Raw genomic sequence first — 55,113 nt, 5'->3', positions numbered from 1 at the left:
CTTCAAGCTGGGCAAGTGCCGCCGCAATCAGTGTCCGAATTGCCCGCTCGTGCACGATCACCAGCTTGTTCTTGTACAGCCATTGACGCGCCCGCACGAGTAGCTGATCGCGGTCGGCGCAGCGCGCCACTTCGTCGCGCAGTTCACGTACCAGTGAGCGGCGCTGGTGCTCGCTCATCCACTGGAATCCAAGGACCGTGCAGGCTACTTGTTGGTGATCGAATAGCGTGCGCCCGCGTTCATACATGGCTCTCAGCGAGGCGACTTCTGGTGCTGCAATGCCAAGCTCGTTGCCAAGGTGGCGCCACAAGGCTACTGGAATTACCCGAAAGGCACCGAGCAAACGCCCACTCATGCGCAGGAAACCAATATGGAGCGCCAGACCAAGCTTGTGGGAATCACCTCGGCGTGCATTGATTGCGTCGCGCTCGGCACCATCGAAGGTGAAAAATGCCTTCATCTCGAAGTCGCTGATATCGCGGGGGAGCCCACGCATCCCCAAAAACGTTGTGTGCCAACCCTGCATCGTGAACCTCAAAAGTGGGAGGCCACCATACCCGTTTACAAAGCGAACAGGAAAGTCAATGAAATCAACGGTCTACCCAGACCACCCCCGCGCCAGTGCTAGCTTTGCGTACCGTCACTTATTGCACTGAAAACGAGGAGACCCCTTCCTGGACGAAATCGGCGAGTTGCCCAAACCTGTTCAGGTCAAATTGTTGCGCGCCCTACAGGAGGGCGAGATTGTCCGCGTCGGTGATAGCGCGCCCAGAAAAGTTGATGTGCGAATCATTGCCGCCACCAACCGCAGCCTGACCAAGGAGGTCGCAGTAGGGAATTTCCGCGAGGATCTGTTTTTCCGGCTTGCTGTAGCCATCCTTAAGTTGCCCCCCATAAGGGAGCGTTCTGGCGACCTATCCTTGCTGATCGACAGGCTGATGAGCAGGATCAATTCGGAAGCCGCCAAAGACGGCAAGCCATTTAATAAGAAAATTTCTGCTTCCGCAAAAAATATTATGCTTGAGCATGTTTGGCCGGGTAATGTACGCGAGCTGCAGAACACCCTTTACCGGGCTACCGTGAGCAGCGACGAGGAAGCCATCAGCGCTGCGACCATGAAGGATTCCATTCTGGACCTGGGGCCTGCCGAGGGACAGCACGACACCATCCTCGACCGCCCCATTGAGGAAGGCGTTGACCTGCAAGGACTCATCGCGGAGGTGGCAAGGCATTACCTCAGCAGAGCCCTGTCTGCCGCACACGGCAACAAGGCGCAGGCGACACGTATACTTGGCCTTCCCAATTATCAGACTTTAACGAACTGGATGAAACGCTACGGGATTTCAAATTAGCTGGCACATATCATGCTGACAAGTTCATGCTTGAATTCTTTTCCTACCGCCACAGAGATTTTTCAAATTGACCGACCGGACCAAAGAAACTGACGCTCGTATCCTGATCGATGATCAGTTGCGTGCGGCCGGTTGGAATCCGGCGGACAAGTCGCAGGTGTTGACTGAAGTCAAAGTGACTGGCTCAGCATATGAAGTAGCTGAGTCGGGCTCACAAGCCACCATCCTCTCCACGGCAAGTTATGAAGCCGGACTTTTGGGTCGGGCCGACTACGTGCTACTCGACCAACGCGGCCGGCCATTAGCGGTGGTCGAAGCCAAGAAGCAGGCTATCCATCCCTACGTCGCCAAGCAGCAGGCCTTGCCCTATGCGAAGCAGATCGGTGCGCCCTTTATCTTTCTCACCAACGGCGAGCTCATCTATTTCTGGGACTACCAGAATGACGACGCCCGCATCGTCAACTCCTTCTTCTCGCGCCGTGATCTTGAACGGCTGGTTCACATGCGCGCCGAGCGCCTGCCGCTGGCCACTATTCCGATTCCTGACACCTACTTGCGACAAGGTGAGACTCGTACGCTGCGTCCTTACCAGAAGGAAGCGATGCAGGCCCTGGATCGCACGGTCGAACTGGGCAAGCGCCGGTTCCTCATCGAGCTGCCCACGGGCTGCGGCAAGACGGATCTGATCGTGCTCTACATCAAGCGCCTGATTCAGGCGGGCCATGCCGAGCGCATTCTGTTCCTTGTCGACCGTGACCAACTTGCCAAGCAGGCCATTGAAGCCATTCAAGATTTATTGCCCGGGTATTCGAGCTACTGGCTCAAGCCCGGGATGGTACGGCAGGAAAAACAGATTACCGTTTGCCTTTTGCAGACCATGATTGGCCGCTACCAGGAATTCACCAGTGGCTACTTTGATGGCGTCGTGATGGACGAATGTCATCGATCCATCTACGGTACGTGGCAGACTGCTCTGTCCTATTTTGATGCCCTGCACATTGGTCTGACCGCTACGCCGGCAATTTACATCGAGCGCAACACGTTTCAGTTCTATCACTGCAAGGACGATGCGCCCGATTACTCGTATCCCATCCAAGAAGCATTCAAGGAGGGGTTTCTCGCCCCCTACAAGTTCGCTACCGGAATCACCGCATTGGTGTCAGAAGGAGCGAACGTAGACGACGAGCACTATGACCCGTCCGAGTTCGAACGCAAGTGGACCAACGAGGCCAGCAACCGTCTGATGATGGAGGAGTTCGATCGTCTCGCCTGGTCAAGCTTCAAGGGACTGGCTCCCGGGCAGAAAACCGGCCCCGGCAAGGCAGTGGTGTTTGCGATTACCAAGCACCACGCTGCGCGTCTGGCGCAATACCTCAATGACCTGCACCCCGAGCACAAGGGGGGTTACGCCGAAGTCATTACTTCTGATGTTGCCAATGCTGACGACATGATCCGCCGATTCAAGCAGGAAGCTTTGCCACAGGTTGCAGTGAGCGTCGGCATGCTCGACACTGGCTTTGATTGCCGTGAGATTCTGCATTTGGTGATGTGCCGCCGTGTGCGCAGCCCTATCCTTTACCAGCAAATGCGTGGCCGTGGCACCCGTACCGCACCGCATATCGGCAAAGAGAAGTTTGTCATTTACGACTTTTTTCGCAATCACGAGTATTTCAACGATTCGGACAGCGATGTCTTCTCTGGAAGCGGTGGGGGAGGTTACGCGACGAAACCACCGCAAGGTGGCCCCAAGACACCTCGTGAGCTAATTGAACTCGGTCTGGAAGACGAATGGCTCGACGCCGTTCACTACATCGAAGTAGGCCCTGACGGTGAGAGAGTCGACAAACGCGACTACGTGATGGAGTGGGAGCAGACTATTCAGCAGGAGGCCGATAGCGACCCGGTCATCGCCAAGGTGAGATCTGGCGAGCCGTTGACTGAGCAGGAAGAAACCGCTCTCGCCCAACACCTTAACCAGCCACAGCGCTATTTCAACGAAGACAACTTGCGCCGTGCCTACCGTAACCCGGGCGGCAATTTGGTGGACTTTATTCGCCATGCCCTAGGCATACTCAAGATCAAGAGCCGTGAAGAACGCGTGGATGAGAACTTCCGTGCATGGCTGGTTGCCAAGAACCTTGCGCCCGAACAGGCGCAATACCTCGCATTGCTCAAGAACCGTGGTCTCGTCAAAGGCAAAGTCTCGCTAGACGACTTGTTTGCCCCGCCCTTGTCCATCCTGAACGCTGCCAACATCGGCATCGAGTTGTTCGGTGAGCAGGGGCTAAAGACCATGCTGGATGAAATCAACCAGTCCGTGCTGGTTGCCTGAATAATTAGGACAACACGTTGAACCAACAACTACGACGCAAGCTCGATCACATCACCAACATCCTCTGGGCGGGTGGTGTCACCAATCCGGTCACTTACATCGAGCAGATTTCCTACCTCATCTTCCTTAAGTTGCTAGATGAGGAGGAAAGCGACCGTGAACTACGCATTCGATTGAATGACGGCAAAGCCAGCACCCACGGCAACGCCAAGCTGCTGTTCCCGGCTCAATCGGAGCGCTACCGCTGGAGCCACTGGCGCTTCAAGAGCGGCACCGACCTGCGGGATTTCATCAGGGATGAAGTCTTCCCCTACATGTCTTCCCTCGCCAAGGACGAGCCTGAGGTGGCCGAGTACTTCCGTGATGCGGTGCTCGAAATCGTCGACCCCAACGTGCTGAAGCAAGTCATCGACGAACTGGACGGCTTCGAATTCCGCAAGCTCGGCCCGGATGTAAAGGGTGACATCTTCGAATACCTGCTGGTGCATCTAGGCTCCAGCTCGCTCAACGGCCAGTTCCGTACGCCGCGCCAGATTCGCGCCTTCATGGTCGAGATGGTAGACCCGGATATCGGGGATTCCCTATTCGACCCGGCTATGGGCACGGCCGGCTTTCTGATCGACGCGGTCGACTACCTGCTGTCCAAGTATTCCGACCACGTCAGCGAATACCCCATCTACGGGGAGGACTGGTTGGAGAAAAAGGGCAAGTCCCTGGCTGAGTTGAAGGCAGAGATTCCTCGCCTGCAAACCTACCGTAAGGGTGCAGGCGAGAAGATTCCGGACTGGAGCCTGCTGGAAGCGTCGGTATTCGGTACCGACGTGTCGCGCCAGATGGTGCGCATCAGCATGATGAACCTCGTGCTGCATGGCGTCCGCCACGCCAAGCTCAAGCGCGCGAATTCGCTGTCGGACATGGGCGGCCTCACCGAAGACGATCTGCGCCGCCGCTACAAGGTTATTCTGGCCAACCCGCCGTTTGCCGGCCAGTTGCCCAAGGACTCCATCCGTGCAGATTTGCCCACCAATAGCAAGAAGAGCGAACTGCTATTCCTCTCGCTGATGATGCAGCATCTGGCTCCCGGTGGCCGCTGCGCAGTGGTGGTACCCGAGGGTGTGCTGTTCGGTTCCACTGGCGCACACGTGGAGCTGCGCAAGAGCCTGGTGCACGACTTCGATCTGCTCGCTGTCGTCAGCCTGCCTGCGGGCGCGTTCAAGCCTTACGCGGGCGTTAAGACTGCCGTTCTGGTCTTCCGCAAACCGGCTTCCGAATCCGCGAAGCGGCTGGACAAAGTCTGGTTCTACGAGGTTCGCAACGACGGCTACGACCCGGACAAGATTTCCGGAGGTGGCCGCGTGGAAACGCCGGAGAAGAACGATATTCCCGATCTGCTGACACGATGGAAAGCATACAAGGCCAGCGGTTTCACCACGCCTCCTGGGCTGGAGGCCAACACATTGTTGGCCCACGGCAGCGAAGAACCGACCTGCTGGTGGGCGACCCGCGAACGGCTGGCCGAGGCCGACTACAATCTGGGCGCCGGCCAGTGGAAGCCGCGTGTGGCGGAGAAGGCCAGCGACGAAGATCCGCGTGAGTTGGTTACCGAGGTGCTGGGGGACTACCGTAAGGTGGTGGCGGGGTTGGAAAAACTGCTGGCGGAGTTGGAAATATGAATTGGCTAACCGCCCCTTTAGGGGACGTCTGCCTGCCAACTCTGCAAGCCGACCCAGCACGCAGCGGAGCGTCGACCTTTCGTTATGTCGATATTGCTGGAGTAGACCGTGACTCCAAAATAATTTCGCGTGCGGAGGCGTTGCCGTGTGCCGAAGCGCCCAGCCGAGCCAGAAAGATCATTCAAACATCGGATGTACTTGTCTCGACCGTCAGGCCAAATCTGAATGCAGTGGCTCTCGTTTCTGATGACCTCGATGGAGAAGTCGCCTCGACTGGGTTCTCTGTTTTGCGAGCGAACCCCGTCCTGTTGAATCCCAAGTACCTTTTCTATTGGGTTCAGAGTCGTGAGTTCATTGAGTACCTCGTCTCGAATGCCACAGGGGCTAGTTACCCGGCCGTCACCGATGGTGTGGTCAGGCGTGCTCCGTTGCCGTTGGCTTCCCCCAAGGAGCAATCTCGAATCATCGACCTACTCGACGAAGCCTACCGTCTGCGTCTCCTGCGCCGCGAGGCTGAGGTCAAGGCCGGCCGCATCCTGCCCGTACTGTTCCTCAAGATGTTCGGCGATCCGGCAACGAATCCGAAGGGGTGGCCCACAGAAAGGCTTGATGTTCTGTTTGATGTGTTCGGCGGGGGGACGCCCTCCAAGGCTGTTCCGGATTACTGGCAAGGGGATATTCCTTGGGTCTCCCCAAAGGACATGAAGTCAGACGTCATTGAGGACACTGAAGATCACATCACGAATGCAGCTATTGCGAACAGCGCAACCAAGCTCGTTGAGCCTGGCAGCATTTTGATCGTTTACCGATCCGGTATTCTGGCTCACACCTTTCCGGTCGCTATCGCCGGCCGTTCGCTGACCCTTAACCAAGACTTGAAGGCATTGAACAGTCGACGTGAAGTGTCAAATGAGTTTCTTTATGGCTGGCTGGTGACCGGGCAAAGCCTGGCATTGAGTTGTGTGAAGAAAGGTGCGACTGTTCACAACATCGATGGCCCGCGCTTTTTGTCGCTGCAGGTTCCCAGACCCCCGCACGCTTTGCAGAACGGATTTGCCGCAAACCTGAAGGGCCTGTTAGGTTTTAAGGGGGATCGCGAGCGTGCATCGGCGCAAATCGATACGTTGTTCTCGCTACTTCTACGGAAAGCATTTTCCGGCCAACTCACAGCCAAATGGCGTGAGGCGCACATGAAGGAATTGCTAGCCGAGATGGCGCAGCAGGCCCGCACTCTCAATCTGCCGTTGCCTAGAGAATTGGAGGCCCAGCCATGAGTCGTAGCCTGACTGCCCTGCGCGTGGGTAATTTCAAAGCCTTTGCCGACACCCAGACGATCCCGCTCAAGCCCATCACGCTGATCTTCGGTCCCAACAGCGCGGGCAAGTCCAGCTTCATCCACAGCTTGGCGCTGGCCCACGAAGCGCAATTCGGCCGTGAGAAGCGCAGCCTGACTCGGCTCGATGTGCACCACACCGACGTCGGCGGTAGCGCGATCGACCTGGGCGGCTTCAGGCAGTATGTACACCGAGGCCAGGTGCGAAAACGCGTTGAGTGGGGAGCGGAATTGTCAGTAGCAGCACTAGCGGAGGGCAAGGATAAGCGTCTTGCACAATTACTGGCACCTGTAAGCAGGGTGGCACTGAACATCTCCTTAGGGATCGAGTTGGACGATTTGGACCGGCCCAAATCAGGTGCTGGACCACGTGTCGAATCCATTGAAATAACTGGCGATGACGTCGAGTTGATGCGAATGAGCAGACGGCGCACAGATAGCCAGGGAAGCACGCTGCGGCTTGACCGAATCGCCAGCGATCATCAGGTGTTTCGCCAGGTGCTCAAGGCGATCGTCGAGTCGGCGACAACGTCAGAGGAGATGAGGCCTGAGGATTTCGATGGGGCAAATGAAGCCATCGCCGATTTGCTGCCGCAACTGCTGATTCGCGTCGAGCAGTTTTTTCCATCCGGTGTGGAGTTGCCGAATATTGAAGGGGTAGACCTATCTCCCGTTAACGCATTGTTTCCTATAAGCAGAGGGAACCGAAAGGAAGATATTGCCCAGGCAGTGCGTTTTTATCTTCCACGCACGCTGAATGATCTGGTCAAAGGCATTTCTGAAGCGCTGTCGGAAGAGATGAAACAGTTGCAGTATCTCGGTCCGCTGCGTTCTTTCCCTCCGCGCCATCTGGCCTTTTCCGAGCACGAAGATGCTAACTGGTATGCGGGTGGAGGTTACGCGTGGGATGTGGTCCGGCGTGATGAGTCCGTGCGAGAAGCGGTTAATGCCTGGCTGGGGTCTGCAAAACTAAAGACCCCTTATAGACTGGTCGTACAGCCTATGGCTGCCCTTTCAGACCTATCAGGTCCGATTGAGGAAGCCTTATGGAAAATCAAACGCGCGAGCGTGAACCTGCCTATCAATTTGATGCTTGACACCATGATTGAGCCATTGGAGGAAACACGAGAGGAGGCATATCGTGCGTACGAAGAGGCTGAGAGAAGTTATGCTGCACTACAGATGCAGTATGAACGTCTTCTTGCAGATGACAGCGTAATAGAGCGCACGAATTTAAAAATTGATGTAGCCAGAGCGAGGGCGCTTGACGACATCAAATTGCAGCTTGTTATGTTGTCGGAAAGAAGAGATGACCAGATAAAACGCGGATTGCATGATCTGGTTAGAGTGACTGATGAGGACATCAAGAGCGCAAGAGATCGAATAAAGACATTTGAAGCGGCGAGGACGAAGCGTCAGGCAGGCGAAGTCGACGATCGAACGCGGCAGAAAGCGTTGAAGCAACTCCTTCATGCAATAAACAAAGCAAAAAATGACTTGGAGAAGGCGAAGCAGCAGGTCGCTTTACGTGAGGAGCAAATAGAAAAATTTCGGCGCGTTGAGCTGTTGGCTAAGCAAGAAAATGATCTTGCGGGCCATTTAGATGTCGAAAGCTCCCCATCTAATCTGGGGATATGGGAAGACTCTAATCTCCCAGTAGAGCTCTTCATGAATGAGATTTCGCAGGCTGACATCGAACGAGTGACAGAGCTTAAGCTCGTAGATATCTTGAAAAATACTTCTGTTACCCACCGTGATGTTGGTATCGGGATATCGCAGGTGCTGCCGGTTCTGGTTACAGCCTACGCATCCAAGAACAGGCTCATCGCCATGGAGCAACCCGAGATCCATTTACATCCTGCGCTTCAGGCTGAGCTTGGGGATGTATTTATTGAGGCCGCATTCGGCGATCGCAAGAATACTTTTATTCTTGAAACACACAGCGAGCATTTGATCCTTCGTCTAATGCGCCGGATTCGAGAGGGAAAGGTAAAGCCGGAAGATATTGGTGTCGTATACGTTGAGCCCTCATCAAGTGGAAGCAAGTTCACTGAATTGCAGCTTGATGAAGATGGAGACTTCATCGATGAATGGCCTGGGGGATTCTTTGAAGAATCTTTTCGTGAGAAATTCTCGGGACGCTGAGGATGTTGGTTCCTTTTGTTATCGATGCCGACAGCCTTGCGCCCGACCCTGCCTGGCTGCCAGCACATGTGCGCACCTGCCACGAGGGCCTTATTGATACGTGGCAGCGTATCGGCTTGCTTGAATACGACTCTCATGATTTCGAAACCTCTCGGCTTAAGAGCGCGATAGATAAGTTGCCGCAAAAAATCAGGCCGCTTTGGATGGAGATGGTGGAGCGGCTCCCTCTGCGCGCGTGCAGAAATGGTTGGAATGGAAGCGTGATTGCCAGCAGCGTCGGTGCCCTAAGCAATCACGCTAGCGTGGCGTTGGTTGATGACGCGCGGGCAGAAGTCGAGTTTGGTATGTCTGAATATGACCTGACTATCCGTGCCGCCAACGCTCCGGATGTTGAGGTGTGCCGTCTGCAATCGGCTTCTCAGGCTGCGTCTTTCAAAAAAGCAATCGCCAAGTCAGGTGCTTATATCGAGGTTGGCGACAAGTTCAGTGACATTTGGACACTCCGCTTTCAGTTGCTGGCTGGCATTCCAATCAAACGCGTATCAATCGTTGATCGATACGCGATGTCTCGGCACGTCACCTGTCCTCAAACGCAACTTTCCGGGTTGGAACGTTTCCTGCGCTTATTGGATGCGGATGCATGTGGCCCCCGTCATGTAACCCTCTACTCTGGGTGGACAGAGGAACTCAAGGGGCGTTTATTGCCCGACGTTGAGGAGGAAATTCGCCAATTGCTAGGCAAACTGCCGCGAAAAAAAGTGGGACGAATCAAAGTCGTGATGTTACCCAATTCGACGTTTTCTGGTGTGTCGCATGATCGGTTTGTACGGTTCGAAAATTACGTTTGGGAAATCGGGATAGGTCTGCAGGTGTTTGAAGGGGCGTTCGCTTCTGAGCGATCAACGGCGACTTTTAAGACAGGTGAAGTAGTGACGGGTTTTAAGCGGGTTGAAGATGAGCTCCGGGCGCACGCAGCGGCAAAAGAGGCGGTGATAACAACTTAACCAGAGGCTAGTGAGGAGAAAAATGCCGCTATACAAAGTACAAAACGGCAGGTTGGAGGCTGTTCAGGCCACCTCGTTCACGGAAGAGCGCGTGTTTGAGCGCAGGGATCTGCAGCAACTTCTAAAGGCTGACATTTCTCCGCTGGGAGATGACCTGATGGTCATCGCGGAGGAGTACGGCAATTGGGAGGACAGCAAGCGCCGTATCGATCTGCTCTGCTTGGACAAGCAGGCGCGGCTTGTTGTTGTTGAACTCAAGAGAACAGAGGATGGTGGCCACATGGAGCTGCAAGCGATTCGCTATGCCGCCATGGTGTCCAGCATGACACTGGACCAGGCCATTTCCACCTATGCCAAATATCTGGGTGGAGACGATGCCGAAGCTAGAGCAACCAAGGACATTCTTGAGTTCCTAGAGGAGGACTCTGTTGACGATGTCGAGCTCACGAAGGACGTTCGCATCATCCTTGTCTCCGCCGATTTTTCCTCCGAGCTGACCACGGCGGTCATCTGGTTGAACAAGCATGATCTGGACATTACCTGTGTGCGTTTGAAGCCATACAAGTTGGGTGAAACACTGCTGATCGACACCGTTCAAATTATTCCCTTGCCCGAGGCAGCGGATTATGAGGTCAAGATCCGAGGCAAGGAGCAGGAGGCGAAGAAGGTTCAGACCGCACGACAGGAAATCTTCCGCAGGTTTTGGGCCCAGCTGATCGATCGCTCCAAGCCGAAGACATCGCTTCTCGCCAACCGAAGCACCACAACCGATCACTGGCTATCGGCGGGAATCGGGCGATATGGGTTCTCCCTGAACCTGACCCTTACTGAGAACCGTGCACGGGTAGAGATCTATATTCGCAATGACAAGGAACCTGATGAGTGGAATCTGAAAGCATTGGAGCAGCTCAAGAGCCAGAAGGACTCAATTGAGCAGGCTTTCGGTGCGCCTTTGTCATGGGAGGAACTGCCGGGCCGGAAGGGGTGCAGGATCAATTATGACCAGGATGGTGGTTGGCGCACCCCCGAGGGCGAATGGACCGAGCTTCAAGACCGGATGATCGACGGCATGATCCGATTCGAGAAGGTTCTCAGGAATCCCATTCACCAACTCAAGATATGAGTCATTTGGCCAAGTTCAACAAAAAAATAAGAGCAGTGGAATGACCGCCCAAAATAGCGAAGCACTTCGACTATGGCTCTGGCTTACCCAGTCTGAGAAAGCTGTAAATAAAGCGATCCGAGAAAGTGACGCTCCCTTTCTGGGCTTGCTCGGTGAAGCCCTTACAAGGGAAATGCGTGATGCCATCGACCGAGCCATCGCAGCCAATCCGACGCCCTCCGGCTACGTCGCACGTCTCGAGTCTCATCCGGCTTTGTTCGCAGTCTATCTGGCCTGGCACGTCATGCATGGTATGGGACAGGGCGGGAAATTCTCCCTCTATCCACACGTCCGCAAAGCCTTGGGCATGTGCGATGAGCTTGGCCATGGGGAGCGGGAACCACTTTGGAGGGCGTTCCGCCGCTCCCTGCTCAATTTAGGGCTTGAGCCCTCTCCGCGTACATCCGGGCCGCATTTCATGGCGGACGAGTATGTGAGGCAAGCTGGTGTGCCGCTTCCTTTTGTGGATGACCTGGCTGAGCGGATGCTGGTCTTTGCCAAAAGGGTGGGCTTGCCCGATGACGACGATCCGGAAGGTATAGCGACCTGGCAGGCGGCGCTTGATGTGCGCTTGGGGCCGCCTTTCAGTCAGACTGCCCGTGACGCCTTGAAGCTTGATCGTCTTGGCTACTACACCCGTACGTTTCTGCGTGTGTATGCCAATGGTGGCCAAAATGTTGAAGCAGGCAATGCGCTTGAAAAGGCGATGGCGCAGGCCTTTGACAGGTCTGGCACCACCGCGATAAGGCGAGCCGTTCTTCCCCGCGTTGTGTTCCTGGATGGGTGCCTCGGCGTGTTCTTCCCCGGTGGCGAGGAACAGGAATGGTCGGTGAAGGTGGATGGCGCCACCCGGATGTATCGCACTGAGGCAGAGGACCGCTTCATCCCCCTGGGCAAGGTTCTGCCAGGCAAGGTTGAGGCGCACTGCGTGTCTACAGGGCAGAAGATGCAGGCAAGCCTGTGGGAAGACGAGAAGAGCAATCGCATGCTGCTTTTCGCGGACACGGGGCGACTTGCTGCCCGCGGTCAATTGGGTCAAGGAGAACCGTTGATCCTCCCGCCCGGCGCGTACAGCGTCCTGTCCAGGTTTGCGCCGGCAGATCATGAGGTGGAGGAACTCTCAGAAGACCCGCGACTGTTCTTGTTCCGGCTCCAGCTTGGCCCCGGGGAAGTCGGTGCAATCCGCAATGGCCCTGCTTGCCTGGAGATACAGGCTGAGGCGACGCCTCTAATTACCTGGAAGGGCGACGTCCAGGCCAGCAAGGAAGGCGTGGAGTTTCTGTTCGGAACAGTCGGCATGGAGGTGCAGTTGCCGGCCGATTGGATCGGGCACGGCGAGTATGAGTTGACGCTCAATCCCGGTGAAAGTGGCCAATCGCAGGTCGTGCCGCTTGATTTGGGTGAGGAGGGTCGATGCACGGTCAGCGTATCCGATCTGGCAGCGCTTTCAGGTTGGAAGCCTGGATTGATGCGAGTGGTCTCTGAACTACGGCGAACCGGGGAAGCGCGGATTCTGATGCGTGCCGCCAGTCTGTTCTGGCTGGGCCTGCAAGAGATCAATCGCGGCCTGCGCTTCCGCTGTTCGGAATGGCCAGAGAACCTCAAGCTCGAAGTTGGCGAAAACCTTGAGCGCAAGGGAGATGACCTGGCTGTGAAGGATGCGTCCGCACGAGGCGTCCGCTTGGTGTTCGGGCTGAGCCAGGCCCGCCTGCAAAGCCTTACCTGGAATGTGCCCGGGGTATTCGTGGAAGTGGAGAGCATTGCGGAGGGCGGCATAAGTAGCCGTTCCAGGCGCGCATTGGGAAGCACCGAAACGGTTTCTCTCATATCGGACAAGCAAATCGTGGTGATTGCCAGCGACCCAGGCTATCTGCGCTTGGGCGATTGGTCGCAGCGCGTGGATTTCTCGCGCCAACCAGCCAAACTGCTCCCCGCTTCGTTTCTTGCAAGTCGCCTGACACCGCAATCAAGCATTCTGATCTACGAAAACGAGTTGACCGGAACATCATTGGATCTGCTCAGGTTGACCCAGCCTCATGAGGCGAGCGGATTTTCTGCACAGTATCGAGGCGGGCAGTTTGTGATGCGTCTGCATGTGTCCGAGCCTTTGGACGCCACCGCAGTGCGCGCCGTGTCGCTGACATCCGATGACGACGACATGTTCACCCTGCAGGCCAACGCTGATGAACTGATCAATACCCGCTTTGGACAGGCCCGCCTGATGGTGGTGGATGGTAGCGAGGGCGGCTATGTGGCCTATGTGTACCTCAATCTGGACTATTGGCCCGCTGGCGCGTGGTTGTTCAATATCGACGCTCAAATCAAGGGGATTTGGGGGCATGTGCAGAATAGCCGGCAGGATGCATTCGCTGCAGGCCTCTTGTGGGGTGAGGCCGGGCAACCGCTTCTACCCAGAGAGTGGCTGGCGCAGGTCACTGAACTCGATGACAAGTCGAAATGTGCGCTGCTGAAACGAATTCACGCCGCATTGCAGGGTTGCTACGCGCAGGAAGCCTGGCTAGAAATTTCCTGGTTGGGGGACGCCTGGAGAGCGTTCACTCAAAAGTGGAGCGGACGTGAGGGCGAGGCGCTACCTACCTTGGCCGATATGGTCGCCATGCGTCCACCGGAAGATGCCTCGCCAAGTTGGCTGCCCCAGGTCGCGGTCTCGGCTGAGCTTCCTGGGCTCTTCGCGCAGCCCGCCGATGCCTACAGGGTCGTAAACGAAAATCCCCATCCCCTGATCCGCGCGATGCGGGCCGTGGCAAGTGTCTCCGCTGAGTACCCCTTCGTGTTTGGAGACTTGCTGCATACGAGTGCGGCTGCCGGGTTCAGGAATTTTCCGGCGATTGCCCGGGGCGCCAAGCCGGAGGGCTTCAGATGCGATGCCTACACTGCGGCCCTGATCAACACGGACGCACCCGAAAGCCACTACCGCCTGAGTGATGACGCATTCATGCCTGGCCCGGGCGATTATCTGGGCCCGATTCACTACAGGCATGCGCTGCGTGCATTGGAAGACGCCTACGACCGCTCGCTGGCGGGGAACGATATTCATCGCGGCCAAGCCTTGGGTTTGTGCCAGGAATTCCACCGTCGCCATCCGGCCCTCGACGTGAGGGGGACTCCGGGGCATTTCTGCGCGTGCGCGCCGCATCTGACACCGTGGCCATATCCCAGCGATGATGGAGTAAGCGCGGATGATGCGCAGCGTTTCGAGAATCTGGCGACCATGGCGCATCTGATCGCATGGATGGCCTACGTCTGCAGGATGGAGGTCCGGGAGCCTGGTGTCCTAGATGACTTCCTCGCGTCGTTCCGGGATGAGTCAGCGACGAAAGCCTCGATGGCGTATCTGCTGCAGTTGGGTGAGGGGCTGTTCGGGTTTTATCTCCTGTTGTGGGAGTTGGCGCTGAAAGCAGAATTGGATTAAGGAACGAAGATAAATGAGTGAAGCCAACCCCATTGCTCTGGTTGAGGAACTGAAGACTGTTCTGGAGCGCTATATCGCCACCACGCTGCCGGTCAGCCGTCGTTACCCTCGCTTGGCCGAGCGTTTTCGTACTGAACTCTCCAATCAGCATCTGGTTGAAGGACCCTATGTTGAAGCGCTACCCGACTTTGAGAAGGGGAATACCCTTGCAGAACTCACCCAAGGTCAGGGCGGTTTTCTTCACGATGCCTTGGCTGGCTTGCCCACCGCTTCGCGCCGTTTGCACCTGCATCAGCAACGTGCGATTGAATTCGCCGTCCGGGACGGCAAGAGCCTGCTGGTGGCAACCGGCACAGGCAGCGGCAAAACGGAAACCTTTCTCTATCCAATCGCCCACGCCTTGCTTTCCGACCCTGAACCCGAAAAACCCGGTGTAAGGGCACTGCTGATCTACCCCATGAACGCGCTGGCCAATGACCAGCTTTACTACCGCATTGCCCCGCTGTTCGGGCGCTACCTGAAGGACCACGGCATCACCTTCGGGCGCTATACCGGGCAGGTGAAGGCGAACACCAAACGTAACGAGGAAGAAAACCGTCTCTTCAACAACCAGAAGTTGATGCGTGCCTTGGGCGACCCGGATCACATCCCGGCCAACTGGCGGCTCACCCGAGAAGAGATGCTGAACGATCCGCCCAAAGTGCTGATCACCAACTACGCCATGCTGGAGCACCTGCTCCTGTTGCCGCGTAATGCCCGGCTTTTTTCTGCCAATGCCTTGCATACCGTTGTATTGGACGAGATCCACACCTACAGCGGTGCGCAGGCAACGGAAGTGGCGTTTCTTTTGCGCAAGTTAAAAACCCGGTTGGGCCTGGAAACCCCACTACAGGTTTTTGGCACCAGCGCCAGCTTGGCGGATGGGCCGGATGCAGATGACAAGCTCAAGGTGTTTGCACGTGCGTTGTTCGCTGAGGAAGTGCATGAGGTGGTGCGCGGTAAGCGCATCGTGCATGAGCGCTTGCAGCAACCTATAAAGGATGAATTTGCCCTCACGGGACCAGACTGGATAAGCCTCGGCAAGGTTCTTGAAGAGGTGGCGCGCCTACCTGAGCAGGACCGCTCAACAGATACCTGGAATGACTACCTTGAGATGCATGAGCTGTCTCGCCCAGAATTTAAGGGTCCGGTTAGCCTGCCGCTTGGTCCTTTTCTCGAAGAACGTTTTTCTTCAAACCGGGAAATTCGGAGGGTAGCCAGTGAACTTGATCAAGCCGGGGTCAAAGACTTCCGCGAGTTATCGGAGCGCGTGTTCGATTCACCGGCTGATTCCTTGACTGATGGCGAGCGCTATCAGGCGCTTAGTGCGGTGATCCGCATGGGCATGATGGCGCGTTCCGATGATGAGAGCTTCCCGTTGCTCCCCGGGCGCTATCACATCGCTGTAAATGGGATCGAAGGCATTGCTGTCCGGCCCGATAGTGAGGGCGAAGGTTGGCAGGACATCAAGGTTGCTCGCCACCATCACGATCGTCAGCACGGTTATTTCTATCCACTCCTGGTTTGCCGCAAGTGTGGTCAGCCATACATGGAGGGATTCGAGGAAGGCGGGAGACTGCACCATCGTCGCCCGGATTTGGCTGATGCCAAAGCCGAGCGTCGCGTGTTCTGGCTGGGTAAACCAACTGACCATGTGGATGACGAGGAGGATGAAGCCGACGAGGCTGCTCCAAACCAATACGCGCGTCACTGGCTTAACCCGCTTACGGGGGAGTTGGCCGCCGGAGAAGGCTCCATTGCACTCTATGCCATTCAGACAGACAAGGATGAAGAAGAGAAAGCGTGGTATGTGCGCAAGTGTCCTGCCTGCGGCGGCCGCGCTTCGGGTGCGGAGGCGGAAATCGTTACCCGCATGCATCCTGGCAATGAGGCCCTTGGCAGCGTGGTTACCCAACGGGTTCTGGAAGCGCTTCCTGGCAGCGAGATCGACCACAGCGATCCACGCCCGGCACAGGGACGCAGCTTGCTTTCGTTCTCGGACAACCGCCAGGATGCGGCTTTCTTTGCCCCTTATTTCGAGCGAACAGCAGCAGATCTAGCTTTGCGCAGTGCCATCCGCCAAGTGCTTAAGGAACGCGCGGAGCCTCTTGATGCTCGGCAATTGGCCGAACAGATTTATCAACAATGGCAACGTGATGGTCGCCAACCCATTTTATTGGATGCTAACGGCGATATACGCACTGATCGCCAGGACGTGGCGAGCCTGTTATTAGGCGCTATTGGCGCTGAATTCTGCACCCCTGCGGGCAGGCGCAACTCGCTGGAGTCCTTGGGGGTGGCGTATATTACCTATGAGGCTAGTCGCCTACGTACCTTACGCCAGAAGGTGCTTGGATTCTGGCCGGCGGAACTACCCAAGGATGAAGCCTGTATCGAGGCTTTGATTCACTTCTTGCTGGAAAACTTCCGACGGGAAAAGGCCTTGGCCAAGTTTTATGGCGTGGACCTTCGGGATTCGTTTACATGGGGTGACTACAACCAACACCGCAGCTTTGACATTCAAAGCGGTGATGACTCGGTCATGTACAAGTGGTTACCTGCGCAGAACCAAAAGAGACATAACCGACGCACTTGGTATCTGACTGAGCAGTTGGGGCTTGATCGTGATCAGGCCTTCGCATTTCTGCGGCAGTTTTGGGAGGCCCTGCTCAAACCTCCGGTATCGCTGCTGGTCAGGCACAACCCAGGCTTTGCTCTGGATGCAGAAAGCATGCGGGTCGCAAACGGTGATGTTCGCCCACTTTACATATGCAAGAGTTGCGGATTGCGCCAAGTGCATGTGCTGAAGGGGAAGTGCTCGGCATTTCATTGCCATGGCGATGTGGAAGAAATAGGCCCGGATGAGCGAGCGGCGATGCGCCGACGCAACCATTATCTGGCCTCTTATGAGGAAGACAACCACGTCACTGTGCGCGCGCGTGAGCACACGGCTTCCCTGTCCACTGATCTGCGTGAATCGATCGAAAAAGACTTTTCCGAAGGGCGGATCAATGTGCTTTCTTGCACGACGACCATGGAAATGGGGGTGGACTTAGGTGATCTGGAGGCTGTGATTAACCTCAATGTGCCGCCAGGTATTGCCAACTACCAGCAGCGCACAGGCCGAGCCGGCCGTCGTGCACAGGCGGCGCCGTTTTGTGTCACCTCCGCCCGCAATACGAATTATGACCAGTCTGTATTCCGTGATTTCAGCCGTTATCTCGGCTCCCAGCCGGGTACTCCGTTCATCCATTTAGATAACCCGGAGTTGTTCTGGCGCCATCAGCAATCAGTATTGTTAGCGCACTACCTGCGCCAGAAAATCCTTGAACAGGACATCAATGCGCCTTCCCTAAAGCATCTGTTCGGTGAGGTTTTCGGACAGGATGATCTGCGCGCGTTCATCGATGCACTTATGCAATGGATAGAAAGCGACGCCGGGAAGGATGCTACCAAGGAGGCGGAAGCCTTGAGGATGCGCCTGCCGGAATCTCTGCGGCATATCGGGGCAAGTGGTGAGGGCTTAACGCAGCGCTTTCTTTCCAACCTCAGGGAGTTCGCCGAGGTTGTGAAGGAACGCTGCGGAAAATATACGAAAAAAATGACCGAGTCCGCGACAGCCGGTGATTATAAGAAGGCAGGATATTGGCAACGGATGCGCGAAGACTATATGGGCCAGTTCCTGGTGAGTCAGCTCTCCAGCCGTGGCTTGATCCCCACCTACAGTTTTCCGGTTCATTCGCTCTCTCTGGAAGTGACCCAGGAACGCCAGCAAAAGGGGCAGGGATGGGGTTCTACGGATGTCGCCCTATCCCGCGATGCCAGCCAGGGCATCAGTGAGTATGCGCCGGGGGCCGAGGTGGTGGCCAATGGCCGGATATGGACAAGCCGCGGCCTGGCTCACTATCCGAAGGCCTTTATGCCAGAGCGTTGGTATGTGGCCTGCCCAGAATGTTTCCATGTGGATATCGCCGATGCAAAGGATGAGTTGCCTCCTGCTTGTTCCAATTGTGGGTCGATCGACGGCCGCCGCAAAAGAATGTTCATCGAGCCGCATGGCTTCGTCACAAGCTATGCTGAGCGCAAGGGCCGCGACACGGGTGGCAGCCGGCGCCGGGTAAAAGCGGCGGATGAGGCACGGCTCATTGCCTCGCCACGGGACGATGCCTTCAATGATACGGACCTGCCTTTCTTGCGCACTGCCTTGCTGAACGCACATGAGCGTGAGGCAGATGCTCTACGTGGGACGATGTTCATTGCTAATCGTGGTGTGTATAGCGAGGGCTATTTCCGCTGCAAATTGTGTAACTTTGCTGGCCCTATCAATCCAGCTGGCCCAAGCAAGCCTGCAAAAGGCAAGAAGGGGGAACCTGCCGGCAATGTTATGCAGCTAGTACATGACGATCCCATGACAGGGTTGCGGTGTAGAAATGAGCAAATATCTCGCTTTGGTCTGGATTTCGTCCATCGTTTCGATACCGATGTGCGCTTGTTCCGTTTTCTTCAACCTTTGCCCAGCCCTAAAGAGGGTGAAGGTACGCCGCGCCGTTTCCATGAAAGGATGGCACGAACAGTGTCGGAAGCGCTTCGATTGGCGGTAATCGACCTTCTCCAACTTCAACCAAGCGAGGTCCGAGCTACCTATAGACTCTATGGCTCCATCGGAAACACGCTGGAGATTGTTCTTTACGATGCTGTCCCGGGTGGTGCTGGATACTGCGCAAGAATTGGCGAAGCTGGGTTTTCCTTTGACATCCTCCTGCGCAAGGCGCGAGAGCGTCTTGATTGCCCCGCCCATTGCGACTCTGGTTGTCGCTCATGCTTGTGCGATTATGGCAATCAACGTTACTGGGACGGTTTTGAGCGACTGGCCGCACTAGAGTGGTTGGATGCATTGCTTGACCCGAGTGCTGCTCAAACTGGGCCTGGAAGCTATGTCCGTTGGGCCACCCCAAGTCACGCTGGATTGAACGAAAGATTGGCTAATTACGAGCAGGTCTACCTAGTCGCCCGCAGCTTGGTGGAGACTAGTGGCTACTCCGACGATAGTCTCAACCTGCTGCTCAAATGGCTGCAGGCGGGTAAGACGGTACATGTGTATCTAGCCAACAAGCTTGATGAGAAGCCCAAGTCACAAATCCCCCTGGCCATTTATCGACACCTGTATCCCTATGCGCTGGAAGGCCGCTTGCGCCTCTACCAGATCGCGAATGCAGATGGCCCGGATTGGGAACAACTCCCCAGAGTCTTTGCGGGAACAGCAGTCGGGATGCCTGTTATTCGACAGCATTTTGCGGTACAGCCTTTACTAGAGAGTCTGATCGCGTCGCCAGCTGAAACAGGCGTTGTGGATGACGAACTCGAACAGGTCATTCATAAGTTGATCGACACAGCCATTCCTTATGCAAACGATGCACTTCGCGATGGAGAACGCATGAATATGTGGGATCTGCACGCAGGCACAAGACGTGATCTCAAGGTCATATTTGCGCCCGTGGCCGGTGCCTATATCAAAGAACTAATGGTGCGCGACCCCTATTGTGGATTGGAGCGCAACCGCAAAAACCTCAAGCAGTTCCTAAATGAGATCAAGGGTTTGGCTGACACGATCGAACACGTGGAGCTCCACTGTAAGGAGGGGCTCGATAGAGATGGGGACTTAGAGTTCCGCCTCGACATCGAACGTCATGTGGATGACTTAATCACCTCTATTGGCATTGAAAAGCGTGATGTCACAGTGGCTCCCATGAAAGGTGGTGGGCGCACCTTTCATGACCGAGAGGTCGACATCACAACTGTCTCGCCAGACGGCTGCGAAACGACCCACCGGTTCTTCCTTACTGGAGGAATTGACTACCTGATGAACGATAGGACTGAGACAAGAGTTTTTTATGTGACGCTTTAGATAAATGTGGGTCGCCCCGGGCTCGATAGAAATTTCAGATGGTCTGCTATGGCACCGATTGTGTAGACCGCACGATTACGGAGAGTTGTAACGGTGAATTATCGCGGAAGCCGCGCGCCAAGCGACCCCTCGGAAGAGATTGATTGTGCGAAGTCGACATAATTTCTGGAGCTGGGTAACACCTGCTCTTTCATGTCTGGGTTTTTTCAGTTGCACTCAAATCGACGCGAAAAATCCAACAAGGCCCCTCATCACGGATTCATTGACTGGAACCTGACGTGAAGGTTATCGCCTGCCTGATATCCAGCCGTGTCCTTGTTTCTCGGGTGGAACCTGGAATGCAGCGTTACTAACCGCTTGGTTGCAACGAATGTGTATATCTGAGTTGTACTGATGCATGCATGACCCAATAGCTCCTGGATCACCCGCAAATCTGCACCAGCATCCAATAAGTGCGTGGCAAAGGCGTGCCGGAGGCTATGAGTACTGAGGGGTCTTTCGATCCCCTTGTTTGAGGCGTGCTTCTTCACCACCAGGCGGAGTACGCCTGTGCTTATTTTCTTCCCGCGAACCGAGAGGAACACATGATTGCAAAGGTAGTCCCGTCTCAGGGCGGGTCTTGACCTACTCAGGTACAGATCGAGCCAGAATGCAGCCTCTTCACCATAAACCACCAGCCGCTCCTTGTTTCCTTTTCCACAAACTCGAATCACACGGTTTTTGAAATCAAAGTCTTCGACCTTGAGATCGGATAGCTCAGTGGCTCGTATCCCGGTCGCATAGAGCAATTCGAGCATCGCCTTGTCACGCAGGCCTTGGTGAGAATTGAGATCAGTAATATCAAGCAGTGACGCCACATCATCCTGTGTCGGCGTGTTTGGAAGGCGGTGGGGTATTTTGATCTTGCCAAGGCGCATGGTCGGGTCCTGCACAACCTGCCCATTGGTCAAGAGATATTGGTAAAACCGACGAAGCGAAGCGGTATAGCGAGCCACGCTCCGAGCGCTGATCTTTCTCTCCAGCAGGCTTGCCAGCCACGCCTCAATGTCCAGATTCTGGACCTGGAGTAGCGTCTTCCCATTGTGCTGGGTCAGCCACGATCCGAAATTGATCAGATCCGCCCGATAGGCGTCGATGGTCCTGTCGGCGAGACCATCAACAAGCCATAGCTCATCGCTGAACTGCTCCACGGATGGGAGCAGGGATTTAGATTTTGCGGAACCCATTTATTTTGCCTTTCTTGGTTTAGCCCCTTCGGCTCCGCAACTGCAGGGGTAAATTTTCAGCTTATTATTTTCGCCGCCACTCCCATGACGGTATTGCATTCAAGTTAGCCCATCCCGGGTGCATTCCTGAATCGTTTTCCGATCGTGCCTGGAGGCACGACCCACAACAGACTGAAAATTTTAATATTTCCTGACGTGCCATGCCAACCCCAGCTTGATGAGCAGGTTGGTATAAGACTCTTCGTGTTTTCTGACGTCTAATCTCAAGGGCTGTTGTCATTTAAGACAACGTGGCGGGCTTCTTCTGCCGACTTGCCTTCCTGCTTGTTCGATCATTTCTGCCTTACCGATGTCCGATATAAGTATACAATTAGCGGACATGGAGCCAGGCATGCTCAATTCGACGCCCGTCATCAAATCGCAGGTGGTGCAACGCATCAGCCAGGCCCCGGCAGCCAAAGTGTGGACGCCGGTGGATTTTCTCGACCTGGGTAATCGCGACGCGGTGGACAAAACGCTCCAGCGCATGGTCGCCAGCAATGAGTTGCGTCGCATCGATCGAGGACTGTACGACCAGCCCCGGATGAACGCCCTCACCGGGCAGCCGACCGCCCCCGATTATCTCAGCGTGATCGATGCCGTCGCTCGCCGCGACCAGGTGCGCGTATTGATTGACGGGATGACCGCCGCCAACGATCTGGGCCTGACCAATGCGGTGCCGGGGCAGGTCATCGTGCATACGGATGGTCGGCTGCGACCGATTCAATTGGGCAAATTGACCCTCCAGTTCAAACTGACGGCGCCAAGCAAGCTCTACTGGGCCAACCATCCAGCCATGCGGGTGGTGCAAGCCCTGTACTGGCTTCGCGATGGCCTGAAGGGTGGCGCCCAGATCGATCAGGATGCGATTCAAGCCAGGTTCATTCGGCTATTGCAGGACTCCAGCCAGGGAAGCGCGATTCGTGATGATCTGCGATCTGGCTTACACACTGTGCCGTCGTGGATGCAACAGTGGATTCGCGATCTGCTTGCCCGGTCCGAACAGGCAAGTACCAAGGCCTCACCGTGAACGCCGACTTTCTTCGCATCATCACCGCCTCTCCCGAGGATCGTTGCGGCCTGTTCCTGGCGACAGCCAATGGGCTCGGCACGCCGATCCAGAATGTGGAGAAGGATTTCTGGGTATCCGGGTTCAGCGTTCTATCGTCTGCCAGAGCCCAAAAGAATTGGCATGGCCATTCAGCTGACCCTGTTGCCCGGTTGTGTTTCTATTTTCAGGCTGTCATCCAGTAGCAGAAACAGCAGCTCGTCGTCCGTCGACGTGTATATGCTGGTGGTTGCCACGCTGGCGTGCCCGAGCAGGCGCTGGATCATGTTGACCGGCATCGTCTCTGCGGAATGCGCGCCGCGCGTATGTCTTAGCCAGTGCGTCGAGGCTTTCGCCATCTTTTTGGCATCGTCATGATGCCCCTGCGTGGCAAGCTCCGTAGCTGCTTCCCTGAAAAACGTCTTCAAGGCCTTGTACAGCGTCGTGGGATCCAGGGTGCCCGTATCTTGCCCAAGCCGCAGCCGGGCAATCAGGGGAATGTCTTCAGGATTATCCAGCGGGTCGGCATTGAGGCCCTGCCAGGCCAGGTAATCGCGTAATGCATCCATCACCATGCCGGGCATCGGGACTGCCCGCCATTTGCCACCCTTGCCGAGCACTTTCAGCATCCAGCGGACACCCAGGTCACGCTTGAGCGGGACCGAATAGAGTCTCCCCAGGCGGGCATCCACCAGTTCGGTGAGCCGTAGCCCCGTGGCATAGGCGAAGGGGAGTATGAAGCGCAAGCGCCGGACGGATTCATCCATAGGCTGCCTATGCAGATATTCCATGAGAAATGCCCACTGGCTGCGTGTGAACGCGTGCGTCAGTTCCAAGTCAGGCGCGGTGGCCACGTCCATCACCCGCTGTGGCGGCGGCACGCCGTCCCATGGATTGCTGTCGAGGTAACGCACTTTGGCAAGCCACTCGAACAGGGATTTGAGGATGGTGTGGGCCTGGATCTGGCTGCGCAGCGAGGCGGCTCCTTCGAATGGCCGCCAGTTGGCTGACCAGCGCGGTGTGCTGCGTTTTCCCATCCATTCAGCCTGGGGGAGGCGCCATGGCCATGCCGCGGGCAATGTGCGGCCGAGCCCGCCCAGCCAATCCCGGTAGGCAACGGCATCCTCGATCGACAGCGACGACAGGGCGCATCCGCGCTCCATGATCGACCAGATCAGGAGGCGCTCTGCCTCGCGGCGATAGGCGCGCTCGGTATGCGGATTCGAAGCGCGCGCTTTCAGCCAGGCCTGGATCGCCTGATGGTCATTTTCAGCGGCGATGCGGTTGCGGCCGAGGCATCGGTTCTCGCCAACCGAGCCGTCCAGCTCCGCCGGCGTCGAGAATGACTCCAGCGGCATGATGGCGGTGGCTGAGGGCCGGGTCAGTTCGATCGGCGACAGCGAACGCAGCGGGGCGAGACCCTGTGGCGCCATCACCCCCAGACTGCCTTCGTGGGTGGCAAGCCAGGTCACGAGCCGGCGCGCCCCTTTTTCGCCGAGGCGAGGAACGGACACCCACCAGCGGTAGCCCTGCGTGCGGACGCGCTGATGCAGCGCCTCGATGGTGGGGATGCCGGCGAGGATGAGCCTGGCAGCGAGTCGATCCTCAAACCAGGCGGCAACCGGATCCTGCGGCTGCGGATCGGTGGCGAGCAGTTCCTCCACCCACACCAGCGCGGCCAGTTGGCGCTCGACCAGACGGGCGTAGCGTCTCGCGCGGCGGTCGATGCTCTGCGGATAGGCCTCGACGTACATCGCGGTCAGTTCCTTCTCCGAATAGAAGTGATCGGGGTCGTTTTCTTCGCGGAAGGTTTTGAGCGAGGGGAGGGCGGTCGTCGACCGGACTGCCTCGGGCAGGGTGCCCAGCGGCAGGCGCAGCAGCCGGGCCAGCGCATGGCGGCCGTGCCGGCGGGCGGCCATCGTCAGCGTTTGCTGGATCCAGGACAGCGTGGAGCGCGCGATGCGCTGATCGAGGCCGGATTCGAGATAGCGGTCCGCTGCGACCTTGAGGTCGAGGCCCTGCAGCCAGCCGCGGTAGAAGGCGAGGTGGTGACGCCCGATTTTGCGAGTGGATTCCATGGCTAACTGGCTGAAATCAAGAAGAAACAGGAAATATAGGTCACAGATCCTTGAGTTGAATCAGAAAAACAGCATTCTTGATAATTTACCTTATCATGAACTGTATATGCAATGCCGCAGATGCCCCTTACTTGTTCTGACTTGAGTGCGCCGCCTATTCACAAATGCCTGAACGCTGGTAGCATCAATTCTTCTCAGCCAACCCAAGGGACGTTCATGAACAAGACTGAATTGATCGAAGCCGCTGCAACCGAAGCAGATATCAGCAAGGCCGCTGCCGGAAGAGCGCTGGATGCCATCCTCGGTGCCGTCGTCAAAGCGGTAGCGAAAGGTGACTCTGTGACCCTCATTGGGTTTGGCGCGTTCAAATCTTCCAAGCGTGCGGCCCGTACCGGACGCAATCCACAAACAGGCAAAGAAATGAAGATCGCAGCCACGACCGTGCCGCGCTTCACAGCTGGCGCTGGCTTCAAGGCTGCCGTTGCGGGTAAGAAGGCTGCAAAGAAAAAGTGATGTGACATGTGCTGACGTGGCGCTGCTCTTGTAGGCCACGTCCGCATTCAAACATCACAGCTAGTGCTTGTCTTCCCCCAGGCCACTGAGAACATTACCCAGCACCCCGACCAGATTTTGCATGGCACCAGCAAGCAGTATCGCCTGCTCGTCATTGAGTTCAGCCGCCTCAAGGATCGCCAGGGTTTCCCCCAAGGGATGTGAAGACAGGAATGGCGTCGGATTTTTTTTGCGTCAGCAGCATTTGGGTGATATATCCATCTGAACGCTTTCGGAAAAAACAATAGGGTGCATTCAAAGACCTGGGCTCAATGCCCATGGCGATGATGGAAATCCGGAAAATGTGGATGTTTGTGGGTTAAGGTCGCATGCCGATGCAGATGTCTGTGCGGCTCGCAGCCATCCCAGGCGAAATCGTGTTCGTGCTGGTGATGCGCGTCATGAACGTGTTGATGGGTGTGATCCAGCGGCTCATGCGTATGTCGATGCTCGTGATGCTCGGTCAGATGCAACCAGACGCCAATACTCATGAGTCCGGCTGCCAACCAGAACGGGGCAGGCGTCGATTCGCCCAGCAGCAGAATGGCGATGGCTGCGCCAATAAAGGGTGCCGTGGAGAAATAGGCGCCGGTGCGGGCTGTGCCCAGACTACGCAGCGCCCGCACAAAAAGCACCAGGCTCAAGCCGTAACTCACCAGGCCGACCGCCATGGCCGCGCCCACGGCGGGCCAGGCGGGCAGGGACGCACCCAGTAAAAAGGCGAGGCTGGTGTTGACGACGCCCGCGGTCCAACCCTTTGCCCCGGCGATGAACAGGGCGTCCGAGCCGGAAACCCGGCGCGTCAGGTTGTTGTCGATAGCCCAGCACAAACAGGCGGCGGTGATGGCCAGGGGGCCAACCCAGTCCAGGGTCTCGCTATCGACAGTGGGCCAGGCGAGTACCGCGCCGCCCGCGACGATGAGCAGCATGCCGAACACGATGCGGCGGTCGGCGTTTTCCTTGAAGATCACCCAGGCCAGCACGGCAGTAAAGACCGCTTCCAGATTGAACATGAGGGAGGCGGCGCCCGCATCGGTATGGGTGAGGCCGAATACCAGCAGCACCGGCCCAAGCAGCCCGCCGAAAACGATGGCGCCCGCAAGCCAGCGCCATTCCCCGGTTGCCAGCCCGCTCGGTTTCCAGCCGCGATCCCGCAGCAGGCGGATCGCAGCCAGCCCGAGCCCGCTACCCAGATAGAGTAGACCGGCCAGCAGCAAGGTCGGCAGCTCGCCCACCAGAAGCTTGACCAGCGGCGTACTGCCGCCGAACAGGGCGGCAGCGACGAGGGCGGGCCAGATGACCGAACGTGTATTGCTCATTTCATCAACGATAGGCCAGCAAACGCAAAGCGTTCACCACCACCACCACCACCACGGTCGAGCCTTCGTGAATCAGCACCGCCACGCCGATCCCCGCCCAACCGAACAGGGTGGCGGGGATGAGTAGCGCCACCACGCCCAGCGAAACGAACAAGTTCTGCCGGATGATGCGCCTTGATGCGCGGCTCAGAGCCACGGCGAAGGGCAGCTTGGAAAGGTCGTCGGCCATCAGCGCCACATCCGCGGTTTCCAGCGCCACATCGGTGCCAGCGCCGCCCATGGCGATGCCGACCGTGGCACGCGCCATGGGCGGTGCATCGTTGACGCCGTCGCCGACCATGGCTACCTGTCCGTAGCGCTGCCCGAGTTCCTCCATGGCCTTGACCTTGTCTTCCGGCAACAGGCCCGCCTGCACTTCGTCCAGACCAACTACATTTGCAATAGCGCGGCCCACGCGTTCGTTGTCGCCGGTGAGCATGATGGTCTTGCGAATGCCGACTCGTTCCAATACCTGTTTCACCCCTTCTCGCGGGGTGTCGGCCAGGGCCACGACGCCGAGGAACTGCCCGTCCGCCTGGATCAGCATGAGGGTCTTGCCTTCGGTCTGGAGGCGCTCCGCGTGCCCTTGAATCGCCTCGGGGACGGCTTCGCCATCAAACAGCCTGGCGTTGCCGATGGCGACTTTCTGCCCGTCGAATTCGGCGCGCACGCCTTTTCCTGTCACGGATTCGGTCTCCCCGGCCTCGGCCCAGCTCAAGCTGCGGCCCTTCGCCTCGGCCACCACCGCCTGCGCCAGCGGATGGGCGCTGCGGCTTTCCACGGCGGCAGCCAAGGTCAGCAGACGTGCCTAACTTCCAATCCGGCTACCGCGCTTCAACCATGGTGGACGCAGATTTGCATGCTTGATTTCGGCAAGCGCAACAGCGTCATCGCGCAAACGTCGGGGCAGGCTCGACTTTGTCCCCAGTGGCCCCAGCAGTGTTCTCTGGCGCATCGCCGGAGAACACGTCTCCTGCCCATGACTGGTGAAAATATGCAACAGGTGTGCATTAGTTGACACCTACCGATTGACAGTAACAATGAGACTCATTATCATTTGTTCTGGGCTTTGCCATGATGTGATGTTACGTCAGGGTGATCCGGAAACTTTGCCATGCAGGCTAATAGCCAGCCACGGATTTCGATCCCAGCCAGCTCAATCGAGACGTGAATTGGACTAACTTGGAATGACTGCCACACCGGCCTGGAAAACTGTCACCGCAACCGAGCCGCAGCTTGCCCTTGTGCCGTTACTGCGCATGCCGCATACCTCGCGCGCCACACTGGCCGTGGTGGCGCTTGCACACGCAGGTCTGCTGACTGCGTTGCTAAATGCGCCGGAAACGCCCAAACCGATCAATTCGATCAACCCGCCACGTCCCTTGATGGTCAGCCTGATCGAGCCAGAGGTCCCGCAGGTAAAACCTGAACCCAAGGCGCAGCCGCCCAAACCCGCGATCAAACCGTTGCCGCCACCGCCCGCGCTAGCTGCGCAGCGCCCAGTTCCCACCCCCGATCTGCAGCAGGCGGCAGAAGCACCCAAACCGCTGCCCGCGCCCGTGACCAACGTCCTGCCACCGCCTGTAACAGTGGTGATGGACGCGCCTAAACCCGCGCCGTCGCTCCCACCGCATCCGGCAAATTACCTGGCCAACCCGAAACCACCTTATCCGTTGCTGTCGCGGCGGCTGGGTGAGGCAGGCACGGTGCGGCTGAACATTCTGGTCAACCCGGACGGCAGCGTGGACAGGCTGGAACTGGCGCAAAGCAGCGGCTATCCGCGCCTTGACCGCGCCGCCTTGGAAACCGTGCAGTCCAGTTGGAAATTCGAGCCGGCCCGCCAGGGTGGCAGGCCGGTGGCCGCGTGGGTCATCGTGCCGATTCAGTTCACCCTCAGGAGTTAAGTCATGGAAACCGCCGCAACCCAAACCCAACTGGGCTTTGCCCACTTCATCGCGCAGGCCGACGGCCTTGCGCACTTTCTGCTCGTCGTGCTGCTGGCGATGTCGGTCGTCACCTGGACTCTCATCGTCAGCAAAAGTCTCGCCAACTGGCGCATGAAGAAGCGTGCCCAGGCTTTCCTCGCGCGCTTCTGGGACGCGCCAGGCCTAGCCTCAGTCGCCGATTATCTGCAGAACCACGGGGTCAACGATCCATTCTCGCACCTGACCCATCACGGGCTCAAGGCCGCAGAGCAGTACCGCAACAAGACTGGGCAGCGCCTGATCGAATCCGGCTCGGAAGACGAATTCCTTACCCGCGCGCTGCGCCGCGCGATCAATCAAGACACCGCGCGCCTGGAATATGGCCACACCCTGCTGGCGTCGATTGCGTCCTCGGCGCCTTTCGTCGGACTGTTCGGCACGGTATGGGGCATCTATCACGCGCTGGTCAACATCGGCATGTCGGGCTCCGGCAGCCTTGACCAGGTCGCCGGTCCGGTGGGCGAGGCGCTCATCATGACCGCGCTGGGTCTGGCCGTCGCGATCCCCGCCGTGCTCGCATACAACTTCTTCAACCGCGCCAAGCGCCAGACGCTCACCGAAGTCGACGGCTTTGCGCATGACCTGTTCGCCTTCATGTCGACCGGGGTGCGCAGCAACACCCGCATCCACAACGACGAAGCGCGCATCTACGCTGCGCCGGCGTCAAGGAGCGCATGATGGCCTTCGGCGGACTTCTTAACGACGGCGGCGACGGCGACAACGCGGAGATCAACATGATTCCGCTGATCGACGTGATGCTGGTGCTGCTGGTCATCTTCATCATCACCGCGCCCTTGACGACACACGCGGTCAAGGTCGACCTGCCGCAGGCGTCGAGCCAGCCGAACGAGGTCAAGCCCGAAACTATCAACCTCTCGATCAAGGCCGACGGCTCGGTGTACTGGAACGCCGAAGCAGTGGACGCCGTCGCGTGGCGGGCGCGAATGGACGCGGCCGCGCAGCAGACGCTTCAGCCGGAAATACACATCCGCGCCGACGGCGATCTCGCCTATCGCAACGTCGCGCAGATCATGGCCGACGCCGCGAAAGCAGGCCTTGGCAAACTGGGATTCGTCACCGATCCGCATACCCGATAGCACACGTTTCACCCATGGGATGCAAGCCGTCCCCTTTTAACCCGCCAGCCAGCCAGCCGCATGCCTTGCGTCAAGCCAGCCAGATTCATCTGACGTAAGGAGCATTGAATGAACAGCATCACCCGCACTTTCGAACACCATGGCGCGACGAAGGCCATTACCAAAACCACGCTGGCTCTGGCTGTGGCAGTCGCATTGAATTTTCCGGCCGAGGTGCTGGCGGCCGAGGTTCAGCTGCCGCGCATCGATGTGGTCGGTGAGGACGGGCAAGCGATTGCCAAACAACCCGGTTCGGTAGCGATTATCGATGAAGAACAGTTGGCGATCATGCAACCCCTGTCGACCCAGGACGCGCTTAAATCGGTGCCCGGCATCGTGGTGCGCGAGGAAGAAGGCTACGGCTTTATACCCAACATCGGGATGCGCGGCCTTAACCCAAACCGCAGCCAGAAGCTGCTGGTGCTGGAAGACGGCGTGCCCGTGGCGCCCGGTCTGTTCCTGGCCAACGATTCCTATTACAGCCCGCGCATCGAGCGCATGGAAAGCATTGAGGTGCTGAAGGGAGCGGCCGGCTTGCGCTATGGCCCGACGACGATCGGCGGTGTGATCAACTACAAGACCAAAAAACCCGAAGAAGGCGCCAAGGTGACCGCCAAGGCCGGTTCGAACGGCTATCGCTTGCTCGGTCTTGACGCCGGCGGAACCGCCCCCTCTGGCGAAGCCATTGGCGGCATCAGCCTGGTCAAGGCCAAAGGCGACGGTTTTCGCAACAACGCTTTCGACATGACAGACATCATGCTCAAAGGCGGCATGGCCATCGGCGAAAATCAGTGGATCGGCGCCAAACTCACCCGCTACGAAAACGAGATCAACACTTCTTATGTCGGCCTGCGCCCCAATGAATTCAAGAACGACCCGACCAAAAATCCGGCCCCGAACGACTATTTTCTGACAGATCGCACCGCGTTCGACATCAACCATGAGTGGCAGATCAACGACGCCATCAAGCTTAATACCTTGCTGTATACGAGCCAGTTCACACGAGATTATTGGCGCAGGGAGGTGGGGAGTCGCAGCGCCGACGGCACAACCTTTGTCCCCTGCGACGGCGGCGCCTATTGCATGAACGGCAACAATCGCACTTTCGAAATGATGGGCCTGGACAGCCGCCTGAATATCAACTACGCCGGCTTCGGCATCAAGAACGAAGCCGAAATCGGCGTTCGCCTGCACAGCGACAAACTGAACAACACGAAGCTCCGCTCCAAGACCGACCCCAACGCGCGTTCCGGCGACCTGACCACAGACGATACCCAGAAAGCACGTGGCATCGCCTTTTACGGCCAGAACCGTTTTGTCGTCAACGAGCGCGTCGCGATCACCCCTGGCCTGCGTATCGAGTCCTACAACCAAACCCGCAAAGACGAGCTGACCAGTGTTTCTGGCAAGTCGAGCACAACCGAGGTCATGCCCGGCCTCGGTGCTACCTGGCAGATTGCACCGCAGGCGCAGCTTTTCGCCGGCACGTTCAAAGCATTCTCGCCCGCGATGGTCGCTACCGCAATCAGCGGTGGCGGCGTCGACCAGCAACTTGATGCCGAACGCTCGACCAACTTTGAACTCGGCGTGCGTGGTAAGGCGCAGCGTCTGAACTACGAAGCCACCGCCTTCCGCATGGACTTTTCCAACCAGATCGTGCCGCAGTCCGAATCGGGCGGCGTCGGCACTACCGTGACCAATGCCGGCGCGACCCTGAACCAAGGGCTGGAAGGCGCGATCGGCTACGACCTCGGCGCAGGCTGGGGCGTGGACGCCAACGCCACCTGGGTGCCAACGGCCAAATACAATAGCACCAAGATCGTCGGCGGCATTGACCGCAACGGCAATCGCCTGCCCTACGCGCCCGAGCTGACCGCGAATCTCTCCGTGAGCTACCGCGTCGGCGGGCTGAAAACCAGCCTCGGCACCTACCACGTCTCCCGCCAGTTCGTCGATACGGAAAACACCGTGGTCGAAAGCGCGGATGGCCGCCGCGGCGTGATTCCGGCCTACACCACCTTCGACCTCAACGCGCGCTACGCCGTCGACAAACGGCTCAGCGTATTTGGCACAGTGCGCAATCTTACCGACCGGAAATACATCGCCAGCCGCAACCCCGATGGCATTTTTCCGGGTGCCGAGCGCAACTTCGAAGTCGGCGTGAGCTACAAATTCTGACTTTCACCGTCACGGTCGGGGCGCGACAACCGCGTCCCGACTACCGGACGAGCCCATCCATGCGCAATATCGAAGAAGTCCTGCGGCTGCATCACGAGTGCAGCCGCTCCAACTGGGGGATCGCCCGTATGGTGTGGTCCTCGCAGAAAAAGGCATCGATTAACAATAAAGCCGCACGCAAGCGTTGGACGAAGGGGATATGCTTTCGGGTCAATCAACCTCACTGGTGATCTCGATAAGGCTACCATTCAGGCAGAAGTCCTTGCCTGATCCTCGTAGGCCAGCAAACGCAAAGCGTTGACCACCACCACCACGGTCGAGCCCTCGTGTATCAGCACCGCCAGACCGATCCCCGCCCAGCCGAACAGGGTGGCGGGGATGAGTAGCGCCACCACGCCCAGCGAGACGAGCAGGTTCTGCCGGATGATGCGCCGCGATGCACAGCTCAAGGCCACGGCAAAGGGCAGCTTGCTCAAATCGTCGGCCATCAGCGCCACGTCCGCGGTTTCCAGCGCCACGTCCGTGCCGGCGCCGCCCATGGCGATGCCCACGGTGGCGCGCGCCATGGCGGGGGCATCGTTGACCCCGTCGCCTACCATGGCCACCCGGCCGTATTGCTCTCCGAGCGCTTCCATGGCCTTGACCTTGTCTTCCGGCAACAGGCCCGCCCGCACTTCGTCCAGGCCGACCGCGTCGGCGATGGCGCGGCCCACGCGTTCGTTGTCGCCGGTGAGCATGATGGTTTTGCGGATGCCGATCCGGCGTAGCCCTTCCAGTACCTGCTTCACGCCCTCGCGCGGGGTGTCTGCCAGAGCCAGTACGCCGAGGAACTGCCCGTTCGCCTGGATCAGCATGAGGGTTTTGCCTTCCGCTTGGAGGCGTTCTGCTTGCTGCTGAATTACTTCGGGGACGGCTTCGCCGTCAAACAGCCTGGCGTTGCCGATGGCCACCTTCTGCCCGTCGAATTCGGCGCGCACGCCTTTGCCGGTGACGGACTCGACTTCGCCGGCCTCGCTCCAGCTCAACCCGCGCCGCTTCGCCTCGGCCACCACCGCCTGCGCCAGCGGATGGGCGCTGCGGCTTTCCACGGCGGCGGCCAAGGTCAGCAAACCTGCCTCGTCTCCGCTGACGGCGACGACGTCGGTCACCTTGGGCTTGCCGACGGTCAGGGTGCCGGTCTTGTCGAAGGCGATGGCGGTAAGCACGCCGAGATTTTCCAGATGCGCGCCGCCCTTGATCAGCACGCCGCCGCGCGCGGCGCGCGCGATGCCGGACAGCACCGCCGACGGGGTGGCGATGGCGAGCGCGCAGGGGGAGGCCGCCACCAGCACCGCCATGGCGCGGTAAAACGATTCGGCGAAGGGGAAGCCGAACAGCGGCGGCAGCGCGATGAGCAGCGTGGCGCCCAGCAGCACCACGGGCACGAAGACCCGCTCGAAGCGGTCGGTGAAACGCTGGGTGGGAGATTTCTGCGTTTGTGCTTCGGCCACCATCTCCACCATGCGTGAAAGCGTGCTCTCCCGCGCCAGTTTGGTGACCTCGACGATGAGCGCGCCTTCGCCGTTGACCGTGCCGGCGAACACCTTGTCGCCCGCCTGCTTGTCCACCGGCATGGATTCGCCGGTGACCGGCGACTGGTCCACCGCCGAATTGCCCGACGCCACCTGGCCGTCGGCGGGGATGCGGCTGCCGGGCTTGACGATCACCCGGTCGCCGCGCAGCAGCTCTTCCACCCGCACTTCGGCCTCCGCGCCATCCCGTTGCACCAGCGCGGTCTTGGGCGCCAGTTGCGCCAGCGCCTCGATGGCCTTGCGGGCACGGTCCATGGCCATGTGTTCCAGCGCATGGCCGAGGCTGAACAGGAACAGCAGCAGCGCGCCTTCTTCCCAGGCGCCGAGCGCCGCCGCCCCGGCCGCCGCGACGATCATCAGGGTGTCGATGTCGAAGCTGCGGCTCTTCACACTCTGCCAGGCATCGCGCAGGGTGTAGAAGCCGCCCGCCGCGTACGCCCCCAGCAACAGTCCGAGGGAGAGCGTGTGGGGCGCGCCGGCGAGACCCGCGAGCCAGCCGGCCAGCAACAGCAGGCCGGCGGCGCCGCTGAAAATGAGTTCGCGATGCTCGGCGAACCAACCGGCCTCGCGGCCTTCTTCCAGCACGGAGTAACCAAGCGCCTGGACGCGCTGGACGATCGCCGCGCGCTTGATTTTTTCGCTGTCATACTCCAGGCGTAAACGCTCGGCGGCGTAGCTCACCGAGGCCTCCAGGACGCCGTCCGTGCGTTGCAGGGCGTGCTCGATCACGGTGGCGCAGGTGGGGCAGTCCATGCCGTCGATACGCAGGCTCTCGTGATGAAAGCGGTTGCCGATCCTCGCGCCGGACGCCTGCGCCAGTTCGCGTACCCGACCCACGCTGAACTGCTGAGGATCGTAGTGCAGGCACAGGCGGGCGCTGCCGTCTTCATGGACCAGGTGTATTTTTTCCAGCCCTTCGGCCTGCAGCAGTTCAGTCAGCCGTCCTATGCAGGCATCGCGCTCATCGGGCACATCCGGCAAGACCAGAGACAAGTCCAGTTCAAGTTTTTCGGCCATGGTGCTGCTCCTTAGAACCAAATTGATTACAGCTGGGAATTTGTTGCGTTACTGTTGGGCTTTGCCACACTGGCCGCAAAACTTGGTGCCTGCCGGCAGCTCCGCGCCGCAGCCGGAACATTTGCCGGGCGCCAGGGAGGTGCCGCATTGCTGACAGAAGCGCGCTTCGCCCGCATTGGCGCTGCCGCATTTGGGGCAGGGATTGCCAGCATTGCCGACGCCCGGGCCTGTGCCCTGCGGATAGCCTGGATAGCCACCATGTTTGGAGCCGCCGTGATGACCGCCTCGATAGCCGCCGTGGTGACCGCCGAATCTGCCGCCCATTAAATTGCCGAGCATGCGTTCAAAGAACCCCATGATTTACTCCTTTGCAATTGATCGATTAGATGCGACGCCCCAGCCTGTCGGCTGGGCGTTCCGGTCAGGCTTGATGTGTCTGTAGCCTGTTGCCATCAACAGCGTCCGTTTCCTCCTCTTCTTCTTTCCGGTGGGCCAGCCTATACAGAATCGGCAGCACCAGCAGGGTCAGCGCCGTAGAAGACAGGATCCCGCCGATGACCACGGTGGCGAGCGGCCGCTGCACCTCCGCGCCGGTCCCGGTGGCGATCGCCATCGGAATAAAACCGAGCGAGGCCACCAGCGCGGTCATCAGCACTGGGCGCAGCCGGGTCAATGCGCCTTCGTGAATCGCTGCGTCGAGCCGTTTCCCTTCCTCGCGCAGCGAGCGGATGAAGGAGATCATTACCAGGCCGTTGAGCACCGCCACGCCCGAAAGCGCGATGAAACCGACCCCCGCTGAAATAGAAAGCGGGATATCGCGCAGCCAGAGCGCCAGGATGCCGCCGGTCAGGGCAAACGGTACGCCAGTGAAAACCAGCAGCCCGTCCTTCACGTTGTTGAACATCGCGAACAGCAGCATGAACACCAGCAGCAGCGCGACAGGAACCACGATCTGCAGGCGCTTCGCCGCTGACTGTAACTGCTCGAAGGTACCGCCCCAGGTCGTCCAGTAGCCGGCCGGCACCTTGACCGTCTGTTGCATCATCTGCTCGGCCTCGGCCACGAATGACCCGATGTCCCGTCCGCGAACATTGGCTGTCACTACTACACGCCGCTTGCCGTCCTCGCGACTGATCTGGTTTGGGCCCGGCGCGACTTCGAAGGTCGCCACGTCACCCAGTTGCAGATAGGCGGGGCGGGCTTGACCGCCCGCTTCATCCACGGGCAAATGGATCGGCAGTTGTTTCATCGCCTCCATGTCACTGCGTAGCCGCTCGGGCAGTCGGACGATGATGTCGAAGCGCCGGTCGCCCTGAAATAGCACCCCGGCTTCCCGGCCGCCCACCGCTATCGCGATCGCTTCCTGCACGTCCCCGACATTCACGCCAAGTCGTGCGGTCTTTTCGCGGTCGATATGAACGGTCAGCATCGGCAAGCCCGTGGTTTGCTCGACCTTGACGTCGGCGGCACCTGGCACCTTCTCCAGCACCTCCGATATCTCTTCGGCGGTGCGGTTCATCGTATCCATGTCGTCGCCGAACACCTTGACCGCCACGTCGCTACGCACGCCGGAAAGCAGTTCGTTGAACCGCATCTGGATAGGCTGGGTGAACTCGTAATTGTTGCCGGGCACCTTGGCCACTGCCTGTTGCATGGCGTCGACCAGGTCGGCCTTGGTGCGCTTCGGATCGGGCCATTCCGATTGCGGCTTCAGCATGACAAAGTTGTCCGCGACGTTGGGCGGCATCGGGTCGGTGGCGATCTCGGCGGTGCCGATTTTGGCGAAAATCCTGTCGACTTCCGGGAACTGCTTGATGGTCTGCTCCAGTCCGGTTTGCATCTCGATCGCCTGCGTCAGGCTGGTGCCTGGAATGCGCAGGGCGTGCAGCGCGATATCGCCTTCGTTAAGACTCGGCACGAACTCGCTGCCCATGCGCGTGGCCAGTAACGCGGAGAGCACAACGGCAACCACTGCAATCGCCAGAACCAGCGGCTTGTTGATCATGGCCAAGTTGAGCAGCGGCTCATAGCCGCGCTTGGCCCACCCCATCAGGCGGTTTTCCTTTTCGCTGACCTTGTCGCCGATCAGCAGCGCCACGGCGGCGGGGATGAAGGTGACCGACAGAATCATGGCACCAAGCAAGGCGGCCACCACGGTGAACGCCATCGGATGGAACATCTTTCCCTCCACACCGGTGAGCGCGAAGATCGGCAAATACACCACCATGATGATGAGCTGGCCGAACAACAGCGGCCGGCGCGCTTCCCTCGCGGCCGCGAACACCTCGTGAAAGCGCTCGTTGCGCGTCAACGCCCGGCCCGCCAAGGCTTGCGCATGGGCAAGCCGCCGCACGCAGTTCTCCACGATCACCACGGCGCCGTCGATGATGATGCCGAAGTCCAGCGCACCCAGGCTCATCAGGTTGGCGCTGACCTTGTTGCTGACCATCCCGGTAAAGGTGAACAGCATGGATAGCGGAATGACCAGGGCAGTGATGATCGCCGCGCGGATATTGCCGAGAAACAGGAACAGGATCGCGATGACCAGCAGGGCACCCTCGATCAGGTTCTTCTTGACCGTGTCGATCGCCTTGTCCACCAGTATCGTGCGGTCGTAGACCGCTTGGGCCACCACGCCTTCGGGCAGGGTGCGGTTGATCTCTTCCAGGCGCTTGGCGACGGCCTGGGAGACCGTGCGGCTGTTCTCGCCGATCAGCATGAACACCGTGCCGAGCACTACCTCACGGCCGTTCTCACTCGCGGCCCCGGTGCGCAGTTCCTTGCCGATGCCGACTTCGGACACATCCCGAATTCGCACCGGGATGCCCTGCCGGCTGCTGACAATGATATTGCCGATGTCGTCGATGTTGGCGACCTGGCCCGGCGCGCGGATCAGATACTGTTCGCCGCGCTTTTCGATGTAGCCGGCGCCGACATTGGCATTGTTGCGCTCGATGGCGGCGACCAGATCTTGCAGCGTCAGGCCCTGGGCCACCAGTTTGTCGGGCAAGGGCGCAACCTGGAACTCCTTGGCGTAGCCGCCGATGGTGTTGATCTCGGTCACACCGGGCACATTGCGCAATTGCGGCTTGATGATCCAGTCCTGGATCTCACGCAGATCGGTAGGTGTGTACGGTGTGCCGTCTGCCTTGCGCGCGCCTTCCCCGGCTTCGACCGTCCACATGAAAATCTCCCCCAAGCCGGTGGAGATCGGTCCCATGCCGGGCTCGGCGCCCGCCGGCAGTTTGCCCTTGGCCTGCTGGATGCGCTCATTAACGAGCTGGCGCGCGAAGTAGATGTCGGTGCCGTCCTTGAAGATAACCGTGACTTGCGACAGGCCGTAGCGCGACAGCGAGCGGGTCTGCTGCAGGCCGGGCAAGCCTGCCATGACGGTTTCAATGGGGTAGGTGATGCGCTGTTCGGATTCGAGCGGCGAATAGCCGGGCGCAGCCGTGTTGATCTGCACCTGCACGTTGGTAATGTCGGGCACCGCATCGATCGGCAGCTTCTGGTAACTGTAAACGCCCAGCGCCGCCATGCCGAACACCATCAACAGCACCAGCCAGCGCTGATCAATGGAAAAACGGATGATTTTTTCAAACATGTTGTGACCTTATCTTCTAGAGGGCGGCGTCGCCGCGTTCGCCGGAGCGGATACGCAGTACGTCTTCCAGATCGGAAACCGCAATCAGTCCGTCACCGGGATTGCCTGTGTGAGCGGCTGTGCGAATAGTTTCCACCACCGACTGCGCCAGTTCGTCCGCGCAGAACATCATCACGACCAGCCGGTCGTGCGCGTCCGGGTTCCACTCGGTGGGGGCGAAGGCATGGTGCGGACCTTGTCCGCGAGTGTGGCCGCGTGCCGGAAAGATCGTGAATCCAGGCAAATGGTCCAGGCCATGCAGGGCTTGTTCGATCTGTTCCAGACGGTGCGGCTGCACAATGGCGATAATCTGTTTCATGGGGGTCTCCTAGTGGTCGTGGCTGGCGCCGGATTTACCCAGATCGGCCTTGATGAGGAAGCTGTTCTTCGCCGCGTATTGCTCGCCCGCTTTGAGACCATTGATTACTTCGGTGAATTTGCCGTCGCTACGCCCCAGTTCCACGGGTCGCGCTTCGAAGTTCGCGCCGTAGCGGCCGAACACGACGGTCCAGTCGCGCACAGTCTGAATCGCCTCCGCAGAGACCGCCACCGGCACCTCGACCTCGCCGGCCACCAGCTCGATGTTGACCGGCAGACCGGGGCGCCAGACGCCCTTGGGGTTCGTCAGCACAATGCGTGCTTTCGCCGTCCGAGTCTGCTCGCCCACCAGCGCGCCGACATAGGACACAGTGCCGCTGCTCTGGGACTCGAACGCGGTCGCCTTGACGGTGGCTTTCTGGCCGGCCTTCACGGTGTTCAGGTCTTTGGCGTAAATCGTCATTTCGGCCCACACCGTGGATAGATCGGCGACGACGAAAATATTGGCATCGTCCTTCACGGCTTCGCCTAAAGAGATATGCTTCTCGACGACGATGCCGTCGATGGGCGACCGAATTTCATAGCGGGTGAGGTCGCCGCCTGCCCGCCGCCCGGCGCCGATCGAAGCCAGTTTTTGTTGTGCGTTTTGAGTGGCGATTTCCGCTTCCTGCATGGCGTTGCGCGCTTGCAGGTAATCCTGCTCGGCGGAGATTTTGTCTTCCCACAGCTTCTTCTCGCGCTCGAAGGTGGTGCGCGCCAGCGCCAGGCGCTTTTGCGCAGCCAACAGTTCGCTGCGTTGGTCGGCTAGCGCCTGGCTGGAAATCACCGCGAGCACCTGGCCTTTGCGCACCCGGTCGCCGGCGTTGGCTGTCGACGATTCGACGACGCCGGTCAAACGCGGCACGACGTGCACCATGCGATCTTCGTTGAGACGGATTTCACCAATCAATTGCAGAGCGCTCTTGATGCGCGCCGGTCCAGCGGTCAGCACCTCGACGTTGTTCTGTGTGATCTGCTGAACGGTCATGGCCACCCGCGCCTCGATCTGCTCGTAGGCGAAACGGTAGGGCTTGTTGCCGTACTGTGCGGCGATCATCACTTTGAACGAATGCGGTTCTTCGACCACCGCATTACCTTTGAGGTAGCCCTTTTCCTTGGTGAGCGTGAACACCTGTGGTTTGCGGCCGAGGCGGTCGAGCGTGAGCGTGATCTGGCTGGCCGCAGAGTCGAGCGGCTTGCCGTCCAGGTAGGTGTAAACGCGAAACTCCGGTTCCACGCCTTGTTCGAAGATGGTGACTTCAATTCCATAGCCGTCTTGCGTGAACAGCTTTCCGCCGTGCGGGCCGCTCGAAGGTGCAGCCGCCGTCTCATGGTGCTCTTCGTCGGCGTGATCCTTGTCGTCAGCATGGCCGTCCTTGGCCTGATCGCCGTGGTGTTCCGTGTCCGCATGACCGGCTGCTTCCGTGTGACCGCCGTGTCCGTGTTCATCGTTTTCCGGCTGAGGCTTGTCGGTGCCGAGTATCAGCCAAGCAAGTATTACGCCGATCGCCAGAACGCCGACAATGGAAAGCGTTTGCTTCTTGTTCAGATTGATTTTCATATTGGGTTCCTACGGTTTTGTGGCGGCTGGTGCGTGGGTTGAACTGGGCGATGCCTCACCGAGAATGCCTTCGATCTCGGCAGCGGATCGATGCGCCTCGGCCAGCGCACGCAGGTATTGGGATTTGGCCTGGAATGAAGTGCGCTGGGCATCCAACACTTCGAGGAAGCTGAATTTGCCCAGTTCGAAGCCCTTGGTCGCGGCGTCGTAGGCGCTTTGTGCACCCGGCAGAATGTCCCGCTGTAGCGACTCGACTTCCTGACGTGCCGTATTCAGTCGCTCGTACGCAGCGGTCATCTCGTTGGACAGGCGGATCTCGGCGGCGGAAAGCTCATCCCGCGCTTTGTCGGTGCGGCGTAGTGCTTCCAGCAGGTTGCCTTGATTGCGATTGAAGATCGGAATCGGAATCGAAACACCGAGAATCGCCTGATTGAGGCCCAATTCTTCGTTGCGTTTGGCGCCGAGGCTGACGGTCAGGTCCGGAACACGCCGGCTGCGCTCGACCTCCGCCAGCGTTTGCCGGCGGTCGACCTCGATCCTGGCGCGCAGCAAGTTGGGCGAAGCGGCGAGGCGGCTATTGAGGTCGGCGAGAGCAGGGAGTGGCGGCAAGGCTTCAAGATTGCCCTCGACGCGTTCGAAACGGGGCGCCGGATTGCCCCAAGCCCCAGCAAGGCGCTTGCGCGAACTCGCCAGTTCGCTGGCGGCCAGCGTCAGTTCGACGCGTACACCGGCTTCGGCTACGCGCGCCTTGGTCTCTTCCACCGGGGATACCTTGCCGGCGGTGACCCGCCGCGAGGCGGCGATGGTTACGCGTTGCGCGAGTTCGACCGATGCCTGGGCAAGCCGCAAACGTTCCTGCGCAACGAGCACGTCAAAGAACGCCGCCACCACCGCCGCACGAATTTCGGCACGCTTGGCGTTCAGTTCCGTCGATGCGGCATCGCGGCCCCGCTCGGCGGCGGTGATCCTGGCCGCGCGCTTGCCGCCAAGCTCGATCGGCTGGTTTAGCTGCAGCGTGGTTGTTCGCGTCGCCCTACGCGTATCCTCAATGGAGGCCGCAATCTCCGGGTTCGGACGAACTTGCGCCTGAATGATCGTGGCTTCGACAGCCTCCAACTCACGGCCCGCCGCCGCCAGATCAGGATTGGCACCGAGCGCCAGTTCCAGCGCCGCCGTCAGGGTGAGCGGGGCAGCCGGCTCGGCGGCACGCGCGGCGCGGATACCACTCGTTTCATAAGCGCCATTACGTCCGGCATCGACAGTTTGTGCAACAGATGGGTTGAAAAACAGCGCCGCCAACCCAAGCGGCAATAGACGTTTTCGCATCGAATTCTCCAGAAATGAAAGGATGAATCCGGCGAAACGGAACCGCGCAGGCTAAAAAGCGCGTGCTAGCTTGATGAGGAGCATCCGTTCCGCCGTATTAGGCGAGAGCGGACCACTTGGGACGTTCGGGTCTGTCCGGAGAGAGGGATGGATAAGCCGCTTCGGTGCGTCGCAGCGAGGGCTGTGTGGGTGGAATTGATGCGTGAAAAGCCGCCTCGTTCAAGAAACCCAGGAAGCCAGACATATGGCAGTGATCGTGCCCGAGGTCGAATTTCCCGGGCTGCTTGTCTGGGTCGGGTTTTGCGGAAGAAGCTTTGTGCTCATCGTCGTGATGGCCGAAGTGCTGTGCGGCTTTGTCCTGTTCGTGCCCGCAATACTCCGCCACCGCGGCCCAGGATATCTGGAGCGGTAGCAGGCACAGCATAAGGGTCAAGAGAAACCGTCGCATGGCCGACACTATAGTTACTGCGGACTTATCCTGTCAATGAAGCAGTTCGTACCTTTCAGGTTGCTTTGTGCAGTATTGCAGTTCGTTTTTGACTCCGCCGATGTCTATGGATGTCATGGCCGTCCTGCGACTGGAACTGCCTGGATGATATCGCTCACATAAATCCACCCTGCCATGGCCTGGCCGGTGCGGGCGGTGCGCGCGATGATGTCCACCAGTTCGTTCACCTGGTGATCCTCGCAGACCAGTTCCAGTTTGGATTCGTGAATGACCTCTTCGGCGAGTTCGACGGAGTAGTGCTGCTCCCTGGCATCCACCGCCTTCAGCAGGCTTTGCACCGGGATGACACCGAGGTTGTGGCAACCGGCGTTCGCATTGCATTGCCCTGAGTCCTTGAGGGCGCGAATCACATCGCCGATGCGGTGATTGTGGATGTAAGCCTTGATCTCTTTCATGCGTTTTCTCCTGTTTGGTGTGCGTGCAGCCCGGCCGGGCTGCACGCGATCGGTTTATTTCGCTTGCTTGCGCTCGCGACGGTTCTCCACCCACTCGTACATCAGCGGCAACAGCAGCAAGGTCAACGCCGTCGAGGTGAATAGCCCGCCCACCACCACCGTCGCCAGCGGCCGCTGGGTCTCGGCGCCGACGCCGCTGGAGAGCAGCATCGGCACCAGGCCGAAGATGGCGATGGATGCCGTCATCAACACTGGCCGCAGCCGCAGCGCAGCACCTTGCTTGACGGCCTCCCTGACCGACAGCCCCTGCCGCCGCTGATCGTTGAGGAAGGACACCAGTACGATGCCGTTCAGCATCGCCACCCCAAACACGGCGATGAAACCAATAGCCGAGGGCACCGACAGATACTGCCCAGTGATGAACAAACCGATCACGCCACCGATGATGGCGAACGGCACGTTGGCGATGATCAGCGTGGCGTAGGTGAGGGAGTTGAACGCCGTATACAGCAGAATGAAGATCAGTCCGATGGTAAGCGGCACGATCAGCGCCAGCTTGGCCATGGCGCGCTGCTGGTTCTCGAAGGCGCCACCCCACTCAACCCAGTAGCCGGCCGGCATCTTCACTTCGCTTTTGATTTTGGCCGCTGCCTCCTTCACGAAGCTGTCCACGTCACGCCCTTTCACGTCCATCTGGATCACCGCATAGCGTTGCAGTTGCTCGCGTCGCACGAAGGAATAACCTTCGTCCAGTTCTATCGTGGCCACACTGGACAACGGCACCAGCGCGCCACTGCGGGTACGGATCGGAATGTTGTTGATGGCTTCAACGCTGTCGCGAAATTCAGGCGCGAGCCACACCTGGATGTCGAAGCGCTTCACGCCGTCGATCAGTGTGGAAACGGCCTTGCCGCCGATGCCGGCCTGCACTATCTCCAGGATATCGTCGGCGTTGAGTCCCAAGCGCGCCGCCGCTTCGCGGTTCACCTTCACCACCATTTGCGGCTTGCCCTTGTTGGCTTCCAGGGAAAGGTCGGCCACGCCAGGCACTTTATCCAGTACGGACTTGATCTCGGTGGACAAGCGATCCAGCGTGGCCAGATCCTCGCCGTAGAGCTTCAAGGCCAGGGTGGCTCGCACGCCGGAAATCAATTCCTCAACGCGCATCTGGATCGGTTGCGTGGCGGCGATGACGGAGGTTGGCACCTGTTTCTCCAGCGCCTCCTGCATTTCCCGCGTCAGTTCCGGAAAGGAAATCGGCTTCGGCCATTGCTCATGAGGCTTGAGGTCCACCAGGATTTCCATGTAGTTGACGTCCGCCGTCTCGCCTTTCTCCGCGCGGCCGATCATGGCAATGGCGGATTTCACCTGAGGGAAATGCTTGAGTTCGGTTTCGATGCCCTCGGAGATGCGGATCGATTCATCCAGCGAGGTGGAGGGAATGCTGGTGACGCGGAACATGATGCCGCCCTCCTGCAAGGTCGGCATGAACTCCTTGCCGAGGAAAGGAAACAGGGCGAGGGTTCCGATCAGCAGGATCAATGCGCCGCCGACCATCTTGCGCTTGTTCTCCAGAGCCCAGTCCAGCAGCGGCAGATAAAGTCTTTTCGCCCAGCGCACCACGAAGGTGTCTTTCTCCTCCTTGGGTTTGAGAATCAGCGAACTGAGCACCGGCACCAAGGTCAAGGTCAGCAGCAGAGAACCGATCATGGCGAAGGTGATGGTGAGCGCCATGGGCTTGAAAAGCTTGCCCTCGAGCCCGGTCAGAGAAAACAGCGGCAGAAACACCACGATGATGATCAGGATCGCGAACACGGTCGGATTGATCACTTCCCGCGCTGCTTCCAGGATCACATGGCTCTTGTTGACCGATTGTCCGACCTTGTGGCTGAGCAGGCGGAAGCCGTTCTCAACCATTACCACGGCGCCGTCCACCATCATGCCGATGCCCACGGCAAGCCCGGCCAGCGACATCAGGTTGGCGGACAGGCCCCATTGCTGCATCAGGATGAAGCTGATCAGCATGGCGAGCGGAAGCGCAAGAATCACCACCACCGCCGAACGGATTTCACCCAGAAACAGGAACAGGATGATGGCCACCAGGATTGAACCCTCAACGAGGGCGTTTTCGGCGGTCTTGACTGCCTTCTCGACCAGCTCGGTGCGGTCGTACACCGGCTTGATCGTCACGCCCGGGGGTAAGGCTTGTTGGACCGTCTTCAGCTTTTCCTTGACGGCGTCAACCACGTTCTTGGCGTTCTCGCCGATACGCTGCAACGCCATCCCCAGCACCACCTCCTCGCCGTTCTTGGTGACCGCGCCGCTTCGCAGGGAGGGGGCTTCCTTGACATCGGCCACATCGCGTACGTAGACCGGTGTGCCTTCCTTTTCGGTAACGACAATGCCGCCGATGTCCTGCGTATTGGAAACCAAGCCCAAGCCGCGCACCAGGTACTGTTCCTGGCCCAGGTTAACGTATTGCCCGCCCACCTGGCGGTTGTTGGCGGTCAGCGCTTCCATCACGTCCTTGAAGGTCAGCCCGTACTTGATAAGCCGCCGCGGGTCGATCAGCACTTGGTATTGTTTCTCGTCGCCGCCCCAGGACATGATGTCGTCCACCCCAGGTGCGGTGCGCAGAACGAGCCGTACCGTCCAGTCCTGAAGCGTACGCAGATCCATCCCGGACAGCTTCTTGTCGGCGGATTCGATGGTGTACCAGAACACCTGGCCCAACCCTGAACTGTTGGCACCGAGCACCGGCTCGCCGTAGCCTTCCGGAATGCGGCCCTTGGCCTCCTGCAGCTTTTCGCTCACCAGGCGGCGGGCGAAATAGATGTCCACGTCGTCCTTGAAATACACACTGACATAGGACAGCCCGAACAGGGACACCGAGCGTATCTCCTCCACTCCCGGCAGGCCGGCCATGACACCCTCCACCGGAAAGGTCAGCAGCTTTTCAACATCCTCGGCCGCAAGCCCCGGTGCCTCCGTATAAATATTCACCTGCACCGGCGTCACGTCGGGGAAGGCATCCACCGGCACTTCAAGCCAGGCTTTCACGCCCAACATCACCACCAGCACAAACGCCACCAGCACCAGCACCTTGTAGCGCAGGGAAAGATCAACAATTTTATTCAACATGGCCGCCCCCTCAATCCGCGTCGCCGATTTGCGACTTGAGCAATCGGGCTTTTAGCGCGTAGGCGCCGCTCACTACCACGCTCTCGCCGGCCACCACGCCGGATTTGAGTACGGCATATCCTTGGACACGTTCGCCCACTTCCACGGCGCGTGGCTCAAACCAACCACTCTCGGCGACAAATACCGTCGGTTGCCCTTGCAAGAGCAACACCGCCCCTTCCGGCACGAGCAACGCCTTGACACTCCCCCCGGTACCGATCGCTACAGTCGCGAACATTTCAGGTTTCAGCCTGCCGTCGGGGTTCGGCACTTCGACCCGCGCCTTGACCGTACGGGTTTCCCTGTCCATCGTGCTGCTGATGTAGGTGAGACGCCCCTTGAACACTTCGCCTGGATAGGCGGACACTGTGACGGCTGCCTGGGCGCCGACCTTGACCTTGCCAAGATCTTTCTCGAACAGATCGCTTTCGATCCACAGGATGGACAGGTCGGCCACGGTAAACAGGGATGCGTCGGGTTGCGCAAGCTCGCCCAGTACCGCTTTTTTCTCGATGACCGTGCCAGAAAAGGGTGCGGTCAGCGGAAACACCGATCCAGACAGTTTCTCCGGGGAAACGCCCATCATGCGTAACTTGTCAGCGGCGGCACGCAGGGCGGCCCGGGCCTTTTCGTGCTCGGCACGGGCGCGCAGATAATCCTTTTCGGGGATGATGTTCTCCGTTTGCAGCCGCTTGGCGCGATCGAAACCTGCCTGCACCACCGCCGCCTCGCTCGCTGCCTGAAGATAGCTGGAACGCGCTTCGCCCAGCTCGATGCTGTCGAGTGTGGCCAGTGCCTGGCCAGGCTTTACTCGGTCGCCCAGGCTGGCATTCACCTTGACGATGCGGCCCGGTACCCGGGGTGCGACATGGGCTAGCCTGTCCTGGTTGGCCTGGATGGTGGCGGTGACCACGATCAGGTCGGCTTTTTCCTGAAATTCCAGTTTCTGTATCTTGATGCCCGCTTGATGAATCTCCGCGTCACTCAGATTGAGCAGTTTTTCGGTGGCTTTTTCTCCCGGTTTTTCTGGCGGGGATTTTTGCGTGCCCTGGTTTTCGGGCTCCGTTTTTTGGGAGACGCCTTGCTCCGGTGCCGGTTTGTCGCCGCACCCCGCAAGCAGGGTTGCAGACAAGCTGCCGACCAGGAGCAGTGAGGCCAGTTGTTTCAGGCCATTTTTTTGCTGGCTGTGTGAGTTTTTCATGTCATGAGTTCCTAAATTCTTGGGTGAATTGTTCAGCGCAGCTCGGGCGTGGACTGCCAGCCTGCCGCCGCTTCCAGCGCCACTTTGGTCAGGCGCAATTCGGTGCGTGCATCGAGCAGATCCCGTTGTCCATCCAGCGCCTGGCGGTGGACCAGCAACAATTGCAGCAGTCCGATCTCGCCTGCCCGGAAGGAAATGGAGGAGAGGCGTTGGTTATCCTGCAGGCTGGGCAGCACCGATTCCTTGAGCCGATCCATCCTCGCCTTGAGGTTGGTGAATCGCTCCCACAGGGCGACCACTTGGGCGCGGACGTCGCGACCTGTGGCCTCGCGCTCGATTTGGATCTGGGTGAATTCCGTGGTTGCTCGCCCGATGCTCCCCGCGTTCTGGCGGAACACCGGGAGTGGCAGGGAGACACTCAACCCGACAATTTTTTCGCGGGCATCGAGCGGCCCCTCCCGCCCCGTGTTAAGCCCCACCGTGACATCCGGGTAGCGCGCCGCACGCTCAAGATTAAGGCGGCTTTTCGCAGCTTGTTCCCGATGATCCAGCGCTCGGAGGGCAGGGCGGTCTGCTGCGGAATTCAGCAGGTCATCCAGGGAGTAGGGGATGGATACGGGATCAAGGGCACCCTGGGCTTGCGGGAGTTCGTTAGGTGGCAGTTGTAGCAACGCGGCCAGCTCCGCGCGGGCCTGGATAAGTTGCTCGCGGAGCAGCGCCACCTGGTTGCGCGCCCGTTCCGCCTCCACGCGGGCGAGGTTGCCGTCTAGCCGGCTGTCCTCTCCTGCCGCGACCCGCTTGCCGACAGCTTTGGCGGCATCTTCGATGAGATTGAGCGTCGTCTCCTCAGTCTGGATGCGCAACTGCAGGCTAAGCACCCGCGCGAAACGGCTCTCCACTTCGGCTCGCACCTGCCGCCGGGTTTCCGCGATCACCTGCCGGGTTGCGGCCAACGATTGCTCGGCTGAGGTCCGGCGGGTACCTTGCTGGCCCGCGATTTCGAAAGTCTGCGCGAATCCCAAACTCCATTCCCGGTTCACCTGGGTGGAACTCGAGACCTGAGGGACTTCCTTCCGGCTTCGTTCCATCGAAACCTGCGGGTTGTTCCATAACGGCGCACGTGCATCGCGAAGCTCGCCTTCGGCTGCGGGAACGTTGGCTTGGGCTGCGCGCAGTGCCGGATTAGCCTCATCGGCCAGGTGCCAGGCATCTTCCAAGGTCAACACGGGTGAGCCAGCGAACGCTGGAGACAGCAGAAACCACAACAATGACACCACCGCTATGCGGCACACCGGCTGCAACCCACTCTGGAGGCTACGGCGCAAAAATACAGACTTCATGCTCATTCCTTTCCAATGCGAACACGACACCCAGCCGAAGGCGTGGCGCGGCCTCGCAACACAAAAATTTAATGCGACTGGAAACTAGGAGATGAGTCGAGGCGGCCGGAAGCGGCCTTCTTGGGCAGGTTCCGGGAGGAACCGAGAGACATGGAGGGAATAGTCTGTAACGAGATCCGGAGACAAGGCTGGCACCTCGCCGAACAGACCGAGAAAATGGCCCACGGCATAACACCAATGGTTGCATGGCACCATGGCTTTGAGCGGCTCTCCTTGGTGATGAGCGGCTTGCAGGGATGGCTGGACCGCCTCCATCGAAATGGCTTCCTCTGCTGCGAAGAATACATCTGCCACCGCCTCACGGTTGAACGTCCACCCACCTGCATTGATCAGCATGGTGACCAGCAGAAAATAAATGAGACGGCGTGCCATTGAGGGATGCATAGTGTTTTCTTGCTTGTTCTACGATTTACGTGTGTCCGTTATTTGATTTATCCCAATGAGCCGTGGAGGCCATAGAGCGAAAGAGCTATCAATCCTGTCGACATAGTCTTTTTCATGATGTTTCTCCTTTGATGAATCGAAATTGCGCGTAACGTCCATGCCAGAATGAGTGCCTAACCACGGTTCAAATCGTCACGTTTCTTGAGAAACTCTTCGCGATCGATTTCTCCCCGAGCATACCTTTCCTCCAGGAGGACCAGTGCATCGGGCTTTCTTTCGCCATCCGGAGCGTTCGAGCGGCGATTACCCTTCAGGTACTTCACCATCGCCAACACCAGCAGTACCAGAACTAGCCAGAAAAATGCCATGCCTAGCCACCCCAGCCAATGCCAACCCATGCCGTAGCCTTCATAATCCATCCACATCCTGCGCGCCCCTTCGGTATAGGTACTGAGAAAATTCATGCCTGCCTCGATGAAGCCGCCATCGTGCGGCGTCTTTCCTACTTGGTGGCATGCGTCTGCATATAAGCGAGGATTGCTTTCAACTCATCTGAAGTCGGCGCGGCAATTGCCATGCTGCTGTTTTGCCTCATCCATTGCATGCGCGCATTCATGCGACCTACCACCGGCGCCCATCCGGGGGCACTGTGCAGGGCAGGAGTGGGAAGGCCATGGCACTGCGCACAATACTGATTGACCAATCGCGCGCCCGTCGATTTGGATTCCGGTAACTGCGCCGGATCCACGCCGCGAGGCATCGCTCCTCCCATCATCATGCCTTCCGTCATGCCACCGCATCGCCCTTCCATCATGCCACCCCATCGGCCACCACACATGCCTTGCGCCAATTTCTGGCCAGCGGCGCCTCCCTTCTGAAAAGTCTGCATCTCGAATGGATTACGGTCAGCCCGGGCCACCTGAACTGTAGAAAGACAAATTGCAACCGCTGCGCCGGCAGCCACGTTCGAAACAGTTTTGCTTTTTCCCATGATTCACCTCCGTTGCCATACATTTCAGAAGAAATGCTTGCCTAGCGAAAATATCTACAAAGCCCGCGATACACTCTCCGGCTTTTGCCGAACTTCACTGGCCAACTGACTGATTCCAGGCTTGCCCACCGGTTCTAATACCGCACTGGGCTCCATGAATTCCAAGTGGACTTTGCCAGTTTCGTCCTACCGACCCACTCGGGAACTTGGCATCCGGAGAAATCAGGGCCGCCTGTTCGTGCTTGCCTCGTCAGTCAAACAAATCGCGCAGGAAAGATTTGCGCGGCTTGCCCCGGTACTCGTCATCGCGGTCGTGGCGCTCTTGCCGCTCGGATTCGCGCGTTCTGTCGGAGGAATCGCCGCGCGGTCGGCCGCTGGCCTGACGCTCCGAATGTTCGATGAACTTGTCCAATTCGCCCCGGTCCAGCCACACGCCGCGACATTCTGGGCAGTAGTCGATCTCGATTCCCTGACGCTCAGTCATCACCAGATTCACTTCTTTACATATTGGGCATTTCATAATTAATCTCCTGATGCCAGTAAGGCTTTGATCTGTCCCTCCATCAGGCCATCCACGGCGATGACGCGCGCCTCATCAACAATCAGCACGGGACAATGACGAATATTGAATCGCTCCACGAGCTCCGGGTGATCCTCGGCGTAGCAGCGCTCATATGCGAGCCCCAGATCCTGCAACTCCTGCTCAATGTTGCTGCAGTGGCAGGTCCGGGTGGTAAGCAGTTTGATGTCCATGGTGATATCCACCTTTAATGGCCGCAGCACATACATTTGCCATGCATCTCGCCACCCATCGAGCGCATGGTCTCGCGCATTTGCTGTATGTGTTCCCGCATAAGCCGCTGCTGTTCCTGCGGATCCTGGGCCTGATGGATCTTTTCCATGCTCGCTAGCATCGGCTGCGTATCCACCTTCACCTTCGCCATGGACTCATCGGTTTGCGTGCTGCGTGCTTCTTCGGACCCCCCTAGCGCGACGGACACACGCTCCAGCCGCTGCCTGACTTCGCTCGCCAACGCAGTAATCTCGGGTTTATTCACCAGTTCCAGTACCGCATTCGGGTCCATGAATTCCACATGAACTGTGCCAGCTTCGTCCTGCCGCACCACTACATTGCAGGGGAGGAGTAAGCCGATGGACGGTTCGCTTTCCAGGGCGCGCTGCGCCAAGGGTGGATTACACGCGCCCAGGATCCGGTAGGGCGGCATATCCTGGTTGAGTTTTTTCTTCATTGTGCCCGCGACGTCGATATCGGCGAGTATGCCGAAACCCTCGTCCTGGAGGGCTTGGGTCACGTGCACAATCGCATCGTCGAATGGAATTTCGACGGTTTTTCCAAAGCCATACTTGGTCATTTTTGATTCCTTTCGGTAAACGAAAATAAAGCGTCAGGCACGCAACATGCGCAACCCGCTCGCGATCACCACAAACTCGCTGATCTCGTGAGCCAACACCGCGATGGGTAGCGTGAAATATCCGCCTACTGCACCCACGACCAGGGCTCCGATAACAATGGCGGAAAGCACCAGGTTTTGCTGGATGACGCCCCACGTGCGATGACTAAACTTGATTAGATAAGGCAGGCGCGCAAGGTTGTCGCTCATGAGCGCCACATCCGCCGTCTCCAGGGCAACATCTGTCCCGGCCGCGCCCATGGCGACGCCTACGTGGGCGGCAGCGAGCGCTGGCGCGTCGTTGACGCCGTCACCCACCATCATCACTTTCCCGTACTTGGCTTCCAGTTCGACTACCTTGCGCGTCTTGTCCTCCGGAGACAGTTCGGCATGGACTTCGTCTACCCCCACTTGCCGGGCGATGGCCTGGGCGGCCAGCAGGTTGTCTCCCGTCAGCATGACCACGCGCTTGATGCCGGCACGCTTCAACTCCGCTATGGCCTGGGCGGCATCGGGCCTCAAGGGATCCATGATGGCAATGAGACCGTGAACTTCCTCATGGCTACCCAACGCGACAACCGTTTTACCCTCTCTCTGCAAAGCCTCGATGCGCGCCATGAGAGGAGAAAGCGAAAGGCCGAGGCCCGCGAAGAGTTGTGGACTCCCGATGAATAACTCGACGCCATCGACTACGCCCTTGGCGCCCGCCCCGGTCACGGATTGGAAATCCACCGCGGGGTTCACAGCGATACCATCGCCGCTGGCACGTTCCAGGATGGCCTGCGCCAAGGGATGTTGGGAGCGCGACTCCAGGGCTGCTGCCGAAGCCAGCACTTCACGCTCGGTGCGCCCAGCCAGGAGCACAATGTCCGTTACCTGAGGACGGCCCAGAGTCAGGGTGCCGGTTTTGTCGAGTGCTACGACCCGGACCTTGGCGAGGTTTTCCAAATGCACGCCGCCTTTGATGAGCAGGCCGTTGCGGCCCGCCGTGCCAAGGGCCGCGACCAGGGTGATGGGGATCGAGATTACCAACGCACAGGGCGCTGCTGAGACGATGAATACGGTGGCCCGGGTGACCCAGTCTTCCCAAGGCAGACCGAATAGCGGTGGTACCAGGCCGATAAGAAGACCTACGCCCAGGACTGCAGGGCTATAGATTTTTCCAAAGCGCTCAATGAAACGCTGGCTGCGTCCCTTGGACGCCTGTGCTTCTTCCACCAGATGAATGATGCGGGACAGCGTGTTATCGGCGAAAGTCTTGGTCGCACGAACCACGAGTGCGCCTTCGCCGTTGATGGTGGCGGCAAATACCTTTCCTCCCGATGTTTTCTCGACTGGTACGGACTCCCCGGTCACCGGAGCCTGGTTCACGCTGGAGTGGCCTTCGATCACCTCCCCATCGGTGGCAACCGATTCCCCGGGCAGAACGATGAAGACATCTCCTACCCGGAGCTGCTCGACCGGGATTTTCGTTTCCTGGTTATCCCGGCGTACCAGTGCGATTTTTGGCGCCAGTTCCATGAGGGAACGAATCGCATGTCGGGAACGTTCGGCGGTATAACCCTCCGCAGCTTCGGAGATTGAATAGAGGAATACGAGCATCGCCGCTTCGGCCCATTGCCCCATGACTCCGGCAACGATCGCGGCGGTGAGCATGAGCAACTCGATACCGATTTCCCGTTCCTTGATCAGATCCTCGAGTGCCTCACGCCCGAAGTAGTAGCCACCGATCAATACGACCACAACATAGATAACGGTTTGAAGTGAAGGCGGCAAGCCTGCGTAGCCGCCCACGAAACCGACGACGAGCAGCAATCCCGAAATAGCTGACGTAACAACCTTGGCATTCCGCCAGGGGCGCGGCAGGGGAGCCGACGCATCAACTGTGCACGTGGCGCAGCCCATCAATCGCCCTCCGCCGCATAAAGCGAAGCAGTCTGGATGCCGACGCGGCAACGCCCACCTTCTCTCAAGCAGATTCTGTTGTGGAAGTTTTGAAGGTCGCGGGCAAATAGCCCTTCGCTGTCCGGCAAGGCGCGCAACAGGTCGTAGGCAATATTCAGGTAATCCACATCGCGCACGAGTCGGTGATAAACCCAGCGCCCATCTTTCTCTGCTGCCAACAACCCGGCTTGCCGCAGCACCTTTACGTGGCGCGACAGCTTGTACTGGGGTTCCAGCAGGCTGTCCACCAGTTCGCAAAGACACGCTTCCTCGCCAGTCTCGGCCAACAGCCGGATGATTCGAATCCTAATAGGGTCGGAGAGAGCCTGAAAGACTACCTGCGGTTCGACTTGAATGATATGCATAGTTGCACAATAACGCATCTATGCAATAACGCAAATGAATTTCCTCATACATTCCACGATTTATCCTGAGCAAAGGCCCAAAGCTCCCCCCCAAAGCCATGGTCAAGAAAGCGCTTTAAACAACCGATAACCATTTAGGACAGCACCCTAATAGTTGCCAGATGGGGAGGCGAAGAGTTTGTGCTACTGCTCGTCAACACGACACCAGAAATTGCAGGAGTAATGGCAGAAAAGCTTCGAATGGAGATCGAAGCTTGTGATTTTCCAACGGTTGGTAAAGTAACAGCCAGTTTTGGCGCGACCCGCCTTCTTGACGGCGACAACCTAGGCACGCTAATAAAGCGTGCGGATGTCGCACTGTATAAGGCAAAGAAAAATGGTCGAAATAGAGTCGAGATGTGGTTAGGGTGACAATAGCGTAAGCGCTATCGGAACTGCATGCTGACCAGTTGTTATTTCCTCGCGTAGGAACCACCCCCACTAGACTGGTCGAGGCAGGAATCCTAGTTAGATTTCGGTGGCTAAACGATTTAAGTGTGGAGCGAGGTGTGATTTAGTGCCCGCGAGAATGCGGCTTCCAGCCATCTGTCAGCGTATGCATGAATGCGACGATGTCATCCACTTCTTGGTCGCTGAGTTTGAGATTGCCCAGTTCGTCAGTATTGACGTTCTCGCCCACCTCGGGCACAGGCCAGCAGCGTTGCATCAGCGCGCTGGCTTCATCGGTGAATGGGTTTTTGCACGCTGGTTTCACGTCGCGCGTGTTGTAGAAATCCACCACGTTGCGCAGGCTATTAAAGTAACCGTTGTGCAAATAGGGTGCAGTGCGCGTGACGTTTCGTAGCGTGGGAACTTTGAATTTTCCGTCTTCCGATGCCAGTTTGGTGAATGCGCCCAAGCCGCGGTCAACAAAGGTGCGCCCGTCTGGATTGAATTGCGCGGCTTGCTGATAAAAACGGTTGTGCGGATTTCGCCCCACTCCGAGGTTGTCATAGCTGAAGTCGGTGAACAGTGGTGGCGTGCCGTCTGCGGCGGGCCGGCTGGGGTGGCAGGCGGCACAGTTGCCCTTTTTCTCGTCTTCGAAAGCGCGCATGCCACGCAACTCCTGGCTGGTCAGCCGCGCATTGCCGGCCAGATAGGCGTCATATTTGGAGGTGAAACGATTGAACAGCGGGCGGCGCTCAAATGCGGCAATGGCTTCAGCGATCTTGTCGAAAGCGCTATCCACATCGTCCAGCGCGGCTGGGCCATAAACTTGGCGGAACATATCCGCGTAGGCCGACGCACGAACCTTTTCTACCACGGCAGCCGCATTCGGATTGTTCATTTCAAGCGGATTGAGGAAAGGCCCTTTGGCCTGCTCTTCGAGCGTCGCCGCACGGCCATCCACAAACTGCCCACCAAGATACAAGCCTTCTGTTTGATCAAAATGGAAGTGAGGGCTGAACGCTGCGTACATCGCGGTAGGGGTGTTTCGCGCGGAAAAACGGCCTTTGATCGCGCCTTCAGAAGAGGGGAAGGTTTGATTGGAGGTGCTGAAAGCGCGGCTCGAATCGTGACAGCTTGCGCAGGACTGGCCGGCGGGCGACGATAGCTTGGGATCGAAGAACAGTGCTTCTCCTAGCCTTTCTTTGGGCGGCAAGACCTCTGTTGGTGGCAGCAGTTCAGAGATGGTGACACCGCACCCACTCATCAGCAAAGCCCCAATAAGAAATTTTAAAATTTGCATGATGAGGGTTGAATTATTTGTTCAGAGACAGCTTGCTGTTTTATGGCTGATCCGACGTCCCCCCGATTTGAGTAGCACATAGCTTTGGAGTCCAATTCCATCATTCAAGGAGTTGGACATGAAGAAGCGTTTCACCGAAGAACAGATCATT

Annotated in this window: 42 protein-coding genes; 18 read left to right on the top strand and 24 right to left on the bottom strand. The window is 58.6% G+C overall.

Annotation, left to right across the window (positions count from 1 at the left end; all coding sequences use genetic code 11):
* The coding region (locus BGO62_RS06075; protein ID WP_296640234.1) for a DUF4158 domain-containing protein at positions 1-526 on the bottom strand (526 nt) is incomplete at its 3' end.
* Between the two features lie 148 nt (positions 527-674).
* On the opposite strand from BGO62_RS06075, the gene BGO62_RS06070 reads away from it, so the two are divergent.
* The 9 genes from BGO62_RS06070 to BGO62_RS06030 all read left to right on the top strand — a co-directional run bounded on the left by BGO62_RS06070 (position 675) and on the right by BGO62_RS06030 (position 20,378).
* Positions 675-1,352 carry a sigma 54-interacting transcriptional regulator gene (locus BGO62_RS06070; RefSeq protein WP_296640240.1) on the top strand — a complete coding sequence of 226 codons (678 nt, stop codon included), beginning with the start codon at positions 675-677 and terminating at the stop codon, positions 1,350-1,352.
* Between the two features lie 67 nt (positions 1,353-1,419).
* Positions 1,420-3,684, top strand: a complete 2,265-nt coding sequence (locus tag BGO62_RS06065; protein WP_296640233.1) for a type I restriction endonuclease subunit R — start codon at positions 1,420-1,422, stop codon at positions 3,682-3,684.
* A gap of 17 nt (positions 3,685-3,701) precedes the next feature.
* Positions 3,702-5,357 carry a class I SAM-dependent DNA methyltransferase gene (locus BGO62_RS06060; RefSeq protein WP_296640231.1) on the top strand — a complete coding sequence of 552 codons (1,656 nt, stop codon included), beginning with the start codon at positions 3,702-3,704 and terminating at the stop codon, positions 5,355-5,357.
* Complete coding sequence (locus BGO62_RS06055) at positions 5,354-6,631, top strand: restriction endonuclease subunit S (RefSeq protein WP_296640229.1); 1,278 nt, start codon at positions 5,354-5,356, stop codon at positions 6,629-6,631. Before BGO62_RS06060 ends, BGO62_RS06055 begins: the two co-directional genes overlap by 4 nt.
* Positions 6,628-8,835 (top strand): AAA family ATPase, encoded by a 2,208-nt coding sequence (locus tag BGO62_RS06050; protein WP_296640228.1) that lies wholly within the window; start codon positions 6,628-6,630, stop codon positions 8,833-8,835. Before BGO62_RS06055 ends, BGO62_RS06050 begins: the two co-directional genes overlap by 4 nt.
* A gap of 2 nt (positions 8,836-8,837) precedes the next feature.
* Positions 8,838-9,839, top strand: coding sequence for a hypothetical protein (locus BGO62_RS06045; RefSeq protein WP_296640227.1), 1,002 nt, complete (start codon positions 8,838-8,840; stop codon positions 9,837-9,839).
* A gap of 22 nt (positions 9,840-9,861) precedes the next feature.
* A complete protein-coding gene (locus tag BGO62_RS06040) occupies positions 9,862-10,962 on the top strand; it encodes a DUF4268 domain-containing protein (RefSeq protein WP_296640225.1) in 1,101 nt (366 codons plus the stop codon).
* 172 nt (positions 10,963-11,134) lie between these two features.
* Positions 11,135-14,434: a hypothetical protein gene (locus tag BGO62_RS06035; RefSeq protein WP_296640223.1), complete on the top strand. Its 3,300-nt coding sequence runs from the start codon at positions 11,135-11,137 to the stop codon at positions 14,432-14,434.
* A 13-nt stretch (positions 14,435-14,447) separates the two neighbouring features.
* Positions 14,448-20,378 carry a DEAD/DEAH box helicase gene (locus tag BGO62_RS06030; protein ID WP_296640221.1) on the top strand — a complete coding sequence of 1,977 codons (5,931 nt, stop codon included), beginning with the start codon at positions 14,448-14,450 and terminating at the stop codon, positions 20,376-20,378.
* A gap of 251 nt (positions 20,379-20,629) precedes the next feature.
* Here the strand turns inward: BGO62_RS06030 and BGO62_RS06025 are convergent, their stop codons facing one another.
* A complete protein-coding gene (locus tag BGO62_RS06025) occupies positions 20,630-21,604 on the bottom strand; it encodes a site-specific tyrosine recombinase XerD (RefSeq protein ID WP_296640219.1) in 975 nt (324 codons plus the stop codon).
* A 391-nt stretch (positions 21,605-21,995) separates the two neighbouring features.
* Here BGO62_RS06025 and BGO62_RS06020 point away from each other — a divergent pair, with 391 nt between their 5' ends.
* Positions 21,996-22,673: a DUF6088 family protein gene (locus BGO62_RS06020; protein WP_296640217.1), complete on the top strand. Its 678-nt coding sequence runs from the start codon at positions 21,996-21,998 to the stop codon at positions 22,671-22,673.
* A gap of 170 nt (positions 22,674-22,843) precedes the next feature.
* Here BGO62_RS06020 and BGO62_RS06015 read toward each other — a convergent pair whose 3' ends face one another.
* Entirely contained in the window at positions 22,844-24,769 is a 1,926-nt protein-coding gene (locus BGO62_RS06015; protein WP_296640214.1) for a phage integrase family protein, read from the bottom strand.
* A 216-nt stretch (positions 24,770-24,985) separates the two neighbouring features.
* On the opposite strand from BGO62_RS06015, the gene BGO62_RS06010 reads away from it, so the two are divergent.
* A complete protein-coding gene (locus tag BGO62_RS06010; protein ID WP_296640213.1) occupies positions 24,986-25,282 on the top strand; it encodes an HU family DNA-binding protein in 297 nt (98 codons plus the stop codon).
* Between the two features lie 308 nt (positions 25,283-25,590).
* Here the strand turns inward: BGO62_RS06010 and BGO62_RS06005 are convergent, their stop codons facing one another.
* Together BGO62_RS06005 and BGO62_RS06000 are read right to left on the bottom strand one after the other, a co-directional pair.
* On the bottom strand, positions 25,591-26,640 hold the full coding sequence (locus tag BGO62_RS06005; protein ID WP_296640212.1) for an EamA family transporter: 1,050 nt from the start codon (positions 26,638-26,640) through the stop codon (positions 25,591-25,593).
* A 4-nt stretch (positions 26,641-26,644) separates the two neighbouring features.
* A complete protein-coding gene (locus tag BGO62_RS06000; protein WP_363923905.1) occupies positions 26,645-27,460 on the bottom strand; it encodes an HAD-IC family P-type ATPase in 816 nt (271 codons plus the stop codon).
* A 406-nt stretch (positions 27,461-27,866) separates the two neighbouring features.
* Here BGO62_RS06000 and BGO62_RS05995 point away from each other — a divergent pair, with 406 nt between their 5' ends.
* From BGO62_RS05995 to BGO62_RS05975, 5 genes are all read left to right on the top strand, one after another.
* Positions 27,867-28,583, top strand: coding sequence for an energy transducer TonB (locus BGO62_RS05995; RefSeq protein ID WP_296640209.1), 717 nt, complete (start codon positions 27,867-27,869; stop codon positions 28,581-28,583).
* 3 nt (positions 28,584-28,586) lie between these two features.
* Positions 28,587-29,342 carry a MotA/TolQ/ExbB proton channel family protein gene (locus BGO62_RS05990; RefSeq protein ID WP_296640208.1) on the top strand — a complete coding sequence of 252 codons (756 nt, stop codon included), beginning with the start codon at positions 28,587-28,589 and terminating at the stop codon, positions 29,340-29,342.
* On the top strand, positions 29,342-29,761 hold the full coding sequence (locus BGO62_RS05985; protein ID WP_296640238.1) for a biopolymer transporter ExbD: 420 nt from the start codon (positions 29,342-29,344) through the stop codon (positions 29,759-29,761). The genes BGO62_RS05990 and BGO62_RS05985 overlap by 1 nt, the downstream gene beginning before the upstream one ends.
* 108 nt (positions 29,762-29,869) lie before the next feature.
* Positions 29,870-31,978 (top strand): TonB-dependent siderophore receptor, encoded by a 2,109-nt coding sequence (locus tag BGO62_RS05980; protein ID WP_296640206.1) that lies wholly within the window; start codon positions 29,870-29,872, stop codon positions 31,976-31,978.
* A gap of 59 nt (positions 31,979-32,037) precedes the next feature.
* The gene (locus BGO62_RS05975; protein ID WP_296640205.1) at positions 32,038-32,208 is read left to right on the top strand and encodes a hypothetical protein; all 171 of its coding nucleotides are present in this window, start codon (positions 32,038-32,040) and stop codon (positions 32,206-32,208) included.
* 18 nt (positions 32,209-32,226) lie between these two features.
* Here the strand turns inward: BGO62_RS05975 and BGO62_RS05970 are convergent, their stop codons facing one another.
* From BGO62_RS05970 to BGO62_RS05945, 6 genes are all read right to left on the bottom strand, one after another.
* The gene (locus BGO62_RS05970) at positions 32,227-34,566 is read right to left on the bottom strand and encodes a cation-translocating P-type ATPase (protein WP_296640203.1); all 2,340 of its coding nucleotides are present in this window, start codon (positions 34,564-34,566) and stop codon (positions 32,227-32,229) included.
* A 48-nt stretch (positions 34,567-34,614) separates the two neighbouring features.
* The gene (locus tag BGO62_RS16365; RefSeq protein ID WP_363923911.1) at positions 34,615-34,890 is read right to left on the bottom strand and encodes a zinc ribbon domain-containing protein; all 276 of its coding nucleotides are present in this window, start codon (positions 34,888-34,890) and stop codon (positions 34,615-34,617) included.
* A gap of 97 nt (positions 34,891-34,987) precedes the next feature.
* On the bottom strand, positions 34,988-38,170 hold the full coding sequence (locus tag BGO62_RS05960) for a CusA/CzcA family heavy metal efflux RND transporter (protein WP_296640199.1): 3,183 nt from the start codon (positions 38,168-38,170) through the stop codon (positions 34,988-34,990).
* A 16-nt stretch (positions 38,171-38,186) separates the two neighbouring features.
* The gene (locus tag BGO62_RS05955) at positions 38,187-38,528 is read right to left on the bottom strand and encodes a P-II family nitrogen regulator (RefSeq protein WP_296640198.1); all 342 of its coding nucleotides are present in this window, start codon (positions 38,526-38,528) and stop codon (positions 38,187-38,189) included.
* A gap of 9 nt (positions 38,529-38,537) precedes the next feature.
* Entirely contained in the window at positions 38,538-40,127 is a 1,590-nt protein-coding gene (locus BGO62_RS05950) for an efflux RND transporter periplasmic adaptor subunit (protein ID WP_296640197.1), read from the bottom strand.
* 9 nt (positions 40,128-40,136) lie between these two features.
* Positions 40,137-41,453, bottom strand: a complete 1,317-nt coding sequence (locus tag BGO62_RS05945; protein WP_296640195.1) for a TolC family protein — start codon at positions 41,451-41,453, stop codon at positions 40,137-40,139.
* Between the two features lie 202 nt (positions 41,454-41,655).
* On the opposite strand from BGO62_RS05945, the gene BGO62_RS05940 reads away from it, so the two are divergent.
* Positions 41,656-41,865: a hypothetical protein gene (locus BGO62_RS05940; RefSeq protein ID WP_296640193.1), complete on the top strand. Its 210-nt coding sequence runs from the start codon at positions 41,656-41,658 to the stop codon at positions 41,863-41,865.
* A gap of 149 nt (positions 41,866-42,014) precedes the next feature.
* Here the strand turns inward: BGO62_RS05940 and BGO62_RS05935 are convergent, their stop codons facing one another.
* The 12 genes from BGO62_RS05935 to BGO62_RS05880 all read right to left on the bottom strand — a co-directional run bounded on the left by BGO62_RS05935 (position 42,015) and on the right by BGO62_RS05880 (position 53,233).
* Complete coding sequence (locus tag BGO62_RS05935; RefSeq protein WP_296640191.1) at positions 42,015-42,356, bottom strand: P-II family nitrogen regulator; 342 nt, start codon at positions 42,354-42,356, stop codon at positions 42,015-42,017.
* A 54-nt stretch (positions 42,357-42,410) separates the two neighbouring features.
* Entirely contained in the window at positions 42,411-45,497 is a 3,087-nt protein-coding gene (locus BGO62_RS05930) for a CusA/CzcA family heavy metal efflux RND transporter (protein WP_296640189.1), read from the bottom strand.
* Between the two features lie 10 nt (positions 45,498-45,507).
* Complete coding sequence (locus BGO62_RS05925) at positions 45,508-46,737, bottom strand: efflux RND transporter periplasmic adaptor subunit (protein WP_296640188.1); 1,230 nt, start codon at positions 46,735-46,737, stop codon at positions 45,508-45,510.
* A gap of 32 nt (positions 46,738-46,769) precedes the next feature.
* Entirely contained in the window at positions 46,770-48,077 is a 1,308-nt protein-coding gene (locus BGO62_RS05920; RefSeq protein ID WP_296640187.1) for a TolC family protein, read from the bottom strand.
* Between the two features lie 84 nt (positions 48,078-48,161).
* Positions 48,162-48,509, bottom strand: a complete 348-nt coding sequence (locus BGO62_RS05915; RefSeq protein ID WP_296640185.1) for a hypothetical protein — start codon at positions 48,507-48,509, stop codon at positions 48,162-48,164.
* Positions 48,510-48,694: 185 nt separating this feature from the next.
* Positions 48,695-48,985 (bottom strand): SHOCT domain-containing protein, encoded by a 291-nt coding sequence (locus BGO62_RS05910; RefSeq protein WP_296640183.1) that lies wholly within the window; start codon positions 48,983-48,985, stop codon positions 48,695-48,697.
* A 38-nt stretch (positions 48,986-49,023) separates the two neighbouring features.
* The gene (locus BGO62_RS05905; RefSeq protein WP_296640181.1) at positions 49,024-49,512 is read right to left on the bottom strand and encodes a hypothetical protein; all 489 of its coding nucleotides are present in this window, start codon (positions 49,510-49,512) and stop codon (positions 49,024-49,026) included.
* Positions 49,513-49,762: 250 nt separating this feature from the next.
* Positions 49,763-50,032: a zf-TFIIB domain-containing protein gene (locus BGO62_RS05900; RefSeq protein ID WP_296640179.1), complete on the bottom strand. Its 270-nt coding sequence runs from the start codon at positions 50,030-50,032 to the stop codon at positions 49,763-49,765.
* 2 nt (positions 50,033-50,034) lie between these two features.
* Entirely contained in the window at positions 50,035-50,265 is a 231-nt protein-coding gene (locus tag BGO62_RS05895; protein ID WP_296640177.1) for a thioredoxin family protein, read from the bottom strand.
* A 14-nt stretch (positions 50,266-50,279) separates the two neighbouring features.
* The gene (locus BGO62_RS05890) at positions 50,280-50,885 is read right to left on the bottom strand and encodes a DUF302 domain-containing protein (RefSeq protein WP_296640175.1); all 606 of its coding nucleotides are present in this window, start codon (positions 50,883-50,885) and stop codon (positions 50,280-50,282) included.
* A 33-nt stretch (positions 50,886-50,918) separates the two neighbouring features.
* Positions 50,919-52,739, bottom strand: a complete 1,821-nt coding sequence (locus BGO62_RS05885) for a cation-translocating P-type ATPase (protein WP_296640173.1) — start codon at positions 52,737-52,739, stop codon at positions 50,919-50,921.
* Positions 52,740-52,828: 89 nt separating this feature from the next.
* Positions 52,829-53,233, bottom strand: coding sequence for a metalloregulator ArsR/SmtB family transcription factor (locus BGO62_RS05880; RefSeq protein ID WP_296640171.1), 405 nt, complete (start codon positions 53,231-53,233; stop codon positions 52,829-52,831).
* A 150-nt stretch (positions 53,234-53,383) separates the two neighbouring features.
* Here BGO62_RS05880 and BGO62_RS05875 point away from each other — a divergent pair, with 150 nt between their 5' ends.
* Complete coding sequence (locus BGO62_RS05875) at positions 53,384-53,644, top strand: GGDEF domain-containing protein (RefSeq protein ID WP_296640236.1); 261 nt, start codon at positions 53,384-53,386, stop codon at positions 53,642-53,644.
* Between the two features lie 142 nt (positions 53,645-53,786).
* Here the strand turns inward: BGO62_RS05875 and BGO62_RS05870 are convergent, their stop codons facing one another.
* Entirely contained in the window at positions 53,787-54,962 is a 1,176-nt protein-coding gene (locus BGO62_RS05870) for a cytochrome c peroxidase (RefSeq protein WP_296640169.1), read from the bottom strand.
* Positions 54,963-55,113: the final 151 nt, after the last annotated feature.

Origin of the sequence: Thiobacillus sp. 65-1402 (genome assembly GCF_001897685.1) — a bacterium.
Taxonomy (GTDB): domain Bacteria; phylum Pseudomonadota; class Gammaproteobacteria; order Burkholderiales; family Thiobacillaceae; genus Thiobacillus.
The sequence above is the reverse complement of the archived record's forward strand: the minus strand, read 5'-3'. Positions and strand labels throughout refer to the sequence as shown.

Coding starts and splice junctions, on each gene's coding strand:
- BGO62_RS06040 (WP_296640225.1), top strand. CDS start 9,862: ATGCCGCTATACAAAGTACAAAACGGCAGGTTGGAGGCTGTTCAGGCC.
- BGO62_RS05975 (WP_296640205.1), top strand. CDS start 32,038: ATGCGCAATATCGAAGAAGTCCTGCGGCTGCATCACGAGTGCAGCCGC.
- BGO62_RS05950 (WP_296640197.1), bottom strand. CDS start 40,127: ATGAAAATCAATCTGAACAAGAAGCAAACGCTTTCCATTGTCGGCGTT.
- BGO62_RS05955 (WP_296640198.1), bottom strand. CDS start 38,528: ATGAAACAGATTATCGCCATTGTGCAGCCGCACCGTCTGGAACAGATC.
- BGO62_RS05930 (WP_296640189.1), bottom strand. CDS start 45,497: ATGTTGAATAAAATTGTTGATCTTTCCCTGCGCTACAAGGTGCTGGTG.
- BGO62_RS06025 (WP_296640219.1), bottom strand. CDS start 21,604: ATGGGTTCCGCAAAATCTAAATCCCTGCTCCCATCCGTGGAGCAGTTC.
- BGO62_RS05970 (WP_296640203.1), bottom strand. CDS start 34,566: ATGGCCGAAAAACTTGAACTGGACTTGTCTCTGGTCTTGCCGGATGTG.
- BGO62_RS05985 (WP_296640238.1), top strand. CDS start 29,342: ATGGCCTTCGGCGGACTTCTTAACGACGGCGGCGACGGCGACAACGCG.
- BGO62_RS06055 (WP_296640229.1), top strand. CDS start 5,354: ATGAATTGGCTAACCGCCCCTTTAGGGGACGTCTGCCTGCCAACTCTG.
- BGO62_RS05935 (WP_296640191.1), bottom strand. CDS start 42,356: ATGAAAGAGATCAAGGCTTACATCCACAATCACCGCATCGGCGATGTG.
- BGO62_RS05900 (WP_296640179.1), bottom strand. CDS start 50,032: ATGAAATGCCCAATATGTAAAGAAGTGAATCTGGTGATGACTGAGCGT.
- BGO62_RS05920 (WP_296640187.1), bottom strand. CDS start 48,077: ATGAAGTCTGTATTTTTGCGCCGTAGCCTCCAGAGTGGGTTGCAGCCG.
- BGO62_RS05910 (WP_296640183.1), bottom strand. CDS start 48,985: ATGAATTTTCTCAGTACCTATACCGAAGGGGCGCGCAGGATGTGGATG.
- BGO62_RS05960 (WP_296640199.1), bottom strand. CDS start 38,170: ATGTTTGAAAAAATCATCCGTTTTTCCATTGATCAGCGCTGGCTGGTG.
- BGO62_RS05905 (WP_296640181.1), bottom strand. CDS start 49,512: ATGGGAAAAAGCAAAACTGTTTCGAACGTGGCTGCCGGCGCAGCGGTT.
- BGO62_RS06035 (WP_296640223.1), top strand. CDS start 11,135: ATGCGTGATGCCATCGACCGAGCCATCGCAGCCAATCCGACGCCCTCC.
- BGO62_RS05880 (WP_296640171.1), bottom strand. CDS start 53,233: ATGCATATCATTCAAGTCGAACCGCAGGTAGTCTTTCAGGCTCTCTCC.
- BGO62_RS06050 (WP_296640228.1), top strand. CDS start 6,628: ATGAGTCGTAGCCTGACTGCCCTGCGCGTGGGTAATTTCAAAGCCTTT.
- BGO62_RS05980 (WP_296640206.1), top strand. CDS start 29,870: ATGAACAGCATCACCCGCACTTTCGAACACCATGGCGCGACGAAGGCC.
- BGO62_RS05915 (WP_296640185.1), bottom strand. CDS start 48,509: ATGGCACGCCGTCTCATTTATTTTCTGCTGGTCACCATGCTGATCAAT.
- BGO62_RS06020 (WP_296640217.1), top strand. CDS start 21,996: ATGCTCAATTCGACGCCCGTCATCAAATCGCAGGTGGTGCAACGCATC.
- BGO62_RS06005 (WP_296640212.1), bottom strand. CDS start 26,640: ATGAGCAATACACGTTCGGTCATCTGGCCCGCCCTCGTCGCTGCCGCC.
- BGO62_RS05870 (WP_296640169.1), bottom strand. CDS start 54,962: ATGCAAATTTTAAAATTTCTTATTGGGGCTTTGCTGATGAGTGGGTGC.
- BGO62_RS06010 (WP_296640213.1), top strand. CDS start 24,986: ATGAACAAGACTGAATTGATCGAAGCCGCTGCAACCGAAGCAGATATC.
- BGO62_RS05995 (WP_296640209.1), top strand. CDS start 27,867: ATGACTGCCACACCGGCCTGGAAAACTGTCACCGCAACCGAGCCGCAG.
- BGO62_RS05895 (WP_296640177.1), bottom strand. CDS start 50,265: ATGGACATCAAACTGCTTACCACCCGGACCTGCCACTGCAGCAACATT.
- BGO62_RS16365 (WP_363923911.1), bottom strand. CDS start 34,890: ATGGGCGGCAGATTCGGCGGTCACCACGGCGGCTATCGAGGCGGTCAT.
- BGO62_RS06030 (WP_296640221.1), top strand. CDS start 14,448: ATGAGTGAAGCCAACCCCATTGCTCTGGTTGAGGAACTGAAGACTGTT.
- BGO62_RS05945 (WP_296640195.1), bottom strand. CDS start 41,453: ATGCGAAAACGTCTATTGCCGCTTGGGTTGGCGGCGCTGTTTTTCAAC.
- BGO62_RS05925 (WP_296640188.1), bottom strand. CDS start 46,737: ATGAAAAACTCACACAGCCAGCAAAAAAATGGCCTGAAACAACTGGCC.
- BGO62_RS06015 (WP_296640214.1), bottom strand. CDS start 24,769: ATGGAATCCACTCGCAAAATCGGGCGTCACCACCTCGCCTTCTACCGC.
- BGO62_RS05890 (WP_296640175.1), bottom strand. CDS start 50,885: ATGACCAAGTATGGCTTTGGAAAAACCGTCGAAATTCCATTCGACGAT.
- BGO62_RS05990 (WP_296640208.1), top strand. CDS start 28,587: ATGGAAACCGCCGCAACCCAAACCCAACTGGGCTTTGCCCACTTCATC.
- BGO62_RS06045 (WP_296640227.1), top strand. CDS start 8,838: ATGTTGGTTCCTTTTGTTATCGATGCCGACAGCCTTGCGCCCGACCCT.